The sequence below is a fragment of the Nonomuraea polychroma genome, from assembly GCF_004011505.1.
Classification (GTDB): domain Bacteria; phylum Actinomycetota; class Actinomycetes; order Streptosporangiales; family Streptosporangiaceae; genus Nonomuraea; species Nonomuraea polychroma.
Genome location: NZ_SAUN01000001.1, coordinates 4,146,566 through 4,203,084, shown reverse-complemented (window position 1 = coordinate 4,203,084; position 56,519 = coordinate 4,146,566). Strand labels below are relative to the sequence as shown.

Genomic DNA, 56,519 nt, shown 5'->3' with positions numbered 1-56,519 from the left:
ACGTGCTGCCGATGGTCGCGGCGCCCGCCACCCGCCTGCTCGCGGTCCTCCTGGGTGGGCTGGTGGCGGGCACCGCCGTGGCCGAGACCCTGTTCGGACTGGCCGGGCTGGGCGAGCTGCTGGTCACGGCCATCTCGACGAGGGACGTGCCGGTCGTCCAGAGCGTCGCCATCCTCGCCGCGGCAGTCGTGGTCGCCGGTCTCTTCGCCGCTGACACAGCCGCCCCACGCCTTCACCCGAAGGCGGCACGCCCATGAAGCGTCAGATCGGTCCTGCGAACGGCTCGCTTCCGAAGCGCCCAGTCGTGGGCACGGACGGGTGGGTCGTGGGGCGACAACCTGCCCTGGCTGCGCGTGAGCCGTCGGTGAGGCGGCGTGCCGTGCCGGTCTTCGGGGTCGTGGCCGGGGCCGCTCTGCTGGTGGCGCTCGGCGGGGAGGCGATGGCGGGGCACGATCCGACCGCGATCGTGGCGGCACCGTGGACCGGCATTGCTCCCGGGCTGCCGCTGGGTGCCGATGGGCTAGGGCGGGACGTGCTCGCCAGGGTCCTGGCCGGTGGACGGGAGCTGACCCTGACGTCGCTGGCCGCCGCCCTCATGGCCTCAGCCCTGGGGGTGGTGGGCGGGCTGTGGGCGGGATGGAGCCAGGGCCGGGCTGCCCGCGCGGTCGCCGGCGCCGCCGACCTGCTCTTGGCGCTTCCGCTGCTGCTGCTCGCCTTGCTCGTCGTGGTGGCGTTGCCAGGTCCCGCCGCCGTGATCGCCGGCACCGTCCTGGGCGGCACGCCGCTGACCCTGCGCGTGGTCGCCGACGCCACAGCCGCTTCCAGGCATGCGGGCTACGTCGAGGCGGCGCTGTCCCGTGGGGAGGGCGGCGCGTCCGTACTGCTGCGGGAGGTCCTGCCCGCGCATGCCGGGCTCGTCGGCGCGGACCTCGGCCAGCGGCTGGTCCTGGCGGTGCAGCTCGCGGCCGCGCTCAACGTCCTCGGCTTCGGACCGGCGCCCCCCGCGCCGGACTGGGCGGCCATGCTCCGCGAGAACCTGCAGGGCCTCGTGCTCAACCCCGCCGCGACGGTCGCGCCCACCGTCGCGCTGGCGGTTCTGGCCGGCAGCGTGGCGGCGCTCTCGCACGCCCTCGCCTCCCGGGACGGCCTCTCGTGACCCGGCCCGGGCTGACCGTTCGCGGGCTGACCGTTGCCGACAGGACCGGGACGGTGATCGTCGACCGGCTCGATCTGCGGGTCGCCCCCGGGGAGGTGCTGGCACTGACAGGCCCGTCCGGTACGGGCAAGACCACTGTGTTACGAGCCGTGCTCGGTGCGCTGCCCAGCGGTCTGACCCTGGCGGCGGGCCGGATCGAGTGGCACGGAGCACCCGTACGAGCCCCCCGCCGCTGGCGGCGGCGGACCGTCGGCTTTCTCGGTCAGGACCCGGCCTCGGCGCTGCATCCCCTGCTGGAGGCGCGGGCCGCGGTACGCGAGGCGCTGCCCAGGGCGGCGCGCGGCGGCGGCGCGGAACGGGCCCTCACGGCGGTCGGCCTGGACCCGGCCGAGATCGCCGGCCGCCGTCCGCACCAGCTCTCGGGTGGCCAGGCGCAACGGGTGGCGCTCGCCCGAGCCTTGGCGGCGGACCCGGAGCTGCTCGTCCTGGACGAGCCCACCAGCGCGCTGGACTCCGCCGCCCTCCGTCTCGTGCTTGACGTGGTACGGCGGCGGCGCGGCGACGGCCGGTCGATGACGATCGTCGTCTCGCACGACATGGGCGTGGTGGCCGAGCTCGCCGACCACGTCGTCCGGCTCGGCCCCGTGCCGTCGCCGGATGGCCGCCAGGCGGTGGCGGCGGATCGGGACGTCACGCGGAGACCGGCCGGCGGACCGGTGCTGGAGGTGCGCAGGCTGGCTGTGGCGCAGCCGCCTGGCGGCGCACCGTTGCTGTCGGAGGTCGATCTCGCGGTCTCGGAGGGGGAGTCCGTCGCCGTCCTTGGGCCGTCCGGCTGCGGGAAGACCACGTTGCTGCGCGTCCTGGCCGGGCTGCACCCCGCCGAGCACGGACACGGCACACTGCTGGGACAACCGCTGCCCTGGACGGTCACCGAGCGGACCCCCACCGCGATACGAGCGCTCGCCCTGGTCGGGCAGAACCCCCTCGACACGCTCAACCCGGCACGCACCGTGGGTGCGGCGCTCGCCCGCCCCCTCCGCACGCTCCGCGGCCTCCCCAGGAAGGCGGCCCGCGCCGAGGCGCTCCGGCTGCTGGACACAGTCGGCCTCACACCGGAACACGCACACCGCTACCCGGCCGCGCTGTCCGGCGGGCAACGCCAGCGAGTCGCCCTCGCCAGGGCGCTCGCCGGCAACCCAGCGGTGTTGCTGGCCGACGAGATCACCGCCGCCCTGGACGCCCGCACCGCGGGCCTCGTCCTCGACCTGATCGACACGTTGCGCCGCGACACCGGCCTCGCCGTCGTGGCGGTCACCCACGACCCGGCGGTGGCCTCCCGCGCCGACCGCGTGCTGCGCGTCGAAGGCGGCCGGCTGCACCCGTCCCTGTCCGACCACCTTGACCGGAGGCGTTCCCTTGACGTCCTATGAACCTCTGCTCGCCCACCCATGGATCGCCCGCGTGGACCGCACCGGCACCGGCGGGCTCGTCGTCACCGCCGACCCGGCGGCGCTGGCCGTACGCCATGAGCCGGGACGACCGCCTGTGCTCGGCGACCTGGTGGCCGAGCACCTCGAGCACTGGGGGGAGGTCTACGACTGGACCTACCGCTCCGGAGAGGGCACGCACCGCGCCGACCTCGACCTGTCCGGCTGGCGCGCCACCGACACCGGCGAACCGCTGCCCGCCGACCACATGGCCGAGTGGGCCGACCGCACCGCCGAACTGGTCCTGCGGCACCAGCCCTCCCGCGTGCTCGAACTGGGGTGCGGGACCGGGATGCTCCTGCACCGCCTCCACCCGCACCTGAAGGCGTACGTGGGCACCGACATCGCCGGACACGTCGTGACCCGCCTGGACGGACTCGGGCTGCCAGGCGTCACGGTCGTGCGGGCCGCCGCCCACGAGATCAACGGCGCCGCGGTCCGCACCGCCCTGGCAACCATGGGCGAACGGCCGGATTGCGTGCTTCTGAACTCGGTCACCCAGTGCTTCCCCAGCGTGGACTACCTGGCGGCCGTGCTTCGCGACGCCATTGACCTCGTCGTTCCCGGAGGGACCGTGATCGTGGGCGACGTACGCCACTCGGGACTGCTCGAGGAGCACTACCGCACGCTCGAACACCCGGCCGCCGGCGCGGGACCCGGGCAGCGTGCCGCCGCCGACACGGAGCTGCTGTTCGACCCCGTCACGCTGGCCGCCGTGGCGGCCGGCGCAAACCGGCACGTCACCCTCAGCTTCTTCGCCAAGACGCTGACGGGCGACACCGAGCTGACCCGATATCGCTTCGACGCCGTCCTGCACGTCGATCCCGTTGTGGCCCCTGCCGTGGCCGTCCACGTCTGGGACACCATGGGGCCGGACCCGCTGGCCGTCCTGGCCGGGCTGGCGCGCCAGGGCGACCCCGTCAAAGTGGTCGGCATCCCCAACGCCCTGCTCACGCCGGCGCCGGCCGCCCAGTCGGGGGCCGGCTTGCGTGCCGCGCTGCACGGCACACAGGCGGTCGTGCTCCTTGACCCCGACGACCCCATGCTGCTGCAGGCCGCGGTGCCGGCCGCGGCCGCCGCCACACATCCCGACGCCCTGGCGGGGGTGGGAAGGCCGCATGAGCCGCTGGGCGCGTTCGCCCGCAAGCGGCTCACCGAGGTGGCCCGCCGGGAACTCAGGCGCGCGGGGCTGACGGTTCCGGAGGACCTGACGGCCCAGGTCCCCAGCGGAGCGGGCCGCGACGTCGTCAGCCTGGCGCGGGACGCGGCCGGCGCCGACCGTGCGGGACGCGTCGCGCTCACGCGCATGGTGCCCGGTGCGCACGAGCCGGTGTCCGACGACATGCTCGCGCACCTGCCCGCCTCCATCCGGCGTTTCGACGAGATCGCGCTGCGGGCGCTGACCGGGCTCGTCGGCGGCGTCGTGCGTCCCGGCGCACCCCGGACGGTCGAGCAGATCATCGGGGCGCTCGGCGTGGCGCCTCGGCACGAATGGATCGTCCGGCGCTGGCTGGAGGTGCTCAGGACCGAAGGGCTCGTACGCCGGGATCCCGACGGCCGGCTCGAGACCGTGGCCTCCGAGCCCATGGGGGAGGACGACGGGGCGGGGCTGGACAGCGCCTGCGCCGCGCTCGGCTACCCGGAGCAGATGGCGATCTTCTTCCGGACCGCCCTCGCCCGCCTCCCGGAGCTGCTCCGCGACGAGATCATGGCTCAAGCGCTGTTGTTCCCCGACGGAGACCTGCTCACCTCGCTCAGCAAGGACCAGAACAACGTCAGCAACACGTACTTGAACGCCGCCGTCGGACACGTCCTGGCCCGCGCGGCGGCCACTCGTCCCACGCCGCTGCGGGTCGTGGAGCTGGGCGCGGGCGCCGGGGGCAGCACCGCCGCCGCGCTGGACGGGCTCGGGGACGCGGAGGTGGACTACCTGTTCACCGACGTGTCCAGATTTTTCACGATGACGGCCGAGGAACGGTTCGGCGACCGGCTCCGCTACGCCCTGCTGGACATCAACGCCGACCTCGTTGCCCAAGGAGCGGCACGAGCCGGCGCGGACGTGGTGGTCGCCGCCAACGTGCTGCACTGCGCACGGCACGCGGGACGGTCGCTGCGGTGGATCCGCGAGCTGCTGGCCCCTGGCGGGCTGGTGGTGGTGACCGAGGCGATCCGCGAGCACTACCTGGTGCTCGCCACCATGCAGTTCCTGCTGTCGCCCAGGGAAGGAGAGCCGGATCTCGGCGTCGGGGACCGCCGCGGCGGCACCGGGCGGGTGTTCTTCACCGGCAGAGAACTGCCTGCCGAGCTCGCGGAGGCTGGGTTGCGTCCCATCCTCGAGCTGCCCGGGTCCGGCTCGCCGCTGGCCGCGCCGGCCCAGCACCTGTTCGTCGCGGCCAGGCTCTGACACACCAGTACGGCGAGCGGGGCAGTGGGCCCGCCCGCCGTACCCTTCGGGCGGGATCAGCTCAGCGCCACCGGCAACCCGGTGCGGAACATCTCCTGCTCCAGCCAGACCGCGGCCCGCACCCCGTCGGCCGCGCTCGGCCCCACCAAGGTCACCGGGTCGGGCACCGCCTTGAGGTGCGCCGCGTCGCCGGCCGCGTAGACGCCGGCGACGCTGGTCCTGCCGTACTCGTCCACCTCGACGCAACCGTCGGGCAGCAGCACGCAGCCGAGCTGGACGGCCAGGTCCGTGTTCGGCCGGATGGGCGCCCGGTGGTAGACGGCTTCGCGTGCCAACGTGGTTCCGTCCGTGAAACTCAAGGCCAACGCGTCCAGCTCGCCCTCGATGCCCGCCAGCGGCGTCTCGATCACGGGGATGCCTCGGGCCTTGAGGACGGCGGCCACCGGTTCGGGCATGGTGCTCGGACCGTTCGTGCACAACACCACGTCATCGCTGTAGCGATCGGCGACATAGGCCGCCAGCATCGCGTCGAACCCGTTGCCGATGACGGCGAGCACTTTTCCGTTCGTCTCGTAGCCGTGGCAGAAGGGGCAGTGGAACACGCTCTTGCCCCACCGTTCGGCCAGCCCGGCGATGGCGACGGGCTGGTCGGTCACCCCGCTCGCCAGCAGCAACCGGGACGCCTCCACACGTTCCCCGTCTTCCAAGGTCACCGTGAAGCGGCCGGTCTCCCCCTCCGCTGAGGTCACCCGCCCTTGCCTGAGCTCCACCGTCGGATAGGCGGCCACTTCCGCGCGGCCGTCGGCCAGCAGGCGCGCGGGTGAGCCGCCGTCCCGGCCGAGGAACATGTGCATCTCCGCGGCCGGCGCGTTCCGCGGCCGACCGGCGTCCACCACCAGGACGCGGCGCCGCTGCCGGCCGAGAACCAGTGCCGCGCTGAGCCCGGCGGGCCCGCCGCCGACCACGACCACCTCGTACATCACGCTCCTCCTCTGTCGATCACATACATGCCGAGCTCCTCCGGACCGGTACGGGACACGACGAGGCCGTGCTCGTTCACTTCCTCCTTGAGCCGCTGCCCGTCCAGCACCCACCAGTCGTAGTCCACCTCCAGCTCGTCGACGAGCCGGTCGTCGTGGTACGTGCGGTACGTCATGTGCCAGGTGAGCCGGTCCGGCCCGGTGGGCTCGGCGCGGCCCCGTCCTTCGTATCTGCGCCGTCCGAGGCGGACGTCGGCGAACCTCGAGTCCGGCACCGCCGCTGCCTCCGTGGGCGGCAGCAGATTCAGCACCGCCCGGCCGCCGGGGAGAAGCCGCTCGGCGAGCAGTGCCCAGATCCGCTGCCGGTCGGCCGGGTCGAAGTGGCCGATGACGCTCATGGCGACGACGGCGCCGAGCCGGTCCGGCAGCTCGCTGTCCAACAGCCCCTCCGGCAGCACGGTCACCCGGTCGCGCAGCTCCGCGGACTCGTTCACCCGGGCCAGCAGGACCGACCGCAACCCTGGCGACGGCTCGACGGCCAGGATCTCGGCGTCGGCCGCTGCCGCCGCGATCACCCGCGTGCCGTGCCCTCCTCCGGCGCCCACGTCCACGATCGGGCCGGACACGCCGCGCAGCGCCTCCGTGAGCGCCGGGCCCGCTGTCTCCCAGGCCGGCGCGATCATCACATCGATGAACTCCGCCGATCCTTCGTATTCGTCGGCCACGCCCACCCCTTATGTCGTCTAAATCGATAATCATTACCATTCTTGGGGTATGTGGCATGATCGTCAAGGGTGTCAGGGCTGTGCTACCGCTGACGATGCGGCTGCGCTACGGCGGGAGCGCACACCAGTGCGTCTGGCGGCGGCGCTCATTTGCCTTCTCCTTCTGATGGTGCCCGCTGAGCGGCATCTGACGGCCTGGGAAACGCCCGGAACCCCGGGACTCCTGGCCTGAGGGCAGCACCCCGGCTCAAAGCATCTACGAAGAAGATCAACAGCTAGTGCAGGGAATTCGCCGGGGCGCAGTCAAGTGGCCTCAGCCAACTGTTCGGCCAGCCGCTCCAGTCCACCCCTGATGAGCTGCCCATACTCGTCGTCGCCAAGAGCGCCGATCCCCGCCCGCGCCTGCTGGAGGTGCTCACGGGCGCGCCCGAGATCACCCAGCTTGCGGTAGCACTCACTCACGTTCAGGTGCAACGACGGATACAAGCCGGCTACCGAAAGCGGCACCCCGGCTTGGGCCACCCGCTCATCGGTGATCAGGCCGACGGCGGCCAGCGCTCGCAGATCCCGCATCAGCTCCTGGTGCACGTCGTCCTGCACATCGGCCATCGAGTGGGCAAGGACGCAAACATGCAGCGGGTCGCCTTGCTCGCCGCCGATGTCGTCCCAGATCTGCTCGAACAACTCGCGGGCGGCTTCACGCTGACCTTGGTGGTGATGCAACTCCACCCCCTGGCCGATCCGGGCCATCGTGGGGTCGGCGGTCATCGGCGGCTCCTTCACCGTCGCAGGCGATCATGGTCAGCGTACTCGCCTGACGTGCCTGAAAAGATCACCTCACTTTGACCTGCGGGAAGAGGCAAGATGCAGAGCCGGTGTAGGCGCATCTCGTACGCCGGCACGTCGCGTTGAGCACGTCCGCCTGTCCGTGCCCAACCAACCTTGGTCCAAGATCAACTGTGTGCACGAGGCCGCGTGATTCTTACAAATATCCCGAGGCGACCTTGCGCCTGGCCCGATTGCGGGGTCAGCGCGCAGACTCGCAGGACTTGCAGGCCATCGGATTCGGTTAGGGCAGCCTGAGGTGTCCTGGTCAGGGCGCCGGGACGCGGGCCTGTCACCGGTGCTGTGCAGTGCCCAACTCGTCGCTGTACCGGGCGAGGACGTCCTCGGCCGTGGGGACGGGGCCGAACAGCTGCTCCTGGCGGCGGGGGTCGGCGACGTAGCGGCCGGTGTCGAACCAGCCGAACATCGCGGCCATGTCCTTGATCAGGGGCATGAAGCGGCCGGCGACGGCTCCTGCGGCGCGGGCGACGGCGGACGGGACGGCCCACACCTTGATCTTCTTTCCGGCCCGGCTGCCCATCCGGTCGGCTACCTCGCGCATGCTGACCGGGCGGTCCCAGCCGATGTCGATGCGCTCACCGTCGTCGGCCTCGGCGTCGACTGCGGCTGCCAGGTACGCCGCGAGATCGGAGGTGTGGACGAAGGTCAGCGGGACGGTGGTCTTGCCGATCCATATCAGGCGGCCCTTGTCGATCGGGTCGCCCGCCATGCTCGCGATCTGGTCGAGGAACGCCCCCGGGCGCAGTGCGAGGAACGGGACGCGGAGCTGTTCGAGTTTGTCCTCGGCGAGCTTCTTGTGCCAGAAGTGTGGGACATCGGGCGTCTTGTCGCTGGTGAGGATGCTGGTCAGGACGAACCGTCGGATGCCGGCGCGGTGGGCGGCCTCGGCGAGGTTGGCGTTGCCGACGGTGTCGATGTCGTGCGCGTTCTTGCCGCCGCGGGTGTAGCCGGCGGCGGTGGTGATGACGGCATCGGCGCCGTTCATGGCGGCGACGAGCGAGTGGAGGTCGAGCATGTCGCCGCGGGCGACTTCGACACCCCGGCTTTCGAGCCTGCTCGCGTCGGTGGTCGGCCGGACCAGGGCACGGACGTTCTTGCCGCGCTTGAGTAGTTCGTCGACGACCTTGCCCCCGAGAGAGCCGGTCGCCCCGACGACGAGGACCGGGAGGGCGGTGGAGTCGGTGGCAGTCATGGGTTTTCACTTTCCATCAGGTCAGGAGCGAGGACTTGGTCGCCGATGCCGAAGGCGGATGGGACGGGGTGATGCGGCCGGTCTCGAGGTGCAGACGGCCGGCCGCACCGGCGAGTCACTCGGATTCTTCTTGCGGAAGCGCGCGGCTGGTGAGCGCCTCGGCGATGGCGTAGGCGGTGTCGACGAAGGCCTCCGCCTGCTGCTCCGACAGGTTCCGCGCGGAGGTCTCCTCCAGGGCCTGCCACAGGGCTGCGATGGGTTTGCGCAGGGAACGGCCCTTGTCGGTGAGGTGGACCACCATGACGCGCCGGTCATGTGCGGCCGGCTCGCGGACGAGCAGGCCGGCGTCCTGCATCCGGCGCAGGGACTTGGAGACGGTGGAGTGGTCCAGGCCGACGCTTTCGAGCAGCTCGGACTGGGTCTGGCCGTCCCGGTCAAAGAGCTGCATCAGCAGCAGTTCCTGTCCGGGATGCAGGTCCATCGCGCGAAGCAGGGCGGCGGCGTGGGCGCGGTGGGCGCGGGCGAGCTGGAAGATCGCGTAGCTCATCGGCCCTTTGCTGGCCGTCGTGGGGATGTGGGGCATGGTTCCGGTTCCTCAAGCCGTGTGGGTGGGGTAGTCGGTATAGCCGGCCGCTCCGCCGCCGTAGTAGGTCGCCGGGTCGGGGGCGTTCAGCTCCGCGCCGGCGCGGAGCCGCTCGACCAGGTCCGGGTTGGCGAGCGCGAGGGCGCCGACGGAGACGAGGTCGGCCGTACCGTTGTCGATGTCCTTGGCGCGGGTGGGCAGATCGGTGCCGCCCCGGTTGAGGATCAACGTGGCCGGCCACTGCGCGCGCAGGGTTTCCAGCAGAGTGTCCTCGCCCGCGTGCATCACGTGGAGGTAGGCCAGGCCCAGCGGGCGCAGCGCGTCCAGGAGCGCCGGATACAGCTCGGCGGTGTCGGACTCGGCGATGTCGTTGTAGGGGTTGCCGGGGGAGATGCGCAGACCGGTGCGCTCCGCGCCGATCTCGTCGGCCACGGCGGCGGCTACGTCGACGGCGAAGCGGATGCGGTTGTCGATGGAGCCGCCGTAGCGGTCGGTGCGCTGGTTGGTGTTGTCGGACAGGAACTGGTGCACCAGATAGCCGTTGGCGGCGTGGATCTCCACGCCGTCGGCGCCTGCCGCGACAGCGGCCGCCGCGGCGCGACGGAAGTCGTCGACCGTCGCCGCGACCTCCTGCGTCGACAGCGCGCGGGGCTCCGGCATCTCCTGGGGCCCGGACGCGGTGAACATCACGCCCTCGGGGCGGATCGCCGATGGGGCGACCGGCCGGCGCCCGTGGGGGGTGTTGTCGGGGTGGGAGATGCGTCCGACGTGCATCAGCTGGATGACGATCCGGCCGCCGGCCGCGTGTACGGCGTCAATGACCTTGCGCCACCCGGCGATCTGCTCGTCATCGCGGATGCCGGGAGTGAGGAGGTAGCCCTGGCCGTCGGCGGAGGGCTGGGTTCCCTCAGTGATGATCAGCGCGTGCGAAGCCCGCTGGGCGTAGTACTCGGCGTTCAGCTCGGTCGGGACGCCTTCCGGCGTGGCGCGGTCCCGAGTCATGGGCGCCATGACCAGGCGGTGCGGCAGGGATATGTCGCCGACAGTGGTCGGCGTCCACAGAGAGTCCAGCATGCATGGTCCTTCGGTGCGGCGAGGCCCGGGTGGGCATCGCGAGAACGGCGGGCGGGGCGGATGAAGAGGCGAGCGCGTTCAGCCGACGGTGAGAACGAGCTTGCCCCGGACATGCCCGGCGTCGCTGACCTGCTGGGCCGTTGCGGCCTGGTCGAGCGGATAGGTGGTGACCGTGGTGACGACCTTGCCGGTCGCGGCGTCCTGGGCCAGGGCCGCCAGGCGGTCGGACGAGGCCTCCGCAGAACCGCCGGAGAAGGTGATGCCGAGCTGCTGCGCGCGGAAGTCGGCGATGGTGACGATGCGATCGGTGCCGCCCCGCAGGGTGATGGAGTCCTCAAGGGCGCCCTTCCCGGCCAGGTCGAACACCGCGTCCACGCTGTCAGGGGCGAGCGCCCGGACCCGCTCGACCAGGCCCTCGCCGTACACCGTCGCGGTGGCGCCGAGGGAGGCGAGATATTCCTGATTCCCGGGGCCGGCGGTGCCGATGACACGTGCTCCGCGAGCCGTGGCGAGCTGAACCGCCAGGGTTCCGACCGCTCCCGCCGCGCCGTGCATCAGCACGGTCTCCCCGGCGGCGACGCCGAGCAGGTTCAGGACCCGTTCGGCGGTCTCACTCGCCACCGGCAGCGCGGCCGCGTGCTGCCAGTCGAGGGCGGCGGGCTTGGGGGCCACGATGGTGGCCAGCGCGTACTCGGCGTACGAGCCGGTGTCCGACCAGCCCAGCACCTCGTCGCCGACCTGCACATCCTCCACGCCCTCACCTAGGGCGTCCACCACGCCGGCGAGCTCGCGACCGGGGATGGACGGGAACTGGGTCGGGTACACGGCCTCCAGCATCCCGGAGCGGATCTTGCCGTCCAGCGCGTTCAGCCCGGCAGCCTTCACGCGGACACGGACCTGCCCGGGGCCGGGCTGCGGGACCTCGATGTCCGCCTCGTGCAGTACTTCCGGGCCGCCGAAACGGTCGAAAACGATGGCTTTCATGACGACTCCTAACGTTGCGCCACGCATTAGGTGGCTAGACACATAATCACTGTACAGCAAATATGTGGCTAGCCAAGTATTTGCTGCCGCCCGGACCGAGCGAGATCGACTGCGGCCGTGTCGTGCTCGGCTTCGAGAGCACAACGGCCCTCGTCATTCGCGGCCTGGGACAGCTGGCGCTGAGGACTTCTTGGCTCACACCGCTGCACCGTGCCGGAACCACGCCACGCCGAACCAGAATGTGACCCAAGAAGCCGGCATCGCCTGAACCCCAACGCCCAGCGCGATTGCGACCGGGTCCCGCCTCGGCACCGGGACGGCTGCTCCTGCGGGTCTCACCGCGAACGGGTCCTCATAGATGTGAGCGGCGCGGGCCTGACCGTCGAGCGCCTCACCCTCGAACCCGCTCCTGGCGCGCCGAACGGCGTCGGCTTGCGGCCGGCCCGTCAGCTCCGCGACGAGGTGAGCCTGGACCACTCCGGCGGACACGCCCGGTTGCGGCTGCATATGCGCTTCCGGCCGACGCCCAGCCAGATCGACGAACCCACCGGCCCGGCCGGCGCCGCCACGGGATGACGCGCCGGGCAGCCGACCGCGTCGATACGACGGCGCCTGGCCAGACCCGCCTCGCGTTCGTCGCCAGCTCGCGCAGGCCACCGGCGGCGCCGTCCGGGTGCCTGTGCAGGAAGGCGCCGAGTTCGGCCGCAGCCCAGCCGAGCAGCACCAGGCCCAGCACGACTTCCACGGTGCAGACAGCTGCCAGGGCGAAGACGACGACGGTGATCACTGCGATGGCTCCGTGAGGCGGATACCAGGAGGTATGGATGCGTTCACTGGCCCGAGCCTAGATTCGTCCCGGCGCCGTTCCGACTCCTCCACGGCGAGCAGAGCGGATCTTTGCCGTGCTCGCCATGATCCTTTGCCTGGTGCGAGTTTACTCGTCGATGGGTCGCGGGAGCCGGGGGCCGGGGGGAACGACCCTCGGCTCCCGCAGGTCAGGCCGGCATCGTCGTGGCCGCTTGGGCCTCGATAGGAAGCGGACGGAGGATCCGGTCCAGGCCGGTGCGGTGCAAGATCTGAGCGCATCGGCCCTGCGCCCCGGCCAGCACCAGCCGGGCTCCGAGCTGCCGCGCTCGCCGATCCGCGCCGGCCAGCGCGGACACGCCGTCGAAGTCGCAGAACGCCACCCGCGACAGGTCCACGACCACCACGTCGGGTCGGTCGGCCAGGACGCGTCCCATCTGGTCGAAGAAGTCGCCGATCGTCGCGGCCTGCAGTTCGCCCTGCAAGCCGATCACCGGGCACACATCCGAGTGCCACATCCCGATTGCCAGTCCGTCCTTCTGACCCTGGCCGCGCTCCTCCACCGGAATCACCTCACTCGACCCACACTGCCCGGATTTGCGCCGATCATGTGACAGTCGGGGGCCCAAATCACGGCCGGCCACGGCAAGTCGCCGTTCGTCACCGGCAGGCGGCGCTGATCGGCGCCCCGGCCGGAAACGTCGAGCTCGCGACGTGCTCGCAAGGAGCACGGGAGACCGCTGCGGTTGTTCGTGGGGGATGACCGGGCCGAGGACCACCACGATGTGGAGAGGTGACGGACGGCTCCGGCCGGTGGCTGGCCAAGGCCCGGCTGCCCGAGGACGTGGCTGGAACGGCCCGGCTGCACGCCATCGTGGGCCGTCGTGCACGAGCGGGCAGTTCCCAGGACCGCTGCTTCTCGTGGGTCCCTGGGCTTTCTTACTCGGCCGGACCAAGTCTCGGTGCTGCGCGGACGTGCGCGCGTTCGCCTTGTTTCCCGATGAGGCTCAGGTACTCGACGGGACCGGCGCTGGTGGCCCCGAACCAGTGCGGGGTGCGCGTGTCGAACTCCGCGGCCTCCCCGGGCTTGAGGGTGAGGTCGTGTTCCCCGAGTACGAGGCGGAGCGTTCCGTTGAGGACATAGACCCAGTCGTAGCCCTCGTGGGTGCGCAGGTCGGGTTCCGCATTGTCGCTTCCGGCCGGGAGGACGAACTTGTAGGCCTGGATTCCTCCGGGCCTCCGGGTCAGCGGCAGGATGACAGAGCCGTCCCCGCAGGGGATGGGGCGCAGATTGATGCGGGGGTCGCCGGTCGGCGGCGCATCGACGAGTTCGTCGAGTGTGACCCCGTAGGCGCGAGCGAGCGGGAGCAACTGCTCGAGCGTGGGGCGTCGCAGGCCCGCTTCGAGCCGGGACAAGGTGCTGGTAGAGATGCCGGTCTCCGCCGCGAGGTCGGCGAGCGTGACGTCTCGTTGCAGCCGAAGGCGTTTCAACCTCGGTCCGACAGCGTCAAGAGTGCGATCAATGGCTTCATCCACCCTCCCCATTTTGCCATTCGGCAACAGCATTTGCAGATTCGCCTTACCGGCCCGCACCATGAGGGACGCACCCGCGGATGGGTGCACGATCTGCCGGCGCCGATGGGCCGGCGGAGAGATCATCGCGAACGAAGAGGACGACCTTTGGCGCACGAATTCGACAAGGACTTCTGGGAGCGGCACTGGCAACAGGGGCGAGCCGGCGGCCCCGGATCCATGGGCGGCAACCCGCCGAACCCGTACCTCGCCCGTGAAACCAGCGGCCTGACACCGGGCACGGCACTGGATGCGGGGTGCGGCGGCGGTGCTGAGGCGATCTGGCTTGCCTCCCACGGCTGGCAGGTCACCGCAGCCGACATCTCGTCCGAGGCCCTTGCCCGCGCAGCCGAGCGCGCGGCGACGAGTGGGGCACCCGAGCGCTTGCAATGGGTTGAGGCGGATCTGAGCGTCTGGAGCCCGGGCGCGCAGTTCGACCTGGTCATGACCCACTACGCTCACCCGGCGATGCCCCAGCTGGAGTTCTACGACCGCATCGCGGGATGGGTGGCTCCCGGCGGCACGCTGCTCATCGTGGGACACCTGCACACCCCGGGCTCTACCGGCCACGGGCACCACCCTCCTGCCGAAGCGTCGGTCACCTCCGCGGCCATCACCGCGCGTATGGACGGCACAGAGTGGGAGATCGTCACCGCCGAAGAGCACCTGCGCACGCTCTCCGGCCTCGGGGGCCGAGCGGTCCCCCTCCACGATGTCGTCGTGCGCGCCACCCGACGCAGGTAATCCCACCACCCGACTGCGCCAGGCCGCTGCCCGGGCGCCGATTCACCGTGCCTTCGAGAAAGGAATCCCATGAGTACGGACCGATCCTCAGACGCGGGAGCCCCCGACCCGACCATCCAAGACCCACGACACCGACGTACGATCTTGGCCGGGGTCTGCATCGCGCTCGTGGCGGTCATCGCTTCGGTGTCCGGGCTGAACGTCGCCCAGCCGGAGCTCGCCGTCGCATTCGACGCCTCGCAAAGCGAGGTCCTGTGGTTCATCAACATCTACACCATCACCCTGGCCGCGTTGCTCCTGCCGCTCGGCGCGGTGGGCGACCGGTGGGGCCGCAGGCCGGTGCTGCTCGCGGGCCTGCTCGTCTTCGGAACAGCGAGTGCGGCGGCGGGCCTTGCAACGTCGTCCGAGATCATGCTCGCTGCTCGTTTCCTGAGCGGCGCAGGCGCAGCGATGATCATGCCGGTCACTCTCGCCGTCATCACCTCGACCTTCCCGGAGGAGGAGCGCTCCAAGGCGATCGGCGTGTGGACCGGCGTCACCGGCGGTGGGGGCATCTTGGGGATGTACCTGTCGGCCGTCCTGGTCGACCTGGCGAGCTGGCGGTGGCTCTTCGTCCTGCCGATCGTGCTCGTCGCCGTCGCCATGGTCATGGCGCTGCGATCCATCCCGAACTCGCGCGAGACGTCTGGGCCCGGGTTCGACGCCGTCGGTTCGCTGTCGTCCGTGGTCGCGGCGGTCGGGCTCGTCTCCTTCCTCCACGAGGGTCCCGAACGAGGCTGGACCGCGCCCGCGACGCTCCTGAGCCTCCTCGTCGGCGTCATGGCCGCTGCCGGCTTCGTGGCATGGGAGCTGCGCCGACAGACTCCGCTCCTCGATGTCCGCCTGTTCCGTGAGCGAGGTCTCGCGAACGGTTCCGTGTCGCTCTTGGCGGTCTTCGGCGTGCAGGCGGGGATCTTCGTGGTCCTCTTCCCGTACTTCCAGGCGGTGCTCGGCTGGTCCGGTCTGCGTTCCACCTTGGCGCTCATGCCGATGGCGCTGCTGATGATGTTCGCCTCCGGCCTCGCCCCGCAGGTGGCCGCACGCATCGGCAGCCGCTCGACGATGGCGTCGGGGATCGTCCTGGGCGGCGCGGGGCTGGTCCTCATGGCCAGCTTCGTCTCCGTCGACGGCGGCTACCTCTCGATCCTCCCCGGGATGCTCGCCATGGGACTTGGCATGGGATTGACGATGACGCCCTCCACCGAGGCCATCACCACCGCCTTGCCGCGTGAGCGTCAAGGCGTCGCATCCGCACTCAACGACGTCACCCGGGAGTTCGGCACCGCGCTCGGTGTCGCACTGCTCGGAGCGGTCTTGAACGCCGGCTACCGCGGCGCCATCGACTCCCGGCTCGGCGGAGTGCCGGACGCCGCCGCCGCCAACGCCCGCGAGGGCGTCGCCAACGCCCTCGCGGCCGCCGACGGGGCCGGTCCCCAGGCGCAGGCGCTGACCCGAGCCGCCCAAGAGTCCTTCGTCGACGGCTGGCAGCAGGCCATGTGGGCAGGCGCAGCAGTCATGGCGGTCCTGTTCGTCTACGTTCTCGTGCGAGGCCCGCAGCGACGGACCCCAGGTTCCGGCAGGAACAGCCGTGCATCCAACGAAGTAGCCGCCGACCTGCGCTGACTCACCAAGGGGACGCTCACCGGAACACCCCCGCACGCGCGGAGATCTTCCGCTTCTCAGCGCAGCCAGGGCCGGGACCCACCGGTCAGCCCCCCACACGCGGGGATCTTACCGACGGTCAGAAGGGCATCGCCGCCGCTCATCGCCGCGAGGCCGAGGGCCGCACGCTGCCGGGGAGGCCCGACCTCGAGGCGGGTCCCCCGCGCGTCAGCCGCCGTTCGGGCGCGGCCGGGCACGTACGTGAGCGCGTTCCCCCTGGGGCCCGAACAGGATGAGCAGCTCGACCGGCGTGGCCCCGGCATTCCCCATCCAGTGCGGGACATGCGTGTCGAATTCGGCCACCTCACCAGGCGCCAGGATGAGGTCCTGGTCACCGAGCACGAGCCGTAGCCGGCCGCTGAGCACGTAGAGCCACTCGTAACCTTCATGGCGCTGCGGATCGGGCGCCGTAGGGCCCGTCGCCCCGGGAATGATCAGCTTGTACGCCTGGGTGCCGCCCGCCTTGTGGGTCAGCCGGATGTACGTCATGCCGTCGCGCTGGATCGGCCGCAGGTGGACGCGCGGGTCGCCGGTCTGCGGTGCCCCGATGAGCTCCTCCAGTGGCATGCCGTGGGCCCTGGCCAGCGGGAGGAGGAGTTCGAGGTTCGGCCGCCGCCCGCCGCTCTCCAGACGCGACAGAGTGCTCTCCGAAATGCCGGTTTCCGCGGCCAGCTCGGCCAGGGTCAGGCCGCGATGGCGGCGCAACCGCCGAAGCCTCGGCCCCAGGGCCGTCAGCGCGGCCTCGAGATCGTCGTCCACAGTGGCCATCCTTGCCGGCTCGGCAACGAGGAACGCAAGCGCCGGACGCGGGTCCACGTCCGGTCATGGCGTCAACCGTCCACGGATGCGCTCGATTCCCTCCGTGCGTCTCTTGCCGGGGCGGCAATTTTTCGTGCGTCCGCATCCGGGAGTGACGCAGACTCGCAGCCGTGCGACGCCGGCCAGGCGCCCACCACGTCACTGCCGGCCGCGGTCAGAGCCGGCCACAGTCAGAAAGGACGCTCGCGGTGAGCACCCAACCCCTTCAGAGCGCCGGCCACGATCCGGGCGACGACCGCGTCATCCCGCCGGGTCAACGGCCGGCGGCGAGCGACCACTCACCTTCCGCACAGCGGCTGCGCTACCCGGCGGTCATCGTGTTGTGCCTCACCCAGCTCATCCTGGTGATCGACAACAGCGTGGTGAACGTCGCGCTGCCGCAGATCCGGCACGCGCTGGGCTTCTCGGCGACCGGACTGTCCTGGGTGGTCACCTCCTACGCCCTGGTCTTCGGCGGTCTGGTCCTGCTCAGCGGAAAGGTGGGGTCGATCATCGGCCCGCGCCGCGCGTTGCTGATCGGCGTGTCGATCTTCACCGTCGCCTCGGCGCTGGGCGGGGCGGCCACGATGCCGGCGATGCTCATCGCCGCGCGCATCCTGCAAGGTCTGGGAGCGGCGCTCGCCGCGCCGGGCACGCTCGTGCTGCTGATGTCGATCACCAGGCCCGGTCCGCAGCGCGCCCGGGCGATGACCGTGTTCGTGCTGGCCATCAGCATCGGCGCCGCGCTCGGTCTGCTCCTCGGCGGGCTGCTGACCACGTCACTGGGCTGGGAATGGGTCATGTTCGTCAACATCCCCATCGGCCTGGTCGTCCTCGTCGGGGTACGCCTGCTGGTGCCGGAGGCGCCCCGCGCGCCGGCCCGCCTGGACGTCGGCGGGGCCGTCGCATCCACGACCGGCATGACCGCCCTGGTCTACGGCCTCATCAACGCCGAGTCGCAGGGCTGGGCCAGCCCGCCGGTCCTCGTCTCGTTCGCGCTGGCGATCGCCGGGCTGCTCGCCCTGGTCCTCATCGAACGGCGCCACGCCGCCCCGGTCGTGCCGCTGGAGTTCTTCACACAGATGCGCAGCGCCGCCCCGCTGGTGGCCATGATGCTCATCCCGGCGGGCCAGGCCGGTTTCCTCTACTTCGCCGCGCTGTTCACCCAGAACGCCCTGGGCTTCACCCCGCTGCAGACGGGGTTGTCCGTCCTGCCCTTCAGCGCCGCGCTACTCGTCACGAACGTCCTGACCAGCCGTCTGGTGACGCGACTCGGAGAGCGGATCGTCGGCTCCCTCGGGATGGCCGGCTTGCTCGCGGGGTTGGTGTGGATGTCGCGGATCGACGCCGCCGACACCTTCGCGGGCGGCCTGCTCGGGCCGTTCGTCCTGCTCGGCCTCGGCGCGGGGCTGACCATCGCGCCGCTCACCGCCGTCATCATGCACCAGGCGCCCCCCGCCCATGTCGCCGCCGCGTCCAGCCTCAACCAGGCCATGCAGCAACTCGGCGGCGCGCTCGGCCTGGCCGTGATGACCACCGTGTACGGCAGCGCCGCCGCGGGCGGAGCCGGCGAGGCGGGGGCGATCGCCACAGCCCTCACCGCCGGGGTCGTCTTCCCCCTGCTCGCCCTGACCCTCTTCGCCACGTGGGCCCGCCCCACCACGACCACGCACTGACCGACACGACACAAGAGAACGGAGAACCACGATGAGCGACGCCCACGTTCCCACCAGCCCGATCACCGGCGATGACACCAGCCCGCAGGAGTTCACACGCTCCTGGCAGCAGTGGAGGGCCGGCTGGGAGCAATGGCTCACCCAGCCCCTGGGCTGGCTGGCCGCCACCTCGCACGAATGGCTCGACGACACGCCCCGGCACTATCCCGGGCTGCCCGGCCGGTGGTGGCAGCACGGGGACGCCATCCACATCGACCCGGAGGGCACCCCGATGGCGTTGGGAGAGGAAACCTTCACCGCCGAACGCCGGTTCACCCTCGCCGGCGCCCCCGACGACCTCCGGGTCGCCGTGGGCGAACGGGAGGTGGGCATCACCTACCGGGGCACGTACCTGATCGTGGCCTACGACCCGAACTCACCGGCACGACGCGACTTCGACGGCGTGCCCGTCTACGAGCCCAGCCCGCGATGGGTGCTGCCGGGCCGCCTCGAACGCTATGACTCGCCCACCTCCGTGACGCTCGACTCCGTCGGCTGGAGCACCCACACCCACGAAACGCCCGGCCTGGTGCACTTCGAGTACGCCGGCACCAAGCACACCCTCCAGGTGCTCAGCTCACACGGAATGCTGCTCACGGTCTTCACCGACGCCACCAGCGGCGTCACCACCTACGGGGCCGGCCGCTCCCTGGACATCCCCAGCCCGGACAGCGAGGGCAATGTGATGCTCGACTTCAACCGCACCGTCAACCTGCCGTGCGCGTTCAGCGAGCACTTCCCCATCTGCCCACTGCCGCCATCGACCAACCGGCTCCCCTTCGCCATCGAGGCCGGAGAGAAGACACCCCGCTGAGGGAACTGAGCGCGTGAGCGAACGGCACGCACACGACCCTCAACGCCGCCCGGCGTATCGCGGTGCGGCCCTGGCCAGCCCGATCCGCAGACCTGCATCCTGATCCGGCGCGCGCCGGATCAGGACGGCGGTCTGATCCGGCGTGATCCGCCGGTCAGCTCGACTTCTGCCCGTCGAGCGTCTCCCGCAGGATGTCGGCGTGCCCGGCGTGCTCGGCCTCGGTGATGTCGATCTCGACGGACCATCTCTTGGCTTCCATGAAATCCTTGCTCAGCTTCGAGGAACGATCTTGAGGGACCTCACCAGTGTGTCGACGTCGGGCCACAAGCGCCGGTGGGTGTCGGGAATGGTGATCCACAGGACCGCGGGCCGAGGGCGTCCCGTGTCGACCGCGATGGCGACCGACAGCTCCTGCCTGGCCTTGCGCCCGTCCGGGCTCGGCGGCATCTGGATCATCCGGGCGATCAGCCAGCCACGCCGCACCGGCTGCGAGGCGATGTCACGGCCCTTCGTCCCGGCGGGGAACGCGTTGCCCTGTTTGTAGTCGAGCATCGCCCGGGCGGCGTCGTAGAGGCTTTCTCCGGCATCGAGGTCTGACCACAGGTGCTGGGAGTCGATGTCGGCCCACCACTCGCGATCGTCGTCCGGGCCGTAGGTCTCGGTCAGCAGCGTCTGGCGGAGGTTGTAGCGGCCGTCCTTGATGGGGCCGTCGCCGATCGGCCGACTCCGCCGCCACGGGGAGCCCAGCTCGGCGAACGACAGCCCGGTTTTGGGATCGGTCACCCTACCGATCACGGCGGAACCCCGGCCCCGGTAGCGGCGGAGCGTGACGACTCTCCCCTCGGGGATCCTCGTGACCTCGACTTCGCTCCGGGACGGGGTCGCCGTCGCACGGGCCGGGGTGGGCGACGGCTCGGCGGTCGGAGGGCTGATGGGAGCGGCCGTCACGCTCGGATACGGGCTCGGCATTGAAAGGGGCGCCGGAGCGGATCCGCCATCGACGGCCATGGGGATGCCGATGACGAGTTCGGCGAGGAGGACGGCGGCACCGAGGAGCGGGATCCACGATGGGAACGGCGCCATGAGCCGTCGCATGCGGTGGGAGGTGTGCGGCATGGGTCAGCCCTCCCGGGGGATCAGGGTGAGGCCGGCGAGCCGGGCCTGTTCGACGCTCTCGTGCAGGGATGCTTCGAGGTGCTTGGCGCGCTCGGTCAGCTCGCCGACCTCGCCGGCTGCCAGGTCGTCCCGCACGGTTCTGGAGAGCAGCTCGCGATAGGCGTCGCCGTCATCTGCCAGGTCCTGCAGGGTCCGCCACTCGGCGTACACCTCCTCGGCCTCTTCAGTACGCCGCGCGTACTCCTCCAGGGAGGAGATGCGCCGAGCCAGCGCGCGGGTCGCCACCTCGAGAGCCTCGTCCTGGGATTGGAGCATGGCGGAGATGCGTTCGGTGAGGCGCCCCGACCGCGCGCCTGCCTGCTCGCGCCGCAGCCGGGTCAGCTCGGTCAGCGTCTCGGCGATCTCCCATTCCTGGCGGGGCAGGACAACCCGGTTCGCGATGTCGTCGAGCAGGCCGTCCCGATCGAGCCTGGACCGCAACACCGTCGCGGTGGCGGCCACCGTCCGCTCCAGCAGCGCGGCGTCCATCGGCTCCAGCATCGCGGCGGTCACGTACCTGCCGCGGTGGCGGCGGCCGTATCCCGCCACGGGCGACTCGCCCGCCAGTGCCAGGAGCACCAGGAAGGCCGCCGCCTGCACGGACAGGCCGGCGAGGAAGAACGCGGTGAAGCCGTACCGGATCAATATGACGAGCATGGCCGCCTGCAGCAGCAGCCCGGCAAGGAGCACGAGCCGGCCACGGTGGACCAGGCCGACGACGAGCGGGAGGAAACTCCACAGCGCCGACTGAGGTAGGGCGGTCAGGACGTCACCGAGCGTCCGCCCGCCCCAGGCGGGCCGCTCAGGAGTAGGCGGCAGGAGCTCCGGTTGGGCGGCCATCAGCCGGCGGTGACCCTCGGGAAGGCTGGGGTCGAGGACGATCGCGCTCACGAACCGTGACTATCTCAAGAGGCCGTTTCCGCGCGCTTGCGGGCCGCTTGCACGAGGGCGGGCGGAACGGGTCGCCTGGCCAGTGTCGCCGCCTAGCGAGTCGAAGGCTCCTGTGTTCGGCAGGTGCGTGGGATCAGACACGGCTGCGCGCCGTCCACAGCTCGGGGAACACGTTCTTCACGGCCCGCTTCTCCAGCCACGCCACGCCCGCCGAGCCCCCGGTTCCGGTCTTGGCGCCCATCGCGCGCCTGGTCGCCACGAGATGATCGTTGCGCCAGCGCCACACCAGCTCGCCGACGTCCGTCAGCGCCTCGCCGAGCCGTGCCAGGTCGGCGTCCCGATCGCCTGAGTAGATCTCCGTCCACACGGCCTCGACCTCCGCGGACGGCTCGTACCGCTGCGACAGATCCCTTTCCAATACGGCCCGCGGTACGGCGTGACCGCGCCGCGCGAGGAATCCCAGCACCTCGTCGTACAGGCTCGGCTGGTGCAGCGCCTTCTCCAGTTCCGCGTGGACGCGCGGCGCACCCCGGTGCGGCACCAGCATGGACGACGACTTCTCGCCGAGCAGGAACTCCATCCGCCGGTACATCGCCGACTGGAAGCCGGAGCCCTCGCCCAGTGCGGCTCGGTAGGCGTTGAACTCGGTGGGGGTGAGCTGTGACAGCGGCCGCCAGGAGGCGTTCAGTGCCTCGAGTTCGCGTACGCTGCGCTTGAGCGCGTCCATCGCGACGGGCAGCCGGTCCTCGCGCAGTGCGCGGCCGGCGGTCTCCCACTCGTGGACGATGACGGTGAACCACAGCTCCATGACCTGGGTGGTGACCAGGAACGCCATCTCTCCGGGGTCGTCGGAGAGTGGGTGTTGGAGGTGGGCGAGGACGTCCGCATGAACGTAGTCCTCGTACGGGGTCGTGCCCGCGAAGTCGAGGTTCGGGGATTCCGAACCGACACCGGCTTCTCGGGACTCGGGGTGATGCGACATCGCTGTCTCCTCGAGGCGTGCCACCGGGTAGCGGTCCGCTCCCTTCCTCTCGGCACTGGAGCCCCGGTCCCCTCGGGCCCGTCCGTCTCGATACGGCGTCGAGCCCACCAGGCATGATGCGGGATTGTGTCCCGATATGGCAAGTATCGCCGTGCTCGGCTACGGCGCCGTCTTTCCCGCGCCGCTTCCCCGGCCTCCGCTTGGCCATCCCGTTCGAGGAGCTGCGCTACCGCGACACGGCCCCGGTTTACGCCCATCGCATGCCGTCGTCGGAGCAGCGGATGCGGCAGGCCGTCGTCGCCGTGGGGCACCGCGGGCGGCGGGCCGGCCGCACCCGGCAGACCGTGCGGGTCGCATACGCGCTGTCCGAGATGGAGGCAGGCACGCCCGCCGGCGCCTCAGGAGGAGCTGCTGAAGTTCCTGCGCTCGGTGTCGGATCCCATCAGGCTCCAGATACTGCGCCTGCTGGCCGCACGGCCGCGCTCGACCCGCGAGATCGCCGGGTGGATCGGCTCGCCGAGGCCGCCATCTCCAGACACCTGAAGCTCCTCGCGGAGGCCGGGTGGGTGAGCCTGAAACCGTTGTGGGGGCGATCACCTGGCAAGGCCCCATCGGGATCGAGGGCCCGGATGCGCTGCCGCTACGCTTCGGCCGATCAGGCATGCGGCCCGCCCTCCTCTCGGGGAGGGCGGGCGCCGCCGTCAGAAGAGGCCGGACGAAAACTTCATCACGGCCTCTCAACTGAGGCGCGGGAGTAGAGGCCCGCCGACGGATCGAGTTTGGTTCGGGCCTCGAAAATTACGCCAATGGCGGCGAAAACTACACATCGGAAGCGGGCGAAAATGGTGAAAGTTTCACCGCTCGGCGTGCCCTGATGTGCTCACCGAAGGGAAAGGGCCCAGGCTGGAAGCACGGGCCTAGCGAGAGGTCTGCCGACGAAGATCACGGCTCGTTGACGGACCTCGGCCACATTGGATGTACTCAGCGGCATCGCACCACAGCGTAGCGAGGGTCAAGGATGACCCCGCAAGGTGCGCAATTGTTAGCGCTAACAATGCATTCGGTCCGCTGCATATCGGCACCACCGGAGGTCAACCGTGCAGGCAAGTCCACTTCACCCGTCTCCGGGCCGACGCCGTTCACATTGGAGTAGTGCGATGACATGGTTACCTCAACGGGCCAGGCCCCTCGTGGCCCGATGGACGAGTGCGGCAACGGCGATTCTCGTGGCAGCCGCAGTCAGCGTCGTGGTCATGACACAGGTCACCACGCGCCCGGCGCTGGCGCTCAACAACGGCGTGGCACGTACCCCGCCCATGGGATGGAACACCTGGAACACGTTCGGATGCAACATCAACGAAACGCTCATCCGGCAGATGGCAGATGCCATCGTGGCCGCCGGCATGCGGGATCTGGGTTACCGGTACGTCGTGGTCGATGACTGCTGGTTCAACCCGGACCGGGACGCGCAGGGCAACCTGCAGGCTCACCCGACACGGTTCCCGAGCGGCATGCGGGCTCTCGGCGACTACCTGCACGCTCGTGGTCTGTTGTTCGGCATCTACCAGTCTCCGATGGATCAGACCTGCGCGCAGTACTTCGACGCCTTCCCCGGGGCGACCGGCAGCCTCGGCCACGAGGCGCAGGACGCCCGCCAGTTCGCCGCCTGGGGCGTGGACTTCCTCAAGTATGACTGGTGTTCGCCAAGCGGAACGATCAATGACCAGGTGACCGCGTTCGCGAAGATGCGGGATGCGCTGGCCGCCACTGGCCGGCCCATCGTGTACAGCATCAACCCGAACAGCATCCACGAGAAGACCGGCCCACTTCGCAACTGGAGCGATGTGGCCAACATGTGGCGCACCACCGAGGACATCACCAACGCGTGGGACACCGGCCAGACCAACGGGTACCCGATGGGCATCCAGAACATCGTCAACGTCAATGTGCCGCTGGCGTCCTACGCCGGGCCGGGCGGCTTCAACGACCCGGACATGATGGAGGTGGGCCGCAGCGGCCTGACCGCCACGGAGCAGCGTAGCCACTTCGCGCTCTGGGCCGTCATGGCCGCGCCGCTGATCGCGGGGAACGACCTTCGCAGCGCCAGTGCGGAGACCTTGGCCATCTTGAAGAACGCCGACCTGATCGCAGTCAATCAGGATCCACTCGGACTGCAGGCCGTCCAGGTCTCCAACGACGGCACCCGCCGCGTGCTCGCCAAGCGGCTCGCCAACGGCGATGTCGCCGTGGCGCTGTTCAACCAGGGTGGCTCCACGACGACGATCTCCACCACCGCCGCCGCGATCGGCAAGACGGGTTCGTCGTTCACACTCCGCGATCTCTGGACCGGGGCGAGCTCGACCAGCAGCGGCACCATCTCGGCAACGGTGCCGGCGCACGGCACCACCGTCTTCCGCGTCAGCGGCGGCGGAACCTCGACCCCACCGCCCTCCTTCCGGCTGCGTGGCGAAGCGTCCGGCCGGTGCCTGGACGTCAATCAGGCATCCTCGGTCAACGGCGCCCAGATGCTGATCTGGGACTGCCACAACGGGGCCAACCAGCAGTTCACTGAGAGCGGGCGGGCACTGCAGGTGCTGGGCAAGTGCCTGGACGCGCCCCTCAACGCCACCCCCGGCGCCCGCGTACAGATCTGGGACTGCAACGGCGGCGCCAACCAGCAATGGATCTTCAACGGCAACGGCACGATCAGCAACGCCCAGAGCGGGCTATGCCTGGACGTCGACGGAGCGAACACCGGTAACGGCACCGCCGTGATCCTGTGGAACTGCCACACCGGCGCCAACCAACGCTGGGCACGCGCGTAAGCGGCACGTCAAAGCGGCCGCGGAACGCCGCGGCCGCCGGGACGAGTTCGAGCCGGCCGGCGTCGATGGGGACTGTACGGCTACCTGGCCACCCACCCGCCACCCGCCCCTCAGGCTGAGGTCATCTGCCGCGACCGGGCCCCAGCCCAAAAGCAGCGCCAAGATCGCGCCGGGCGCGGCGTTCACCACCAGGTCGCCGAGCCCGGCCCGGGCGTTGCCTCTCAAGCTGGCCGCCAGCTCATCGGCGTTGTATGCCAGGCCCAGGGTGAGCAGCAGCAACACGACGCCGATCTCGGCTCCGGCAGCGACGAACTCCTCGCTGGTGGCCAACGGCAGGATGCCGCCGGTGCCGAACGCCGGCCCGGCGATCAGATACAGCGGATCGGCGAGATACCCACCCGCAACGCCAACGCGCCGAGCAAACCCAGAGCGAGGATGATCGCACCGAATTCCAGGAACAGCAGAGCCGTGTGGTGCACCCGCGGCCTGCCCTCGGGCCAGGATGTCGGCCACGGCGTTGACACCCTCTGCGCCGTCCACCACGACCACCAGGTCACCGGCGGCCAGAACGAAGTCCGGGGCAGGGCTCGCATACACCTGCCCGCCGCGGACGACGGCCACGATCGAGGCGCCGGTACGGGTGCGCACCCGCGCAGCGCCCATCGGACGGCCCGCGTACGGCGAGTCAAATGCGCGATCAAGACATTCCCTGACATCGCAGCATCCTGCGCCGCGTCCTACCTGCACAAATCGGGCGTTTTCGCAGGTGTTGCGGTAGCATCCCTATCGAGGTTCCGGTTCATACCTGCAGGTCGCAGCGCATCCAGCGAGCGATTGTGGTGCGCAGGAGGTGAGTACGGTGCCTGTCCGGCACGACGGTGAGCAGCCCCGGCGGGACCACTACACGGTGCTCGGCGTGGAAAGAACGGCGTCCGCGGCGCAGATCACGTCGGCCTACCGCCGACTGATGCGCGTGCTGCATCCGGATGTCCGCCCCGCCGAGCCGGCGGCACGGGAACGGTTCGCCGAGGTGATCGACGCCTATGCCGTGCTGCGCGACCCCGCCCGGCGCGCCGCCTACGATGCCGAGAGCGGACACGACGCTCCACTCGGAGGCCGGCCAGTTGCCGTCAGGGTCACGCGTACGCCGGATCCTGATCTCGACGTGTCGGCGGGAGCCTTTCACCGGCGTGCTCCGGCTCACGTGGCCGGCGTGATCGTCGACCTTTCTCCTGGTGTGGCGCCGTTGGAACACACGCTGCTGCGGGTGGGGCCGGCCCGGCTCCACCCGGCTCGCAGGGATTCGCGCGACATGCCTCTCCTCGGCTGGCCCACCGCACCCCTGTGGTGGCTCTGAAACCCCGAAGGCAGTGTTCGTGCCATGACGAGGAGGGTGTGAGGAAGGAGGCTGTCGATGACCCGACCTGTCGGTATCGACCTGGGAACGACCAACTCGGTCGTCTGCGTGCTGGAAGCCGGCGAGCCCACCGTTGTTACCAACACCGAAGGATCGCGGACTACCCCTTCGGTGGTCGCGTTCGCCAAGAGCGGTGAGGTGCTGGTCGGCGAGATCGCCAAACGCCAGGCGGTGACCAACGTCGAGCGCACCGCACGCTCGGTGAAACGCCACATGGGCGACGCGTCGTGGCGCTTCCCCGAAACGGGGAGCATCGACGGCAAGCGGTACACCGCACAGGAGATCTCCGCCCGGGTGTTGCAGAAGCTCAAGCGCGACGCCGAGGCCTACCTCGGCGAACGTGTCACGGAGGCCGTCATCACCGTGCCGGCCTACTTCGACGACGCGCAGCGCACCGCCACCAAAGAGGCGGGGGAGATCGCCGGGCTGAAGGTGCTGCGGATCATCAACGAGCCCACGGCGGCCGCGCTGGCGTACGGCCTGGACAAGGAGAACGACCAGACCATCCTGGTCTTCGACCTAGGTGGCGGCACGTTCGACGTGTCGCTGCTGTCCATCGGCGAGGGCGTGGTCGAGGTCAAAGCCACTGCGGGCGACACTCACCTCGGCGGCGACGACTGGGACCAGCGGGTCGTCGATCACCTGGTCACCCAGTTCAAGAATGCCCACGGGGTGGACCTGTCCAAGGACAAGATGGCGACGCAGCGGATGCGTGAGGCAGCCGAGCGGGCCAAGATCGAGCTGTCGTCGACCAGTGAGACCTCGATCAGCCTGCCCTACATCACCGCCTCCGACCAGGGCCCGCTGCACATGGACGAGAAGCTGACCCGCGTGCAGTTCCAGCGGCTCACCCAGGACCTGCTGGAGCGCTGCAAGGGCCCCTTCCACCAGGCGATCGGCGATGCCAGGCTGCAGACCTCCGACATCGACCACGTCATCCTCGTCGGCGGCGCCACGCGCATGCCGGCCGTCGTCGACCTGGTACGGGAGCTGACCGGCGGCAAGGAGCCACACAAGGGCGTCAACCCGGACGAGGTGGTGGCGATCGGCGCCGCCCTGCAGGTCGGCGTGCTCAAAGGCGAGGTCAAGGACGTCCTGCTGCTGGACGTCACCCCGCTGTCGCTGGGCATCGAGACCAAGGGCGGCATCATGACGAAGCTCATCGAGCGCAACACCACGATCCCGACCAAGCGCTCGGAGGTTTTCACCACGGCCGACGACAACCAGCCGTCCGTGGCCATCCAGGTCTACCAGGGCGAGCGCGAGATCGCCGCGTACAACAAGAGGCTCGGCATGTTCGAGCTGACCGGCCTGCCGCCCGCGCCGCGAGGGGTCCCGCAGATCGAGGTCACGTTCGACATCGACGCCAACGGCATCATGAACGTCTCCGCGAAGGATCTCGGCACGGGCCGGGAGCAGTCGATCGTGATCACCGGCGGTTCGGCGCTGCCGAAGGACGACATCGATCGGATGGTGCGCGCGGCGGAGCAGCACGCCGAGGAGGACCGCCGCAGGCGCGAAGCGGCCGAGACCCGCAACAACGCCGAGACGCTCGTCTACTCCACCGAACGGCTGCTGCGCGACAACCCGGACAAGGTGCCCGCGGACGTCAAGTCCGAGGTGGAGGCCGCGCTCGCCGACCTGAAGGACAAGCTGAAGGGCGACGACGTCGAGGCCATCAGGCAGGCCGCGGAGAAGGCGTCGGCCACCGCCCAGAAGATCGGTCAGGCGATCTACGCGCAGACGCAGGGCACCGCCCCGGGTGGCAGCACGGGCACGGGCGGAGGTACAGGTGATCAGCACAGGGCCGGGGAAGAGGAGGTCGTGGACGCGGAGATCGTCGATGAGGACAAGCGCCAGGAGGGTGAGCGATGAGCCGCCGGCCCGATCCCGCACAGCGGGGGCGGCTGCCCGCCCAGAGCGCAGGCGACAGGACCGACTCCGCCGGCACGCCGTCGCCGAATCGCGACGCGCTGACGTCGCCGCCACGGACCCCGGCGGGCCGGGCCGCGGGACGGCCACGGTCACGGACGGCGCGGCTGCAGGCCGACCTCGCCGAACGCACCGCCGACTTGCAGCGGCTCAAAGCGGAGTACGACAACTACCGCAAGCGAGTCCAGCGCGACCAGTCAGTCATGTACGACATCGGGGTGGCGCATGCGCTCCGCAGCCTGCTGCCCGTTCTCGACGCCATCACCCGGGCCCGCGAGCTCGGCGACGTCTACGGCGGCTTCCAGTTGGTTGCCGAGACACTGGAAGCGGAACTCGCGGCGCTCGGCCTGGAAGCCTTCGGCGTGCCGGGCGAGACCTTCGACCCCACGCGCCACGAGGCGGTGGGGTATGTGCCCTCGGCCCGGACCGGCCGCGTGACCTGCAGCGAAATCCTGCTCCGCGGCTATCGGGTCGGTGACCATCTGCTGCGCCCGGCTCGGGTCACGGTCACCGGGCCGCCTCCGCAGGGCGCGGGCTTACACCCAACGGGCAGACCGAGCAGGTAGCACCGTAGGTAGCAAGCGACACCATCACGGCACGGGCCCCGGCCGCGCACGGCGGCCTGGTCCCCAGCACCTGCCACACCGGTGCTTACCCAGGTGCCCGTCGCCTCTCAACCTCAGAGTGCCAACCAGAGAATCGATCATCTCAGCGAAGGCGCACCCAGATCAGGAAGGGAGGCGAACACCCGTGCGCCGCCTGACCAACACCCTCAAGACCGCCGCCCTGCTCGCCTGTTGACCTCCGTCGCCCTGGCGCTGGGCTACTGGGCGGGCGGCCGCACCGGGCTGATCGTGGCCCTCATGCTCGCCGCGGGCCCCGACGTCGCGGCGTACTTCTTCTCCGGCAGGCTCGCGTTGCGGGCGATGCGGGCCCGGCCGAGGTGCCGGGCGTCTTCGCCATGGTCGCCGAGCTGGCTGCCGCAGCGGGTCAGCCCATGCCGCGCCTGTAGGTGAGCCCGATCCGCCAGCCGAACGCCTTCGCCACCGGCCGCAGTCCTCGCTACGCGGCCGTGTGCGTTACCGAAGGCATCCTCGAGCTGCTGAGCGCGCGTGACCTGCCGGCCGTGCTCGGCCACGAACTGGCCCGCGTCTACAACCGCGACATCCTGCTGTCCAGCGTCGCCGCCACGCTGGCCCGAGGCATCACCATGCTCGCCAGCCGTGCCAGGAGTTCGCCGCCGATGACGACGGCGCCGTCCTCACGGGCGACCCCCTGGCCCTCGCCGAGGCGCTGGAGAAGATCCACGCTTGGACGCGCAGGATGCCGCTGCCCGCCGCCGGGCAGCGCGACATCCCGGCGCGGCCCCCATCGCCCACGTCTCCCGGCAGGGTCCGCGGGCAGTTGCACAGCCGGCAACCAGCCGAGCGTGAAGAGCTGTCGGCGTCGGCGATCACGAGGGCGCACCGGCCGGCGCATCGATCGGCAGCGCGGGGCGGAGGTCGTGGATCGGGCATCGCGGGGTGACTGTCATTCACCTTCCCGCTTGCCGTCTGCCATCAGGACACCCACGGACACGACGCTCCGCTGCGCCGTCCGTGGCAGGAGGCCTACCGGTCGGGTCGCCCCGGGCCGCCGACCCGCGGCAGAGGTCCACCGGCACCTCGCCCGTACCGAGCGGCGGGGGAACCGGCACAGGCGCCGCCGGCTCTCCCGCGCCGACCAGGCCGGACCGGCTGGCCGCGAGGATGAGATCGGCGATCAGCTCGGGCGCGTCGTTCATGGGCACGTGACCGCAGCCGGGCAGCCACACCAGCCGCGCCCGCGGGATCATCGTCAGCACCCGTGCCGCCTGGCGGCCGGGCAGAATGCGGTCGCAGCTGCCCCAGGCGATCGTCACGGGGATGCCGGGGATTTCGCCGCTGAACAGGTCAGGTGCCCGCCCGGCCCGCAACGTCGCGGTGAACCCCCGCGCCTCGCGCAGCGCCCGCAGTCCCGCCACGACGGTCTCCGGCGTGCAACGCCCGGTCTGTCCGTACAGGGTGCCGGTCAAGACGGCCTGCCCGGCGGCGGTCCTTGACAGCCGCTCCAGTGCACCCTCGGGCAGCAGCCGGGTGCCGTACCAGGCCGCGGTCAGCATGCCGAACGCGTACCGCCGTTCGGCCGCTGTCCAGAACCCTGCCGGGGCGAGCGCGGTCACGCTGCGGGCCAGGCCCGCCTGCGCCAGCCGCAACGCGATCAGCCCGCCGAGGGAATGCCCCACCACGTGCGGCCGATCGAGTCCCAGCGCGGCGAACAGCGCACGCAGCGCGGACACCGTGGTCGGGAGGTCGCGAGGCACGGAGGGGGGCAGATCCGGGGACTGCCCGAACCCGGGCAGATCCACCGCGATCGTCTCGCGCGCGTCGATCAGGTGCGGCACCACCGCGTCCCACGCGCGCCGGTGGTGACCGATGCCGTGCAGGAGTACGACCGGCTCCCCGGTCCCGCGCCGCTCGCAGGCCATGGTGACCGGCGCCAGACCGGCCAGTTGGCCTTCCACGAAGCGCGCCGCAGCAGCTTCTCGGAGGTTGGCCGCGTGCGGAGAAGGGAAGGACGCCGACGGTGCGCCCGCTGCGATCGGGGAGGAGATCCGGGCAGCAGGAAGCGTCGCGGCGCGGAGCACCTTGCGCGGGCCTTCGGCCGCGGAGCGCAGGGAGGAAAGCAGCGCGCCCATGAGATCACCTCACCGAGCCACGGTCTCCTTCACGTAACCAGGACCAGCATAAATTGAGCCTACTTCTTCTCAACTTTCTGAGGCTGGAAGAATTCCCTTCGTGGTGGCCCAGGTACGGCAACCCTGGTAACAATGAAGAATTTTCACCGGCTATACCGCTGACCTGCGGTGATGTACGGCTCTTTGGCTGAAGTCTCGATTCATTCACTTTAGAAGGTTTTTAATCTCCGATTAGCCTCAATTCGTCAGCGGGCTGTGTTGCGTGAGTGGCTCCGCAGTTTGCCCGTAATGTCCCCGAGGCGGTTGGGGTGGGCCGTCGCATGTCGCTGCGGGGGCGCCGGGTTCCACGGGCCCGGGGCTGGGCTCCTTCCTGATCGTTGCGGCGAGGTCCGGCCCTCAGGCGAGGGCGGGCAGGTCGGTGAGGCGCTGCCAGGCCAGGACGAACGCCTGGGCCCAGGGCCAGGTGCGTTCGATCCGCAGGTAGCGACGCCGGGCGTGGGCGCTCAGGCGGGCGGGCAGGTGGTAGAGCCGGTAGCGCATGGTGTCCGGTTCGGCGCGCTCAAGGCCGTCTTGATCGTGTAGAGCGAGTAGGCGTACCCAGCAGTCCAGATCGTGGCCGAGGTTGGCGGCCACGATCCAGCCTTGGTTGACGGTCCAGTCCTGGCTGGGCAGGTTGCGCAGGCCCATCGCCTTGCCGGCGCGCACCCGGTCTTCGACCACCGCGTGTGCGCGGGCCAGAGCGTCCAGCCACTGCGGATGGTGGGAGCCGGCGATGCCCCACATACGGCCGATGTTGGTGGCGATGATCGAGTACTTCCAGCCGGTGCGGGTCTCGAATGCGGTGAGGTTCTTGCGATGGCGGGCCGAGGGGCGGACCCGGCGTACCAGCAGCCGCATGCCCTCCGGCCAGCCGTTGCGCTGGTTCAGGCCGGTCAGCTCCGCCACGTGATAGCCCTGCTGGAGGCCGCCGTTCTGATCAAGGGAGTCGGCCCAGGCGGTGGCGGGCAGGCGGGCGATCGCCTGCTCGTCGAGTGTGGTGATGGTCCAGCCGACCAGGTAGCGCACGGTGCGGCGGGTGGTGTTCAACCCTTCCAGATGGGTCAGCAGGTCATGGGTGGCGCCCGCGCCGTCCACTCGGACGAGGATCTTGGCCCGGCAGGAGTTCGGGATCTGAGCCAGGGCCTCGCTCAGCACGCGCAGGTGGTCGGCGACGGTGTTACTGCCCGCGTTGCCCTCACGTAGCAGCATCGCCAGCGATTCTTGGGTGTTGGCGCACCAGCAGGCCAGCGGGTGAAAGCCATAGGTCTTCTTGAACGTGACGGCCGCCCCGTGCTTGTCGGAGACCGAGGTGATGATGGTGGCGTCGATGTCTATGACGATCCAGCCCAGCAGCCGTTTGCCGGCCACCTTCAGCCAGGGAAAGCCGCCGGGGCGCAGGTGCAGCAGCTGCCAGACCTGGCCTCGTACCCTTGCCCGGGCCTTGGCGATGCGGGCCAGCATCGGCTCGTCCAGGCTGGCCAGCGCACGGCGGGTGGTGGAGTCCGACGGCGCCACTCCGAACAGCGCCGCCTGGTGGGCTTGCAGTCGCTCGGCCTCTAGCAGGCTCCGCGCGCCGCACACGATCGCTGCGGCCAGGCTGACCAGCACGTGCGCGCGATCGCGCCAGGTTGCACTCTGTCCGTCGGGCCACAGGCCGCCGAGTGCCTCGGTCAGCCCCACCCGGTCAGCGATCTTGTGCAACAGCACCGCGCCCGCGTGACCGACCAGTCCCTTTCCATCGGCGGCAACAGACAACCGCCGGTCCCACCCGGTACGCTCACTCACCAGAAAGGTGCACCTGCTTCTGCAGTGGATATGGCTTCGACACCCGAATCCTTGCAGTTCAGGGGCACCTTTTCTCATGTTCTAGAGGACAGCTACCGCCTCGGTTGAATACCTGGGGTTAATGATCGCGGATCGTCCTCGTGTTCACTCCCGAGGACCTCGGCCGCGTCCGCATCGCCCCACGCCCCGACCCGATGTGGGAGATGGTGCTGAGCCTGCATCTTCTCCAGGCCAGGGGCGGCGGCACCGCGATGGCCGCCTGGCGCCGGCAGGTCCGCGACACCAAGGTGTCCAAGCCCTGGTCGCGACTCCGCGCCGACGGGTCCGCCTTCGAGGGGCGTCACCGCCCGCCGCATGGCGGCATCGCCCGCGGCCGCCAGCAGCACCAGCACAACCACGACCTGCTCTTCCGCGGCGTACTGGCCGGCTCGGCCCTGGTCGGTCACCTGGAGTCGATCCGCTACCTCGCCCCGGACGTGGCCATCGTCTACGGCACCGCCTCGGCCTGATGCCCTGGCGGAGCAAGCTGCCCAAGAGGCGCCTGTCCCGGCAGACCATCGTCTTGGTTCGCACCCCCACCGGCTGGAAGATCAGCGCCATCCACAACGGCCGGGTCCGCCCCATCGGCGTCCCCGTACCCGACGCCTTCCCGTCCAAGATGTCCCAACTGATGAGCCGCGTCGCCCGCCGCCTCGGCCTCGGCCGACGCTGAACCCGCCCCCTCATCATGCGTGCACGGTTCTCCCGAAGGTCGCCCTAGCGATCGGTGTGTTCACGGCCGCTGAGCGGTCTGGAGTGGGACTTGCGTCTGGAGTTCCTCCTTATCGAGGCCCTGCACGATGAAGCGGAGCAGCTGATGGCGGCAAGGCCCCCGTCGCGCGCCAAGTCTGGGATGCACGACGATCGTCGCGCCGGTGTCGCCGGCCCCGGTCTTGAATGACGCCGGTCGGGCCCCTGGACGGGGCTGGGCGGCTGGCACGGCCGCAGTGTTGCCCCGGGCGTCCCACCAACGGCGAATCACTGTTAGCAATCGAACGAATACGGACATGAAGGAAGTGGGGCGGGTTCGGATTCAGGGGGGAGCCGAACCCGCGACAGGCGCGGGCGTCTGGCTCTTGAGCAGGAGGCCGGGCGTCCGCGCTCCCGTGTGCGGCGCCCCCGCAACCTCGGCATTTCGTCGCCATCTCGCTACTATCGACGCTGCCCTGCTGGCGACGAGCTGAGACACGTCCTTGCCGACCGGCCGGACACGAGATCATGGCCATCATCCAGCGCGGGGCAGGGAAACCCCCGGACGGGTTCACGCCCCCAGCGAGGTCCCCGCCGGCGCAGCCCGACACGCTGGCCGCGCCACCGAATAGTTCGAGTTCGACAGCCACCAAGGCTCACGCCGCAATGGCACAGGCTCTAGCCGCGGCCACGGCCGGACAAGTAGTCACGGACGCGGTCGGCCAGCCCCGCGCCGGGAGCCAGCAGCTTGTTCAGCGGTGGCCGGGGGGGCCGACGGATGCGGACGGGTAGGAGCCTTTTCTTTGGCGGATTGGACCTTCTGGCCCAGCTCGAGCAAGTTCTCCGAGGCGGCATGTTCGGCCAATGCCGGGAACAGGTTGTTCTCCTCGTCCTGCACGTGCGAGGTCACGTCGGCGACCAGCCGGCGAACCAGCGCGTCGAAGTCCGCGGCGGCGGCCGTGTCCGTCTTCTCCAGCTCATTGAGAACCCGCTCCACTTCGGCGTGGTCGGAAAGCTCCTTGTCGGCGATCGCGTCGCCATTCGGGACGTACTGGCGCACCGCCGGGTACAGGTGCATCTCTTCGGCGACCGAATGCCGCACCAGTTCGATGGTGACGGCGTCGGCGATCCGACGGCGCGCCTGCGGGTCGGTCTCGGTCGTCAGCTGGGCGAACATGTCCTCCACCTCACGATGATCGTGGGTGAGGACCTCGATGACACTACGTTGGGTCCCTGCTCCTTCGAATGGACCAACCGTACGAGCGTTACCCTTGGGGTCACTCGTTGCGAACCGCTTCCTCGCACGGGCCTCACAGACCCACCCGGCACCACATCTGTGCGACCGGGTGATATCACCGCCAAGCGGGTACGAGCCGGCCGAGAATCCGATACGCGCCGTCTGCCGCCAGTTCTGCCGCAGTTGCTCTTCGACCTGCTGGTCCTGCTGCTGCTCCGTGAGGCGATCGGTGCCGGTGCCGACCAGCAACTGGCGGCTGTTGTCGCCTGACGGTCTTTTACCGTCTGGGGGAGAGCGTGGGCGCAGCTTAGCGTTCTGGAGGGTTGGGATACCTGCTTTAGGTCGCAAAATCGACGGGGGATGTGCCGTCGGTGTCTGCGGGCGGGGAAGGGGCGAACGGGAGGCATCCAGGGCGTCGCCGCACGCCGATCGGCTGGGCGCTGCGCCGGCCTCTCGTTGACCAGTGCTGTGGCCGGCGAAGGAAATCGCTATGACACGCCGCGTTCGGGACGTGATGAGCAGGGATGTCGTGATGGTGAGCGTGGATTCCTCGCTGATCACGGTCTCTCCGGACGATGGGGAGTGGTACGCCGTGGAGCTGATGCGCCTGCACGCGGTGCGCCGGCTGCCGGTGCTCGACCACGGGGGGCCGGCAGGCGTGCTGTCGCTGGGAGTCCTGGCCATCGATCTGGAGCGCGACTCGGCGCCGGCGGCCATCAGCGCGGCTCCACCAAACTCGGGGGCTCACCGTCTTATGACGGATTCTCGCAGCGGCGAGCCAGCCGCGTCGGTCCGCGAGCCCGTGCGCGGCCCGTGGCGGCAGGCGACACGCGCAGGTCTGGCCTGTAACGGCTGAGCCTTCGCCAAGCGCGGCGGCGGTTGGTCGCTTGAGCGGCCATGCCGTACCAGACGAAAGAAAGGAGTGGTCCATGAAGTTCGCCGACAGAGTCAAGAAGATCGTCGAGTCCAAGCCGTTCTGCGCCGCGGCAGGTGCCGGCGGCTACGCCGTCGACCGGCTGCTCAGGATGGGGTCCCGCGACGTTCCGCGCACCGCCCGCGCGCTGCCGGGCAGGACGGCCGAGACGATCACCCAGGATCTGCCCGCCAAGGCCCGCGGCTATGCCGACACCGCCGTGGCCAGGGCGGCCAAGGTCTACGACGACCTTGCCATCCGGGGGCGTCAGATCGTCAGCAGCGCCAGCGGCCGTGCCGCGCACGAGTTCGAGGACGTCTCCCAGGCGGCAAAGCCCAGGGCCGGCCGCGCCAACGTCCGTGGCCGCAGGCAGGAACCGGTCGTGACCCCGTCGCGGGCCGGCGCTCGGATGCGCAGGAAGCAGGAATCCGTGGTGCAGCCGTCTCCTGCCGGAGCCCAGAAGCAGGGCGCCACGCAGGCTGGCACATCGCATGCACGAGGCAAGCCGACACGCAGGGCCTGATCATCGAGCCTTCCGCGGCCCCGCCCGCCCGGGTCGGTCCCGAGCCGGGCGGGCGGGGCCGGTGAGTGCGGGACGGTCAGGTGTCGGCAGCCGGGTCCGTGCAGCAGCGGCGGACCGTTCAGCGGCGCTGGTTGGAGTGGGTACTCCGCTGTGGCGTGTTGGCGGCAGGGTTCGGGACAAGCTGCTGGTACACGCGCTCGTATCCCTCGGCCATGACGTGCACGTCGAAGTAGCGTTCTACGTGCCGGCGGCAGGTCAACGGGTCGAGCTCGCCGGCCGCGTCGATCGCGTCAGGCAGTTCCTCCGGATTGTGGAGGGCGAAGCCGGTCCGGCCGTGGACCACGATCTCGGGCACCGAGCCCCTGGCGAGCGCTACCACCGGCGTACCACAGGCCATGGCCTCGATCATGACCATGCCGAAGGGCTCCTCCCACTGGATGGGAAAGAGCAGGCAGCGGGCGGCGGCGAGCAGCCGGCGCTTGCGCTGCGCGCCGGCCTCGCCCACATAGGAGACATCGGGGCCGAGCCTGGGCCTGACGTGCTGGTCGAAGTAGGCGTGTTCGACAGGTTCGACGAGCTTGCCGGCCAGGACGATGCGACGCCGGGCGGCACGGGCGGCGTCGATCGCCAGGTGTGCCCCCTTGTAGTCGCAGAACCGGCCCAGCCACAGCACCCAGTCCTCCTTTCGCTCTCGGTAGGGGAAGGTGGCGACGTCGAGCGCGTTGTACACGGTGGCGACCCAGTTGAGGTCGGGCGCGAGCAGCCGCTGGGCCTCGGAGATGGCCACCAGGAAGACCGACGTGCCGAGCGCCCGGTAGTAGTCACGGAATTCGCCGACGGGACAGCTATGACAGGTGACCAGGGTCGGCGTCGTCCGCGCGGCGGCAGTCAGCGGGCCTGCCCGCGAATGGTCATGCACGATGTCGGCGTCCAGGCCGGTCAGCATGCGGTGCGCCTGCGCGGCCTGCAGTAGCTCGGGCATCGGTTCGCCGATCCGCTGCGACGGCGCCCGTGGGAAGGTGCGCAGAAAGCGTGCCGGTACGGCGGTGTGTCCGGCGCCTATGAGCGTGACATCATGCCCTCGCCGCACCAGTCCCGTGATGAGTTGGGCCAGCATGAACTCGATTCCGCCATACCCTTGAGGCGGCACGTCGTGCCAGGGCGGGGCGATCATCACGATGCGCAACGCTTCCCCCGTTAACGGTTTGCTTGCGGTCCGGCCGGGATCGGGCAGCTCTGCCGACGGCTCCGTCAGGCCCCTGCACGGTCGTCCCGGCGGCATGTCAGCCCGGTGGTGAGCCGGCCGCTGGTCGGCGGTCGCGTCGGCGCGGCAGACAGCATGATCGCCTGTCGCGGACCGCGCGTCTGCGGACGCTCGATGACAAGACGAGCCTTCTTCCCCTGGTCGTAGCCTCGTAACGTCGGCTCCCAGCCTGAGCTGGCCGGTAAAGCTCACCGTGACCGTCCCGCCCGGCACCTCGGCGACGGTCACCCTGCCCGACGGCACGTCCTTCGAGGCAGGGCCCGGCCGCCACCGCGCCGTGGGTTCGCGCGGGGACCTGCGTTACCGCACCGCGGCGAAGACCGGGTTGGAGTAGAACCAGAGGTCTTCCCACGGGTTGGCCTGGCCGGGCACGTCGATGGCGGGCCCGGCCGGGTCGACGTCGGCGCCGAAGTTGCCCGGCGCGCTGCGCTTGCCGTCGGTGCCGCGCACCCGCACGTAGAACGAGGTCTCGGCGGTGACCTCGTGCTCCAGCGTGACCGTGCCGGTGCGACCGGAGACGTCCCAGGACCTGACCACGCGGGTGTCAGGGGCACGGAAGCTGCTGCGGTCGGCGGCGGGGCCGGTGACCGTGCCGAGTATCAGGTCCACGCGGGCCGCGCGGGGCACCAGGCCGGTGGCGTTGGGCCGGTCGGCCAGGTCGACGGTGACCGTCACCTTGACCTTCTCGCCGCGCCTTACCCGCTCGGCGCCGCCCATCGGAGTGCGGCCCAGCCGCAGGTCGAGCCCGGCGATGAGGTCGCCGAAGCAGACCCACATGCGGCCCGCGCGCATGGCCTCGATGACCTGGCGGTAGCCGAAGCCGGTGGCGCCGACCCAGGTCTTGTTGTAGACGCCGGGTGGCAGGGAGCTGTACTCGGTGATCGGCCGGCCGGCATTGACCGGGTCGGGGAAGCGGCCGGTCGAGTTGAAGGTGTCGCCCCGGTCGTTGTAGGGGATGGAGTCGTAGCCGGTCTGGTTGAGCGGGTCGACCGGGTTCTTCACCCAGTCACCGCAGCCCTGGTGACCGTCGGAGGTGGTGGTGATCCACCACGGCAGGCCCTCGGCCAGCATGCTGTCCCACAGCCCGCCGACGGCGGCGGTCATCCAGTCGAAGCCGCCCCAGGTCCGGTAGGCCTCGGCGGGGTAGCCAGGGAAGGACCAAGTGCCGGGGTTGGAGTCGTACAGGCCGCGGCCCCTGGCCATGCCGGGCGCGGGCAGGCCGGCGGCCTGGTGACCGGGCGCGCCCTCCATGCCGATCACGATCTCGGGTGCGGTGTCCCGCCAGGCCCGGGTCTCGGCGGGGGAGTTGATGCCCAGCCGCGCGGGGTGGTTGGGGAGCACCAGCGCGTCGTCGATCCGGCCGCGCCGTACGGCCTCGCGCAGGAACTGGATGGCCTTGACGGCCAGCTCCTCGTTGGCGGGTGTGCCGTCCCTGGTGCCGTTCACCCTGGCGTCGTGCTTGGAGACGAACTCCTGCAGGAAGGCGGCTTCGTTGCGGCCGGGGGCGAGCATCAGCGTCGTGTGCTCCCCGGCCGGAATGTTCCACTCCAGCCCAGTGAAGATCAGCAGGTTGTCGCCGTGCTGGTCCCTGGCCGCGCGGATGTCGGCCACCAGCGGGTTGACGCTGTGGGTGGCGAAGGGCACGTTGCCGTGGTCGGTGATGACGATCCAGTCCAGGCCGCCTGCCACCGCGCGCTCGGCCTGTGCGGCGACCGGGTACATGGCGTCGTTGCTGTACTGGGAGTGCAGGTGGTGGTCACCAGCCAGCCACAGATAGCCGCGCCGGCGCTCAGGGCGCCTGGGAGAGTCAGCCCGGGCCGCTGCCGGGCTGGCAACCACCGCGCCCGCGCCCACCAGGCCCGCTCCGGCGAGGAGCGCTCGTCGATCCTTGTTCACGTTCACAGGTCCTCTTTCTCCAGGATCGCTGGGCAAGGGAACAACCGCAGATACGAGAACTCCTCATGAACGCCGCTACATGCACGTGTAACCTTCGCTCTACGGCCGCGGCCATGAGGATTGCGCGCTTACTGCCGCCGTTCGTCCTGCTGGTCGCGATCTGGGTGCCGCTGCCCGCGCCCGCCGCGCCGCCGGCGGATCGCCCGGGGCTAGTTCAGGGCTGTGGTACGCCGTCGCCTCGGCGACGAGCAGCCGGCGCAGCTCCCACGAGATGTGCGTGTCGTAGGCGTCCTTCGGTTGGGAAGGGTCACGTCCACGGAGCGGGAAGTCCGGCAGGACAGCCTTCCGAGGGCCACGCGAGCGCTGGTTATCGGGCTAGCGGGAGGGGATGGGTGGCGCCGGTTACGCGGCGGCGTACAGTGGCGGTCTGGTCGAGATCGGGGCGGAGCCGGACTCCGTGGCCGGGGGCCGTTCCCGGGCTCAGCCGACCGGCGGAGATGTCCGGCAGGCCGGTGACAAGCTGCGGATACCAGCTGGAGTAGTAGGCCCTGGTGGTCTCCTGGATGAACACGTGCGGCAGATGGACGGCCAGGTGCGCCGAGGCGGCCAGCACCACGGGCCCGCTGCAGTCGTGCAGCGCGAGGGGCACTTCGGCTGCGAGCGTGCGCTCGGCCAGAGCCAGGACTTCGCTGATCCCGCCACACCAGCCGAGGTCGGCGATGAGGACGTCCACCCCGCGCCGATCGAGTAGAGGGGCCACGGCCGTGCGGCCGCCCAGCGTCTCACCGGCGGCGATCGGAACCGGGCTGGACGCTCGCAGTTCGCCGAGCTCGGCGTAGCGATCCGGCCGTATCGGGTCCTCGACCCACAGGGGATCGAACTCCGCGAGCGCCGCCAGAATGACCCGCGCCGCGGAAGGCTCCCACAAGCCGTGCAGTTCCACGAGGAGACGCATGCGATCACCGACGGCGTCGCGCACCTTGCGCAAGGGGCCGAGCCCGGCATCGAGGTCGGCCCGGCTGATCTCGCGTCCCGCCGAACGTTCGGCGTAGACGTCGAAGGGCCAGATCTTCATGGCCGACACCCCCTCGGACAGGAGATCCTCGGCCAGCCGGTCGGCGTGGTGGAGGAAGCCGTAGAGGTCCTCGTGGCGTCCCTCGCCGGCCACCCCCCAGTTGGCCGACTTCTGGCCGCTGGGGTGGCGCATGTAGTGCGGGCCCGCGCAGGTGTTGTAGATCTGCACGTCGCTCCTGACCCGGCCGCCGAGCAGTTCGGTCATTGGCAGGCCGGCCTCCTGGCCCATCGCGTCCCACAGTGCCAGGTCAACGGCCGACAGCGCGCGGACCTCGGCGCCGCTGCCCAGGTAGCCGACATAGCCCTCCAGCTCCGTCAGCAGCGCCCGCAGCTCGTCCGCGTCCCGCGGCATGGCGCGCCCGACCAGGGCGGGCGCCAGAGCCTCGTGGAGGTGCGCCTCGGCCGCGGCGGCGCCGTAGTAGGTCTCGCCCAGCCCGACGATTCCCGAATCGAGGTGCACCTGAACCAGCAGCAGGTTGGGCAGTTCCTCGACGACGAGTGTCTCGATGCCTTCGATGCTCATGCATGTCTTCTTATCGGCCAGACTGGTCTGACCGCAACTCCTGGGTGATGTCCGGCATGGTTGACGAAACCTTCTGTTTACCTACATGGTGGTCTGACCGGTAAGCCCGCAAAGGAGTCTGCGATGCCGTTGACGACACGTACGATCGCCGGCCTGGCCCTCATAGCCGCCACCGTGACGGCCTGCGCCCCTGGTGCCGCACCCACCGAAGCCCCCGACGCGGGCAAGGCCGTGTCCAGTGCGCTGCCGACCGAGCCGGTCACGTTGACACTGAGCCACTTCGAGGAAGGCGGCCAGGGGAAGGCGATCGAGCAGCTGGCCGCCAAGTATCAGCAGCTTCACCCCAACATCACGATCAAACCGACCTACACGGCCTTCGCCGACTACGGCAAGAACATCAAGCTGCAGATGTCCTCGGAATCGGCGCCCGACATCGCCCAGGCCGGCCAGGCGCAGACGATGCAGGGCCCGCTGGTCCAGGCGGGCCTGCTCCGGCCGCTGGATGAGTACGCCAAGCTGTACGGCTGGAGCGAGCGGTTCAAGCCTGGCCTGCTCGACCAGGCCCGGTTCTCCAAGGACGGCAAGACCTTCGGCACCGGCGAGCTGTACGGCATAGCCTTGGGCGGCAACCTGGTCGGCATCTACTACAACCGGGACAAGCTCGCCAAGCTCGGCATCACCACCCCCTTCAAGGATCTGGCCGCCTTCCAGGACGCGCTGGCCAAGGCCAAGGCGGCGGGCGAGACGCCGATCCAGCTCGGCAACCTGGAGGCCTGGCCGGGCAATCACGTGCTGTCCGACCTGATCGCTCAGTATGAGCCGCTCGAGAACGGGCTCAACTGGGTCTACGGCCGCAAGGGCGCCACCTTCGACAGTCCCGGTGTGCAGCAGGCCACCAAGACCCTCGCGGAATGGGCCAAGAGCGGCTACATCGACTCCTCCGCCAACGGCACTTCCGACAGCGACGGCGTCGGCAAGTTCATCAAGGGCAAGGGCGTCTTCATGGTCTCCGGCAGCTGGAACCGGTCGCGTATCGACGAGAACATGGACGGCAAGGCAGGATTCACCGCGATGCCGCCGGTCAAGGCCGGTGACCCGGTCCGCGCGACGGGCGCGACCACCTCGCCGTTCAGCATCTCCGCCAAGACCAAGTACCCCGACGTCGCCGCCAACTTCATCGACTTCATGACCCGGCCGGAGAACGCGGCCACGCTCTTCCAGGGCGGTTACCTGCCCGTCGCCGAGCGTGACGCGGGCAAGCCCAAGGCGGGCAGTGCCCAGGAGGGTTTGGTGGAGGCCTGGCAGCAGGTTCTCGCCGACGACGGGCTGGCGCTCTACCTCGACTGGGCGACCCCGTCGATGGGCGACACCCTCTTCCCCGCGGTCCAGCAGCTGATCGCCGGTAAGACGACGCCGGACAAGCTCATCTCCACGGTCCAGGAGAACTGGGCCGACGAACGCGGCAACGGCTAGGGCGATATGAGGGCCAACTCCAGAGTCGCCTACCTGTACATCCTGCCCGGTTTTCTGGTCTTCGCGCTGTTCGTTCTGGTGCCGCTGGGGCATACCGCCTGGCTGTCGCTGTACGACTGGGACGGCATCACTCTCGGCACCTGGACCGGGCTGGACAACTACACCGAGCAGCTGGCCGATCCGGACGTCCGCACCGCTTTCAGCCACTCGATGGTGTTCCTGTTCTTCTTCGCCGCGCTGCCCGTCGGCCTGGGACTGGTGCTGGCCTCGGTACTGTCGCGGTTCCGGCTGCGCGGGCTGGGCTTCTTCCGCACCGTGATCTTCCTGCCCCAGGTGGTGACCGCGGTGGTGGTCGGCATCGCGTGGCGGTGGATGTACGCCGACGAGGGGACCATCAACCAGCTGCTGTCCGCGGTCGGCCTGGACGGGCTGGCCCGCGCCTGGCTGGGTGACTTCACCTGGGCGCTGCCCGCGCTCGGGCTGGTCGGCACCTGGGTGATGTCCGGGCTGTGCATGGTGTTGTTCCTGGCCGGCATCAGCAAGATTGACGCCAGTCTGTACGAAGCGGCCCGCGTCGACGGAGCCGGACCGGTCAGGGAGTTCTTCGCGGTGACCTTGCCAGGACTCAAGCAGGAGATGGCCGTGGGGCTCACGCTCACCACGATCGCCGCACTGCGCTCCTTCGACCTGGTCTACGTCACCACCGGTGGCGGCCCGGGCAACGCCACCAACGTCCCCGGTTTCGAGATCTACAAGCTGGCCTTCCGCCAGGGGGCCGTGGGCGAAGCCTGTGCGGTCGCCGTGATGCTCACCGTGCTCATCTTCACCGTGGTCCTGTTGATCACCCGGTTGCTGCGGGAGAAGCTGTGAACGCCCGTTTCGAACGGCTCGGCGCCTACACCTTCCTGTGCCTGTTCGCCCTTGCCGTATTGCTCCCCCTGTTCAGCATCCTCTCGGTCGCCCTGCAGCCCCAGGGGGCGCCGGTCACCGGCCTGAGCTGGCCAGACGATCCGCAGTGGGGCAACTTCGCGCGGGCGTGGACCACCGGCTCCTTCGGCGACCTCATCACCTCGAGCGTGATCGTCGCGGTGGTGGTGGTCCCGGTCGCGACGGTGCTGTCGATCATGACCGGGTACGCCTTCGGCACCATGCGGTTCCGCGGCAGCACCCCGCTGTTCTACGTGATGCTGATCGGCATCGTCATGCCGTACGAGGCCACTGTCGTGCCGCTCTACTACGACCTGCGCCAGTTCGGTCTCACCGACAACTACCTGGGCCTGATGCTGCCCGAGATCGGGTTGTCGGTGTCGTTCGGCACGTTCTGGATGCGGGCCTTCTTCCTTTCCACGCCCCGCGCGCTGATCGAGGCGGCCCGCATGGACGGCGCCAACTCCTTCACCGTCCTGTTCCGTATCTTGCTGCCTGTCGCCCGGCCCGCCGTCACCACGCTCATGGTCCTGTTCTTCGTCTGGAGCTGGAACGAGTTCCTGCTGTCGCTGGTGCTGCTGCAGGATCCGGCGGTCCGCACCGCGCCCGCAGGCCTCGGCCTGTTCGTCGGCCAGCGCACCACCGACGTCGCCGGGCTGTCGGCCGGGGCCCTCATCGTCACCGTCCCCGTCGTCATCGTCTACCTCTTCCTGCAACGCCATGTGATCCGCGGCATGCTGCAGGGTGCCGTCAAGGGCTGACTCTTTCGCAGGAAGGCTCCGTACGTGTCCCACACCATCGACTTCCGGTTCGCGCCTCCCTCGCGCTGGACAGCGATCTGCCTGCCCGACGACCCGCACAAGACCCTGGTCCGCGAGGACGGCGCCCTGCTCTACGGCTTCACACAGACGCACCTCGCGGCCTGGCACTTCGCCACCGTCGTGGAGTTCTCCGCCCAGACCGCCGACCGGCCCGTCTCGGTGACCCAGCGCACCGAGTCCGCCGCACGCCCCATCGTGGTCACCACCATGCGCTACCCCCGGCTGGAGCTCACCCTGACCGCCTTCGCCCACGAGCACGACGGCTTCCGCGCCGATGTCGTGATGTGGGAGCTGACGCACATCGGTGACGACGGCGAGGTGCTCACCGGACTGCACATCGACCACCACGACCGCGACGCGGTGCTGACGGGTGGCACGACACCGTTCCACGTCGCCTACTCGGTGGCGCCCGAGCAGGCTCCTGCCCAGCCGATCTGGGTGGACGACACCGCCGAACAGGACGGCACGCCGCTCGGCCCTGTCGCCCTGGTCCACCGGCCGCAACGGCTCCATCTCGCCCACCCGACCGGATTCCGCCCGGCCACCGGCCTTGACGTCACCCCCGAGATCCTGCGACCAGGCGGGCGTACCGGCGGGGCACTGGTCCTGCCGCAGCCGGCCGTGGCCGAGACGCCCGCCATCGCGGACCTGGCCTGGGCCGAGGCCGCCCTGACCCGTGCCCGCGCCTTCTGGGACGAGCTTCCAGCGCTACGGCTGCCGATCACCGTGCCCGACCCGGCCGTGCAGGACCTGCTGGTGGCCTGCGTGCGCAACCTGCTGCAGGCGCGGGAGATCCGCGACGGGCTGCCGGTGCCGCAGGTCGGCGCCACGGTCTACCGCGGCTTGTGGATCGTCGACGGCCATTTCATCCTGGAGGCGGCCCGCTACCTCGGCTTTGCCGCCGACGCCGACGCCGGTGTGCGGGTCCTCCTGCGCCGGGCCAGACCCGACGGCTCCATCACCGGGTTGGAGCTGGCACCGCACATCAAGGAGACCGCGATCGCGATCGCCACGTTGGTGCGGCAGTCGGAGCTCAGCGCCGACCCGCGCGGCGCGCTCAGCTCGCACTGGCCGGTGGTGCTGCGCGCCATCGACCACATCGCCGGCCTGCGCCGCCAGGCCGACGCGTTGCCCACAGGCCACCCGCTGCACGGCCTGATGCCGCCGGCGTTCGCCGACGGGGGAGTGGCAGGCGTGCGGGCGGAGTACACCACCACGCTGTGGACGCTCGCGGGGCTGCGCGCCGCGGTCAGGGGAGCGACGATGCTCGGCCGCGCATCCGATCGCGACGCGATTCACGCGCAGTACCTCCAGCTGCGCGCCAACTTCGACACGGCGGCCCGCCGGCACCGCGAGGAAGGACTCGCGTACCTGCCCATGATCCACCCGGAGAGCGGCTCGCATCACTACCACGCGGGTCCCGTCGAGGCCGACGTGGCCGCATGGCATCGGATCCGGCCCGGCAGCGCCACGTGGGCGCTGTGCCAGGCCATCTGGCCGGGCGAGGTGTTCGAGCCCGGCGACCACGTGGTCACCGACCTGCTGGCGCTGTTCGACGCGCTCGATGACGAGCAGGGGATTCCTGCCGAGACCGGGTGGCTGCCCTACCGCGCCGTCTGGCCCTACGCCGCCTCGTTCGCCGCGCACGCGTGGCTCTACGCCGGCCGTGCCGACAAGGCGGTCGACTACCTCTACGCCTTCGCCAACCATGCCGCGCCCACCCGCGTCTGGCGGGAGGAGCAGTCGCTGACCGTCACCGGCAACGGGCAGCTGTGGGGGGACATGCCGCACAACTGGGCCTCGGCCGAATTCGTGCGGCTGGTCAGGCATCTGCTGCTGTTCGAGCGGGACGACACACTCGAACTGCTGCCTGCCGTACCGGCTGGGTGGTTCGGGGCCGGTCAGACCATCGAGCTGGAGCGCAGCACCACCCGCTTCGGGCCGGTCAGCCTGCACGTCACGACCGAGCACACGGACGTGGTCACGGTCACCGTCCGCTACACCCGCCAGGGCGACAGCCACCCGGCACCGGACCGGCTCTCCCTGAGCCTGCCCCTTCCCGAGGGGGCCGCGGAGCGGCCGACCGAGATCACCGTCGACGGCCGCGTGGTGCCGCCCGCCGACGGGCGGATCCCGCTGGCCACGGTCGACGACGTCACCGTCCGCATGACCTACCGTCGGCTATCATGATCAGGGACGTTTGCCTCCGGCGGGGGCGGGAAATAGCATCCGGTCTGACCGCGCGGGGTGCTGTCGGGGAGGATCACCGGTGACGATTGACGCCGTTCCGCGTGACATGCTGTCCACCTATCTTGAGGACGCCCTGCTCACCGGGAAGATCAGCCCGGGCAGCCGGCTTCCCTCCGAGCGGCTGCTTGCCCAGCGTTTCGGGCTCAGCCGCCCCTCCGTCCGTGAAGTCATCAAGGAACTACAGGAGCGTGGGCTGGTCCGGGTCATTCCCGGGCGCGGCACGTTCGTCCGCGAGCCGAGCAGCGTCGACAGCATCCGCCCGCTGGAGGCCTATTACCGCCGGCGCAACGCCACCCCGCGCGAGGTGACCGACGCGCGGATCATGCTGGAGACCCACGCCGCCGTGCTGGCCGCACGAAACGCGACCGAGGACGATCTGACCGCGCTGCGCAAGATGCTGAGCGCCTTCGAGAAGGCCGGCAACGTCGTGGAGAAGGCCCGCGCCGACATCGCCTTCCACATCCTCATCGCGCGAGCCGCCCGCAACTCCGTGCTGGAGGTGATGTTCCTGTCGATCGCTGGGCTCACCTTCGAATACATGCTGCGCAGCCTCGCCGACCCCACGATCGTCCGCGAGGGCGCCCCCTACCACGACGACATCCTCGCGGCGATCGCCGACCGCGACACCGAACGGGCTCGCCGCGCCATGGAGGGCCACCTGTCAGTGGCGCACTACCACTACGGCGAAGACCTTGACCAGGGGCTGGACACGCTCGCCCGCCGCGAGCTCACCCGGCTGATGGGGCCGGGTGTGTCACTCGACGGCATCATCGAATCGGTGCTGACCGCGCTCGACGGCCCTGACGACGACCTGCTGCGGCTGGAGCCCAACTCCCGTCAGCGCTAGGGCCTGTTCTCACATTGATCTTCATGTGATCCGTCCGCTCCACGATCGGTGCACCACCGCCAAGGCCGGCCGAATCCTCACCATCCGCCCTCACCACGATCTCCAAGCCGCCGACAGCCGCCAAGCCGCCACCGACCCCGACTTGCAGAACGACTACCGACGCCGGCGGCCCATGGCCGAACGCGCCGTGACCTGACTGGTGGCCCGAGGCACATGACCAGTGGACGGGCCACCCCCATACCGACCCACCCACCAAGATCTTCAGGGCGCTCCTGGTCAGTCCTGGTTGAACAGCGAGCAGCCGCCGTCGGCCAGCAGGGTCGTGCCAGTGATGTAGTCGGCGTCGGGTGAGCACAGGAACGCGGCCACCCTGGCCACCTGCTCGGCGGATTGCGGAACTCCCAGCGGAATGGCCTGGGCGGCCCGCGCGGCGTAGGCGGGCTCGTTGTCGAACTGCCACTTGGCCAGGCCCGCGGCCACAATTCCCGGCGCGAGGGCGTTGACGAGGATGCCGTGCGGTGCCAGCTCCTTGGCCATCGACCGGGCGAGCATCGCCACGCCGGCCTTCGACGCGCTGTAGGCCGCGATCTCCGGCCACGGCACCGTGCCGACCCAGGATCCCGTCAGCACGATGCGCCCGCCAGATCCTTGGGCCACCATGCGCCGTGCGGACGCCTGGGCCGTGTGGAAGCAGCCGGTGAGATTGATCGCCAGCTGTTGTTCCCACTGCTCGACAGAGATCTCCAGGAACGGGGCGGATTTGACGACGCCGGCGTTGGCGATGGCGATATCGAGATGTCCGACCTCGTCGACGGCGGCGTCCAGGGACGGCCGATCGCGCACGTCGGCCTGCACATAGCCCACCTTGCCGTGCGCGGATGCGGTGGCGATCCACGGGCGGGCCTCGGCCGGCGACTTCACGTCCAGGAGCGTGACGCGAGCTCCCCTGCGAGTCAGCTCGGCGGCCATCGCGGCACCGATGTCTCCTGCGCCACCGGTGATCAACGCGGAGCGTCCCTCTAGTACGGGCATGATCTCTTCCCCTCTGGTTTGACCGGTCAAACCAGAATCCTACGCCGGAGAGGAGGTGTTCTCCGTCGAGGCCAGCCCGGTGAGAGGCGCAGACTCCGCGGGGTTTGGCCGAGGAGCCGGCCAGGCGGCCTGCGAGGAGGTCGGCGTCTACGCGATCTGCTGTTTCCTTCGGTATGGCTTCTCCCAGGCAGTTCCGCTCAGGACGCACGCCCTTCATGAGGAGGATCCGGCGCCTCGCACCGTGCATGTCCACGACACGGGTGACGCCTCCGCCACCGGGTCACTTCACGCTGACCGCGGCGGACGGACGTCGGCGGGTGACCTGGAGTGGAAGGAGGTGGAAGAGTTCTTGCTGACGCGGGACGATGAGGCATGACACGCCCAGCTTGCTGTTTCGCTTGGCGGCTCGCAGCGTCGCGCGGGCAGGTGAGCGGCCGCGGAAGCAAGCCGTCCCACCCGCCTGCCCGACGTGGTCAGCGTTGCGGTTGCTCGGCGAGATGGTCCAGCTCGCCGGCCACGTCCGGAATGGTCCGAACGCCGATCGGCGGGTTGTCCGCCGTCTGGTGCAGACCGGGGTTGCCCGCCTCCACCGCGAACGACGCACGAGTCGAGATGGGCGCCCCCGGCCGCGTAACGTAGGGCACGATCCGGTAGTCGACGGTCAACGTCTCCGGAGTCGCCGTGGCGCGCACGTAGCCGCGCTGAACGTTGTGGAACTTCAGGTGCGGATTGGCGGCGAGGAACGTCTGCCCGAGCCCGTCCTGGTCGGCGCCGTCCTTGCCGGAGGAGATCGAGGTCCCCGCGAACTCCACGCCCATGACCGGAGAGTTCGGGTCGTCGAAGTCGGGCTTGAGCTCAGCCGCCAGGCTGCGGTGGATGTCACCGGACAGCACCACCGGATTGCGCACGTTGTGCTCCACCATCCCCGACAGCAGCCGGGCGCGGGCGGCGGCGTAGCCGTCCCACAGATCCATGCCGAAGGCCTGCACGTCGGGACTGGCGTCGTGGTCGAGCGGCGCCATGAGCAGTTGCTGCGCCAGCACGTTCCACGTCGTACGCGAGCGCGCGAGGCCGTCGAGCAGCCACTCCTCCTGCCTGGCGCCCAGCATCGTCCGGTTCGGGTCCAGCCGGTCCGCGCATCCGACGTCCAATCCGTCGCCGCACGGCTGGTCGTCGCGATACTGGCGGGTGTCGAGCACGTTGAAGGTCGCCAGCCTGCCGAAGGACGCGCGCCGATAGAGCCGCATGTCAGGCCCTCCGGGCATGGAGGCGCGGCGCAGCGGCAGGTGCTCGTAGTACGCCTGGAAGGCGGCCGCCCGCCGTTGCAGGAAGACCTGCGGGTCCTGGTCGGGCTCGGAGTCGATCTGGGAGATGTCCTTGGCCCAGTTGTTCTCCACGTCGTGGTCGTCGACCGTCACCATCCAGGGGAACGCCGCGTGCGCGGCCTGCAGGTCAGGGTCGGTCCGGTAGAGGGCGTGCCGGTTGCGGTACTCCGTCAGGGTGAAGGTCTCCTTCAGGTACTGCTCGGGCAGGCTGAGCCCGCGCACCCCGCCGGTGGCGCCCACGCCGTACTCGTAGATGTAGTCGCCGAGGTGGAAGACCACGTCCAGGTCCTCCTGGGCCAGGTGCCGGTAGGCGGTGTAGAAGCCCTCATACCAGCACTGACAGGAGACGAAGGCGAACGCCAGGGCGCTCACGTCCGCCCCCGGCGGAGGCGCGGTCTTGGTCCGGCCGACCGGGCTGATCTCGCCGCCCGCGCGGAACCGATAGAAGTACTCCCGGCCGGGACGCAGGCCGTGCAGCTCAACGTGCACGCTGTGCCCACGCTCCGGTCTGGCCAGGCTGGTCCCCTCGCGAACGACACGCCGGAACCGGTCATCGGCGGCGACCTGCCACTGTACCGGTACGGCCTGATCTGGCATACCGCCGCGGCCGTCCACGGCGAGCGGCTCAGGAGCCAGCCTGGTCCATAACACGACCCCGTCGGGCGCCGGATCGCCCGATGCCACCCCAAGGGTGAACGGGGTGCTCGCGGCAGCCGCCGTTCCCGTCCCCGCCCAGCCCGGTATTGCGGCGGCCGAGCCCGCCACCAGCGTCGCTGTGAGGAATCCTCGACGGCTGTACCTGTTCATGCGCGAGCTCCTGTCGATCATGGGCCTACCCCACCATGACTGCAGAAGCCAAAAGTGATCAAGAGGTTGAAATATCATTGCTTTGTGCTAAATGATCCCCCCGAGTTGGTCGACGGTGACCGGCTACCACTGATGCGTCACGGACTCCGGGTCCTGATCAGTGGCTGCACGACAAGCACAGAGCCGTCAACCCCTGAGGGATTTCCGCGCTGACGGAGACCAGGGCGAAAGGGCGAGCAGCGAGCAGTACGTGGACGGCGATCTGGTAGCCGGTGGCCGGGTATGCGACGGCGGTCAGCGCCAGGGTCCGGCGTTCGGTGATGACCTGGGTGAGCGCCTCAGGCAGCCACCGCCCCTGTCGGGGGCCGGTGCCAGGCGAAGCGGGCGTAGCTGGGTGGGCCAGCACCTGCTCCAGATCGGGCCGGGCGGGGTCCTTGCCCAGGCATGCTGCCACGAGGCCGGCCAGCGGAGCGGGCACCCCGCGCAGCTCGGGGTCGGATGCCGAAGTCGATCAGGCGGGGCCCGTCCTCGGCGAGAATCACGTTGGCCGGTTTGAGGGCGCGGTGCACCACCTTGCAGGCATGCACGGCGGCGAGCCCTTCGGCCAGGCCGGCTCCTAGATCGTCACCGAGGCGGCGGCGCGCCGCTCACCGAGCGGTGCCGCGTCCTCCGCGCGACGGGCCTCGCCCAGCCGGCCGGCCTGGACCCAGTACCAGCCGAGCGAGCCGGTGAGCCGCGCGGTCAGCCGCGTGTCGCCCAGGCTCATGGCGGCCTTCAGCGCGCCACGCAGGTTGGCGGTCTCGGCGTCCAGCCGCCGGACCCAGCGATGCCGGGCAGGTCCGCTCTTGTACGTCTCGGCGCACTCGGCGAGCTGGGTGTAGTACGTGGCGTACCAGCGCAGGGCCCGGTCGTGCTCGCCGGCCTCGCGCAGCCGTTCCAGGCCGTAGGCCGCCACGGATTCCAGGAGCCGGTACCTGTGGCCCGACCGCACGACCAGGGACCGGTCCACCAGGCGCGCCAGCAGGTCCGCCACGTCGGCCGGCTCGATGTCCGCCCCGGTGGCGGCAACCTGCGCCTCGTCGTCGCCCGGCGGTCCTCCCGGGATGGGCAGGGGCAAGGCGCAGACCCGTTCGGCGGCTTCGAGCGTGCATCCGCCCACCTGGACGGCCAGGCGGCGCAGCACGACACGTTCCGGCTCGGTCAGCAGCTCCCAGCTCCAGTCGATCGCCGCCCTGAGGGTCCGCTGGTGCGCGGGGCCGGCCCGCCGCCCGGCCGACAGCAGGCGGAAGCGGTCGTCGAGCCGCTCGGCCAGGGCTCGCACGCCGAGCGAACGTACCCGGGCCGCGGCCAGCTCCAGCGCCAGCGGGATGCCGTCGAGGCGGCGGCAGATCACCTCGACGGCATCGGCGTCCGCGGCCGTCATCGCGAAGCCCGGCTGCGCGTCAGCGGCACGGACGGCGAACAGCCTTGTCGCGGCGTCGGCGTCCAGCGGTGGCACCTCCCGCACGACCTCGCCGGTGACGCCGAGCGGCTCCCGGCTGGTGGCGATGACGCGGGGCTCGGGGCCGACGCGCAGCAGCAGCTCGGCGAGCTTGGCCACCGGCTCGACGACGTGCTCGCAATTGTCCAGCACCAGCAGCGCCCGGCGCGCGCCGAATGCCGACGCGATCCGCTCTTCCGGATCGCCTGCCCCGCCGTCGTCGCGCAGGCCGAGCGCCGCCGCGACGGCCTCGGCCACGTCCGACACCGGCGCGGCGGGCACGGATGACAGCTCCACCAGGTGCACGCCGTCGGGAAAGTCGCCGGCCAGCCGGCGGGCGGCTTCCAGCGCGAGGCGGCTCTTGCCCACTCCGGCCGTGCCGGTGAGCGTCACGAGCCGCGCCGTCCGCGGCAGGGCGACCAGCTCCGGCAGGTCCTCGTCCCTGCCCACGAGATCGGTGAGCGGCTCGGGGAGGCGGGTGGGCGTAGGCGCCGGAGGGCTCGGCGGGCGGCGCAGGCCGGGCCTCTGCTCCAGGATCGCCTGGTGCAGCGCGACCAGTTCGGGGCCGGGGTCCAGGCCCAGCTCGTCACGCATGCGCTCGCGGAAGGCCCGGTAGACCTCGAGCGCCTCGGCCTGCCGTCCTGATCGGTAGAGGGCACGCATGAGCAGGCCGTGGAAGCGTTCCCTCGTCGGGTGCTGCGCAGCCAGCTCGGCCAGCTCGCCGACCTGCGAGACGTCCTGCCCCAGCGCCAGCCGTACGTCGGCGTAATCCTCCAGGGCGGCCAGCCGCTGCTCCTCCAGCCGGGCCGCGGCCCGGCGCACAAGCGACTCGCCGGGGATCCCGGCGAGCTCGGCGAAGTCGGCGAAGGCCGGACCGCGCCACCACGACAGGGCTTCGGCCAGCAGCGCGGCTCTTTCCCGGGGGTCGTCGGCGCCCCGGGCACGGTCGGCGGCCTCCTGGAAGCGGCGCGCGTCGGTGTCGCCAACCACCAGGTAGCCGGGCGTCCGGGTGACGATCAACTCCCTGGCTCCCGGCTCTGCCTCATCGAGCGTCCGGCGCAGCTGCGACACCTTGGCGCGCAGCGCCCCCGGCGGATTGACCGGCAGCTCCGGCCCCCACAGGCTCTCGATCAGCCGCTCGGCCGGCACGATGTGCCCGTTGTGGGCGAGCAGGCAGGCCAAGAGCGCCCGCACTTTGAGCTCGGGCACACGTACGGCGCGGCCGTCGTCAGCGGTCACCTCGAGCGGCCCGAGTACGGCGAAGCGCATGAACTCACCCTAAGCAGATCCGAACAAGACCGGAACGTCCGCACTCCAGGCTGATCACATGACGACTACGATGACCACTACCCGAGCCGGGGGGCGCGCGTGGCTCGGACTGTCCGTACTCGCCCTGGCCACGCTGCTGCTCGCCGTGGACAACACGGTGCTGGTGCTCGCGCTGCCTCATTTGGCCGCGGACCTGAACCCCAGCGCCACCGAGCTGCTGTGGATCACCGACGTGTACGGGTTCATGATCGCTGGATTCATGATCACCATGGGCTCGCTCGGCGACCGGATCGGCAGGCGAAGGCTGCTGTTGATCGGCGCGGCCGCGTTCGCCGCCGCCTCTGTCGTGGCCGCCTACTCCACCACGACCACGATGCTGATCGCCGCCCGCGTGTTGCTGGGCGTGGCCGGCGCCGCGATGGGCCCGTCCGCGCTCGCGCTGGTGGCCGGGCTGTTCGCCGACGCCAGGCAGCGTGCCATGGCCATCGGCGTGTTCACCGCCTGCTTCATGGGCGGGGCGGCGGCCGGGCCGGTGATCGGCGGGTTCCTGCTGGAGAACTTCTGGTGGGGGTCGGTCTTCCTGATGGGGGTGCCGGTCATGGCCCTCGTCGTGGTGGGCGGCCTGGCCCTGCTGCCGGAGACCGCGGCGGAGGGCGCAGGCCGGCTCGATCCGGCCAGCGTCGCGATGTCGATGGCCGCGATCCTGCCGGTCGTCTACGGCCTGAAGGAGCTGGCCGACGACCCGCGGCAGGTGGCGGCGTACGCGGCGCTCGTCGTCGGCCTGGCGTTCTGCGTGGCGTTCGTGCGACGGCAGCGCCGGCTGGCGGAGCCGCTGGTGGACCTGCGCCTGTTCGCCAACCGCTCGTTCAGCGCCGCCCTGCTGATCATGGCGCTCGCGATGGTGGTGCAGGGCGGGGTCTATCTGTTCGTGAGCCAGCACCTCCAGCTCGTCGAAGGGCTCTCGCCGCTGGTCGCCGGCTTGTGGATGGCGGTTCCCGCTCTGGCTCTGGTGGGGGGTTCCCTCGCCGCCCCGGTCATCGCCGGCGCGTTCCGGCCCGGCCTGGTCGCCGGGGTGGGGCTGATCGTCTCGGCGGCCGGGTTCGCCCTGGTCATGGCGGGCGACGGCCTCGGCATGCTGGTCACGGGCGTCACCATCGCCTTCCTCGGCATGGCGCCGGTGGGGGCGCTGGGACTCGACCTCATCGTCGGGTCGGCGCCGCCGGAGCGGTCCGGGTCGGCGTCCGCGCTGGCGGAGTGCGGCGGCGAGCTCGGTGTCGCGCTCGGCATCGCGCTGCTCGGCAGCGTCGGCAACGCCGTCTATGGCGGCCTGGTCACCTCGCCGCGAGCGGGCGACTCGCTCAGCGAGGCGCTCGCCGCCGCCGCCGGCCTGCCGCCGGGCCCTGCCGCGGCCCTCGTGGCGGAGGCGCAGGCCGCGTTCGGACACAGCCTGCTCGTCGTCACAGCCGTGAGCGCGGTGCTCGTGCTCGGCCTGGCCGTAACCTCCATGACGCTGCTGCGGCACTTGCGCCCGATCGGCCAGGAGAAGCGATGAGGGGCGGGGGACGTCGGCCCGTGCTGCGTTCGCGGCGGCGGACGAGATCCCTCTAGCATTTCGCAGGTGACCGCCTACGACGATCCCGACGCGTTCGAGTATCTGGACTTCTCGGCCCTGCCGCAGCGCCAGCAGCGGATCCTGGCCGCGATCCGCGACTGGGTGGTCAGGTACGGCTACCCTCCGAGCACACGCGAGCTCGGCCGAGCGGTCGGGCTGCGGTCGTCCTCGTCGGTGTCGAAGCACCTGAGGAGCCTGGAGGAGAAGGGGTTCCTCCGCCGGGGCACGACGATGAGCCGGCCGATCGACGTGCGCCTGTTCCTGCGGGCCTCGGCGCCGGAACCGGCCGGCGACCTGGTGACCGTGCCCGTGGTCGGAGACATCGCCGCGGGCACCCCCATCCCGGCCGACGAGCACGTGGACGGCGCGCTGACCCTGCCCCGGGATCTCACCGGTCGTGGCACCGTGTTCGGCCTCCGGGTACGGGGCGACTCGATGATCGACGCCGCGATCTGCGACGGCGACATCGTCGTGGTGCGGCAGCAGCCGGAGGCGTACTCGGGCCAGATCGTCGCCGCGATGATCGACGGTGAGGCCACCGTCAAGGTGTACCGCCGACGCAACGGGCACGTCTATCTCGAACCGCGCAATCCCGCCTATGACGTCATCGATGGCGGCGGCGCCGTGGTGCTGGGCATCGTGGTCTCCGTCCTGCGCAGCGTCTGAGTACCCCGACCGTCCGCTCGTCCAGCACCGCGACCGACTCTGCCACCCGGACCCGTGCCATCCGGCAGGTGGTGGAGGGAAACGTGGCCCGCGCCCGCCGCCCTCGTAAGGCGACCCGGGCCGCCCGCCGCCCTCGTAAGGCGACCCGGGCCGCCCGCCGCACCCGAACCGACCCGCACCCCCGCCCAGCCGCGCGGGACAGATCCAAGAACCGCCCCACCCCCAAACGCCCCACCCGCACCCCGGCGAACCCTTCGATGACCTCCAGCCGTGTGCCCGACCGGCGCACGGCGCCCGCCCCACTCCCCACCAGGAGTGGACAGCGTCCGGCGGGCCAAGCACCCCAGACGACCCGCCCACCCGCGGGACGTACAGGGCTTGCACGCGATCCTCACCACCGGACCGGCTTCCACCACGTCGCGGCCACCCCCGTACTCCCCCCCGGGAGACTACGCAGACGGCCCGCCACGGCCACGCCCACCCGATTTGCCCGAAACACTCAGGTAAATACAGAGAATCGCAGACGCTGA

General features: G+C 70.4%; 56 protein-coding genes and 1 pseudogene (1 of these 57 cut by a window edge). 30 read left to right on the top strand and 27 right to left on the bottom strand.

The window, feature by feature from the left end; all coding sequences use genetic code 11:
* From EDD27_RS19220 to EDD27_RS19205, 4 genes are all read left to right on the top strand, one after another.
* Positions 1–257, top strand: partial view of an ABC transporter permease gene (locus EDD27_RS19220; RefSeq protein WP_241564131.1) — the final stretch only. The gene continues 682 nt to the left of window position 1, outside the view; only the last 257 of its 939 coding nucleotides appear in the window; its start codon lies beyond the left edge, outside the window; the stop codon is at positions 255–257.
* Positions 258–364: 107 nt separating this feature from the next.
* The gene (locus EDD27_RS19215) at positions 365–1,156 is read left to right on the top strand and encodes an ABC transporter permease subunit (RefSeq protein ID WP_241564130.1); all 792 of its coding nucleotides are present in this window, start codon (positions 365–367) and stop codon (positions 1,154–1,156) included.
* The gene (locus EDD27_RS19210; protein WP_127933636.1) at positions 1,153–2,586 is read left to right on the top strand and encodes an ABC transporter ATP-binding protein; all 1,434 of its coding nucleotides are present in this window, start codon (positions 1,153–1,155) and stop codon (positions 2,584–2,586) included. The genes EDD27_RS19215 and EDD27_RS19210 overlap by 4 nt, the downstream gene beginning before the upstream one ends.
* Positions 2,573–5,047: a methyltransferase gene (locus tag EDD27_RS19205; RefSeq protein ID WP_127933635.1), complete on the top strand. Its 2,475-nt coding sequence runs from the start codon at positions 2,573–2,575 to the stop codon at positions 5,045–5,047. The genes EDD27_RS19210 and EDD27_RS19205 overlap by 14 nt, the downstream gene beginning before the upstream one ends.
* Positions 5,048–5,103: 56 nt before the next feature.
* Here EDD27_RS19205 and EDD27_RS19200 read toward each other — a convergent pair whose 3' ends face one another.
* The 7 genes from EDD27_RS19200 to EDD27_RS19170 all read right to left on the bottom strand — a co-directional run bounded on the left by EDD27_RS19200 (position 5,104) and on the right by EDD27_RS19170 (position 11,431).
* Positions 5,104–6,027 carry an NAD(P)/FAD-dependent oxidoreductase gene (locus tag EDD27_RS19200; protein ID WP_127933634.1) on the bottom strand — a complete coding sequence of 308 codons (924 nt, stop codon included), beginning with the start codon at positions 6,025–6,027 and terminating at the stop codon, positions 5,104–5,106.
* Positions 6,027–6,752: a class I SAM-dependent methyltransferase gene (locus EDD27_RS19195; RefSeq protein WP_127933633.1), complete on the bottom strand. Its 726-nt coding sequence runs from the start codon at positions 6,750–6,752 to the stop codon at positions 6,027–6,029. The genes EDD27_RS19200 and EDD27_RS19195 overlap by 1 nt, the downstream gene beginning before the upstream one ends.
* Positions 6,753–7,055: 303 nt before the next feature.
* Positions 7,056–7,520 carry a hypothetical protein gene (locus tag EDD27_RS19190; protein ID WP_127933632.1) on the bottom strand — a complete coding sequence of 155 codons (465 nt, stop codon included), beginning with the start codon at positions 7,518–7,520 and terminating at the stop codon, positions 7,056–7,058.
* A gap of 349 nt (positions 7,521–7,869) precedes the next feature.
* Positions 7,870–8,790, bottom strand: coding sequence for an SDR family oxidoreductase (locus EDD27_RS19185; protein WP_127933631.1), 921 nt, complete (start codon positions 8,788–8,790; stop codon positions 7,870–7,872).
* A 115-nt stretch (positions 8,791–8,905) separates the two neighbouring features.
* A complete protein-coding gene (locus EDD27_RS19180; RefSeq protein WP_127933630.1) occupies positions 8,906–9,373 on the bottom strand; it encodes a MarR family winged helix-turn-helix transcriptional regulator in 468 nt (155 codons plus the stop codon).
* Positions 9,374–9,385: 12 nt separating this feature from the next.
* The gene (locus tag EDD27_RS19175; RefSeq protein ID WP_127933629.1) at positions 9,386–10,447 is read right to left on the bottom strand and encodes an alkene reductase; all 1,062 of its coding nucleotides are present in this window, start codon (positions 10,445–10,447) and stop codon (positions 9,386–9,388) included.
* Positions 10,448–10,525: 78 nt separating this feature from the next.
* Positions 10,526–11,431: an NADP-dependent oxidoreductase gene (locus tag EDD27_RS19170; protein WP_127933628.1), complete on the bottom strand. Its 906-nt coding sequence runs from the start codon at positions 11,429–11,431 to the stop codon at positions 10,526–10,528.
* A 360-nt stretch (positions 11,432–11,791) separates the two neighbouring features.
* Here EDD27_RS19170 and EDD27_RS19165 point away from each other — a divergent pair, with 360 nt between their 5' ends.
* Positions 11,792–12,007 carry a hypothetical protein gene (locus EDD27_RS19165; protein ID WP_127933627.1) on the top strand — a complete coding sequence of 72 codons (216 nt, stop codon included), beginning with the start codon at positions 11,792–11,794 and terminating at the stop codon, positions 12,005–12,007.
* Positions 12,008–12,426: 419 nt separating this feature from the next.
* On the opposite strand, the gene EDD27_RS19160 is transcribed toward EDD27_RS19165, so the two are convergent.
* Both EDD27_RS19160 and EDD27_RS19150 read right to left on the bottom strand, forming a co-directional pair.
* Complete coding sequence (locus tag EDD27_RS19160; protein ID WP_164903691.1) at positions 12,427–12,729, bottom strand: STAS domain-containing protein; 303 nt, start codon at positions 12,727–12,729, stop codon at positions 12,427–12,429.
* A 445-nt stretch (positions 12,730–13,174) separates the two neighbouring features.
* The gene (locus EDD27_RS19150) at positions 13,175–13,780 is read right to left on the bottom strand and encodes a helix-turn-helix domain-containing protein (RefSeq protein ID WP_421917303.1); all 606 of its coding nucleotides are present in this window, start codon (positions 13,778–13,780) and stop codon (positions 13,175–13,177) included.
* A 135-nt stretch (positions 13,781–13,915) separates the two neighbouring features.
* On the opposite strand from EDD27_RS19150, the gene EDD27_RS19145 reads away from it, so the two are divergent.
* Together EDD27_RS19145 and EDD27_RS19140 are read left to right on the top strand one after the other, a co-directional pair.
* Entirely contained in the window at positions 13,916–14,551 is a 636-nt protein-coding gene (locus tag EDD27_RS19145; RefSeq protein WP_127933625.1) for a class I SAM-dependent methyltransferase, read from the top strand.
* 69 nt (positions 14,552–14,620) lie between these two features.
* Positions 14,621–16,213: an MFS transporter gene (locus tag EDD27_RS19140; RefSeq protein WP_127933624.1), complete on the top strand. Its 1,593-nt coding sequence runs from the start codon at positions 14,621–14,623 to the stop codon at positions 16,211–16,213.
* A 207-nt stretch (positions 16,214–16,420) separates the two neighbouring features.
* On the opposite strand, the gene EDD27_RS19135 is transcribed toward EDD27_RS19140, so the two are convergent.
* Complete coding sequence (locus EDD27_RS19135) at positions 16,421–17,011, bottom strand: XRE family transcriptional regulator (RefSeq protein WP_206641512.1); 591 nt, start codon at positions 17,009–17,011, stop codon at positions 16,421–16,423.
* A 248-nt stretch (positions 17,012–17,259) separates the two neighbouring features.
* Between EDD27_RS19135 and EDD27_RS19130 the strand changes: the two genes are divergently transcribed.
* Both EDD27_RS19130 and EDD27_RS19125 read left to right on the top strand, forming a co-directional pair.
* A complete protein-coding gene (locus EDD27_RS19130) occupies positions 17,260–18,726 on the top strand; it encodes an MFS transporter (RefSeq protein ID WP_164903690.1) in 1,467 nt (488 codons plus the stop codon).
* 31 nt (positions 18,727–18,757) lie between these two features.
* Positions 18,758–19,579 carry a DUF1684 domain-containing protein gene (locus EDD27_RS19125; protein WP_127933621.1) on the top strand — a complete coding sequence of 274 codons (822 nt, stop codon included), beginning with the start codon at positions 18,758–18,760 and terminating at the stop codon, positions 19,577–19,579.
* 154 nt (positions 19,580–19,733) lie between these two features.
* Here EDD27_RS19125 and EDD27_RS19120 read toward each other — a convergent pair whose 3' ends face one another.
* From EDD27_RS19120 to EDD27_RS54365, 5 genes are all read right to left on the bottom strand, one after another.
* The gene (locus tag EDD27_RS19120) at positions 19,734–19,838 is read right to left on the bottom strand and encodes a DUF664 domain-containing protein (RefSeq protein WP_127933620.1); all 105 of its coding nucleotides are present in this window, start codon (positions 19,836–19,838) and stop codon (positions 19,734–19,736) included.
* A gap of 11 nt (positions 19,839–19,849) precedes the next feature.
* Complete coding sequence (locus EDD27_RS19115) at positions 19,850–20,695, bottom strand: hypothetical protein (protein ID WP_127933619.1); 846 nt, start codon at positions 20,693–20,695, stop codon at positions 19,850–19,852.
* A 3-nt stretch (positions 20,696–20,698) separates the two neighbouring features.
* The gene (locus EDD27_RS19110) at positions 20,699–21,625 is read right to left on the bottom strand and encodes a hypothetical protein (protein WP_127933618.1); all 927 of its coding nucleotides are present in this window, start codon (positions 21,623–21,625) and stop codon (positions 20,699–20,701) included.
* Between the two features lie 133 nt (positions 21,626–21,758).
* Positions 21,759–22,607, bottom strand: a complete 849-nt coding sequence (locus tag EDD27_RS19105; protein ID WP_127933617.1) for a tryptophan 2,3-dioxygenase family protein — start codon at positions 22,605–22,607, stop codon at positions 21,759–21,761.
* Between the two features lie 398 nt (positions 22,608–23,005).
* The gene (locus EDD27_RS54365; RefSeq protein WP_164903689.1) at positions 23,006–23,146 is read right to left on the bottom strand and encodes a hypothetical protein; all 141 of its coding nucleotides are present in this window, start codon (positions 23,144–23,146) and stop codon (positions 23,006–23,008) included.
* 714 nt (positions 23,147–23,860) lie between these two features.
* On the opposite strand from EDD27_RS54365, the gene EDD27_RS19100 reads away from it, so the two are divergent.
* Positions 23,861–25,432, top strand: a complete 1,572-nt coding sequence (locus EDD27_RS19100; protein ID WP_206641511.1) for a glycoside hydrolase family 27 protein — start codon at positions 23,861–23,863, stop codon at positions 25,430–25,432.
* On the opposite strand, the gene EDD27_RS56665 is transcribed toward EDD27_RS19100, so the two are convergent.
* On the bottom strand, positions 25,334–26,179 hold the full coding sequence (locus tag EDD27_RS56665) for a cation:proton antiporter regulatory subunit (protein ID WP_277750730.1): 846 nt from the start codon (positions 26,177–26,179) through the stop codon (positions 25,334–25,336). The genes EDD27_RS19100 and EDD27_RS56665 overlap by 99 nt on opposite strands.
* 103 nt (positions 26,180–26,282) lie before the next feature.
* Here EDD27_RS56665 and EDD27_RS19085 point away from each other — a divergent pair, with 103 nt between their 5' ends.
* From EDD27_RS19085 to EDD27_RS58325, 5 genes and pseudogenes are all read left to right on the top strand, one after another.
* The gene (locus EDD27_RS19085; protein ID WP_206641510.1) at positions 26,283–26,789 is read left to right on the top strand and encodes a J domain-containing protein; all 507 of its coding nucleotides are present in this window, start codon (positions 26,283–26,285) and stop codon (positions 26,787–26,789) included.
* 57 nt (positions 26,790–26,846) lie between these two features.
* Positions 26,847–28,724 (top strand): molecular chaperone DnaK, encoded by a 1,878-nt coding sequence (gene dnaK / locus EDD27_RS19080; RefSeq protein WP_127933615.1) that lies wholly within the window; start codon positions 26,847–26,849, stop codon positions 28,722–28,724.
* Positions 28,721–29,347: a nucleotide exchange factor GrpE gene (gene grpE, locus EDD27_RS19075; protein WP_127933614.1), complete on the top strand. Its 627-nt coding sequence runs from the start codon at positions 28,721–28,723 to the stop codon at positions 29,345–29,347. Before dnaK ends, grpE begins: the two co-directional genes overlap by 4 nt.
* A gap of 231 nt (positions 29,348–29,578) precedes the next feature.
* On the top strand, positions 29,579–29,797 hold the full coding sequence (locus tag EDD27_RS56660; RefSeq protein ID WP_241564128.1) for a hypothetical protein: 219 nt from the start codon (positions 29,579–29,581) through the stop codon (positions 29,795–29,797).
* Positions 29,794–29,922, top strand: a pseudogene (locus tag EDD27_RS58325) (M48 family metalloprotease); the annotation flags it as partial. The gene EDD27_RS56660 and the pseudogene EDD27_RS58325, both read left to right, overlap by 4 nt.
* A gap of 11 nt (positions 29,923–29,933) precedes the next feature.
* Here EDD27_RS58325 and EDD27_RS56650 read toward each other — a convergent pair.
* From EDD27_RS56650 to EDD27_RS19060, 3 genes are all read right to left on the bottom strand, one after another.
* Positions 29,934–30,089: a hypothetical protein gene (locus tag EDD27_RS56650; RefSeq protein WP_241564127.1), complete on the bottom strand. Its 156-nt coding sequence runs from the start codon at positions 30,087–30,089 to the stop codon at positions 29,934–29,936.
* 226 nt (positions 30,090–30,315) lie between these two features.
* On the bottom strand, positions 30,316–31,497 hold the full coding sequence (locus EDD27_RS19065; RefSeq protein ID WP_206641509.1) for an alpha/beta fold hydrolase: 1,182 nt from the start codon (positions 31,495–31,497) through the stop codon (positions 30,316–30,318).
* A gap of 396 nt (positions 31,498–31,893) precedes the next feature.
* Positions 31,894–33,321 (bottom strand): IS1380 family transposase, encoded by a 1,428-nt coding sequence (locus tag EDD27_RS19060; RefSeq protein WP_241563790.1) that lies wholly within the window; start codon positions 33,319–33,321, stop codon positions 31,894–31,896.
* Between the two features lie 140 nt (positions 33,322–33,461).
* Here EDD27_RS19060 and EDD27_RS55590 point away from each other — a divergent pair, with 140 nt between their 5' ends.
* The 3 genes from EDD27_RS55590 to EDD27_RS54360 all read left to right on the top strand — a co-directional run bounded on the left by EDD27_RS55590 (position 33,462) and on the right by EDD27_RS54360 (position 34,261).
* A complete protein-coding gene (locus EDD27_RS55590) occupies positions 33,462–33,830 on the top strand; it encodes a hypothetical protein (protein ID WP_206641508.1) in 369 nt (122 codons plus the stop codon).
* Positions 33,830–34,033 (top strand): hypothetical protein, encoded by a 204-nt coding sequence (locus tag EDD27_RS55585; protein WP_206641507.1) that lies wholly within the window; start codon positions 33,830–33,832, stop codon positions 34,031–34,033. Before EDD27_RS55590 ends, EDD27_RS55585 begins: the two co-directional genes overlap by 1 nt.
* A 90-nt stretch (positions 34,034–34,123) precedes the next feature.
* A complete protein-coding gene (locus EDD27_RS54360; RefSeq protein ID WP_164903688.1) occupies positions 34,124–34,261 on the top strand; it encodes a hypothetical protein in 138 nt (45 codons plus the stop codon).
* Between the two features lie 495 nt (positions 34,262–34,756).
* On the opposite strand, the gene EDD27_RS19050 is transcribed toward EDD27_RS54360, so the two are convergent.
* Positions 34,757–35,227: a hemerythrin domain-containing protein gene (locus EDD27_RS19050; protein ID WP_241564126.1), complete on the bottom strand. Its 471-nt coding sequence runs from the start codon at positions 35,225–35,227 to the stop codon at positions 34,757–34,759.
* 159 nt (positions 35,228–35,386) lie between these two features.
* Between EDD27_RS19050 and EDD27_RS54355 the strand changes: the two genes are divergently transcribed.
* The 3 genes from EDD27_RS54355 (at position 35,387) to EDD27_RS19040 (ending at position 36,723) form a co-directional block, all read left to right on the top strand.
* Positions 35,387–35,557: a hypothetical protein gene (locus EDD27_RS54355; RefSeq protein WP_164903687.1), complete on the top strand. Its 171-nt coding sequence runs from the start codon at positions 35,387–35,389 to the stop codon at positions 35,555–35,557.
* A gap of 220 nt (positions 35,558–35,777) precedes the next feature.
* On the top strand, positions 35,778–36,143 hold the full coding sequence (locus EDD27_RS19045; RefSeq protein WP_127933613.1) for a CBS domain-containing protein: 366 nt from the start codon (positions 35,778–35,780) through the stop codon (positions 36,141–36,143).
* A gap of 73 nt (positions 36,144–36,216) precedes the next feature.
* Positions 36,217–36,723, top strand: a complete 507-nt coding sequence (locus EDD27_RS19040) for a hypothetical protein (protein ID WP_127933612.1) — start codon at positions 36,217–36,219, stop codon at positions 36,721–36,723.
* A 118-nt stretch (positions 36,724–36,841) separates the two neighbouring features.
* Here EDD27_RS19040 and EDD27_RS19035 read toward each other — a convergent pair whose 3' ends face one another.
* Positions 36,842–37,900, bottom strand: coding sequence for a glycosyltransferase family 4 protein (locus tag EDD27_RS19035; protein WP_241564817.1), 1,059 nt, complete (start codon positions 37,898–37,900; stop codon positions 36,842–36,844).
* Between the two features lie 280 nt (positions 37,901–38,180).
* Here EDD27_RS19035 and EDD27_RS54350 point away from each other — a divergent pair, with 280 nt between their 5' ends.
* The gene (locus tag EDD27_RS54350) at positions 38,181–38,321 is read left to right on the top strand and encodes a hypothetical protein (protein WP_164903686.1); all 141 of its coding nucleotides are present in this window, start codon (positions 38,181–38,183) and stop codon (positions 38,319–38,321) included.
* Here EDD27_RS54350 and EDD27_RS19030 read toward each other — a convergent pair.
* On the bottom strand, positions 38,288–39,883 hold the full coding sequence (locus EDD27_RS19030) for a PHP domain-containing protein (protein WP_241564125.1): 1,596 nt from the start codon (positions 39,881–39,883) through the stop codon (positions 38,288–38,290). The genes EDD27_RS54350 and EDD27_RS19030 overlap by 34 nt on opposite strands.
* Positions 39,884–40,250: 367 nt before the next feature.
* Complete coding sequence (locus tag EDD27_RS19025; RefSeq protein ID WP_127933610.1) at positions 40,251–41,480, bottom strand: mandelate racemase/muconate lactonizing enzyme family protein; 1,230 nt, start codon at positions 41,478–41,480, stop codon at positions 40,251–40,253.
* A 123-nt stretch (positions 41,481–41,603) separates the two neighbouring features.
* Between EDD27_RS19025 and EDD27_RS19020 the strand changes: the two genes are divergently transcribed.
* The 6 genes from EDD27_RS19020 (at position 41,604) to EDD27_RS18995 (ending at position 47,994) form a co-directional block, all read left to right on the top strand.
* A complete protein-coding gene (locus EDD27_RS19020) occupies positions 41,604–42,953 on the top strand; it encodes an ABC transporter substrate-binding protein (protein ID WP_127933609.1) in 1,350 nt (449 codons plus the stop codon).
* Positions 42,954–42,959: 6 nt separating this feature from the next.
* The gene (locus EDD27_RS19015; protein WP_127933608.1) at positions 42,960–43,823 is read left to right on the top strand and encodes a carbohydrate ABC transporter permease; all 864 of its coding nucleotides are present in this window, start codon (positions 42,960–42,962) and stop codon (positions 43,821–43,823) included.
* Positions 43,820–44,641, top strand: coding sequence for a carbohydrate ABC transporter permease (locus EDD27_RS19010; protein ID WP_127933607.1), 822 nt, complete (start codon positions 43,820–43,822; stop codon positions 44,639–44,641). The genes EDD27_RS19015 and EDD27_RS19010 overlap by 4 nt, the downstream gene beginning before the upstream one ends.
* A gap of 24 nt (positions 44,642–44,665) precedes the next feature.
* Positions 44,666–46,891 (top strand): hypothetical protein, encoded by a 2,226-nt coding sequence (locus EDD27_RS19005; protein ID WP_127933606.1) that lies wholly within the window; start codon positions 44,666–44,668, stop codon positions 46,889–46,891.
* A gap of 79 nt (positions 46,892–46,970) precedes the next feature.
* A complete protein-coding gene (locus EDD27_RS19000; RefSeq protein WP_127933605.1) occupies positions 46,971–47,798 on the top strand; it encodes a FadR/GntR family transcriptional regulator in 828 nt (275 codons plus the stop codon).
* 25 nt (positions 47,799–47,823) lie between these two features.
* On the top strand, positions 47,824–47,994 hold the full coding sequence (locus tag EDD27_RS18995; RefSeq protein ID WP_164903685.1) for a transposase: 171 nt from the start codon (positions 47,824–47,826) through the stop codon (positions 47,992–47,994).
* A gap of 80 nt (positions 47,995–48,074) precedes the next feature.
* On the opposite strand, the gene EDD27_RS18990 is transcribed toward EDD27_RS18995, so the two are convergent.
* The 4 genes from EDD27_RS18990 to EDD27_RS18975 form a co-directional block, all read right to left on the bottom strand.
* Positions 48,075–48,830, bottom strand: coding sequence for an SDR family NAD(P)-dependent oxidoreductase (locus EDD27_RS18990; RefSeq protein WP_127933603.1), 756 nt, complete (start codon positions 48,828–48,830; stop codon positions 48,075–48,077).
* Positions 48,831–49,303: 473 nt separating this feature from the next.
* Positions 49,304–50,962, bottom strand: a complete 1,659-nt coding sequence (locus EDD27_RS18985; protein WP_241564124.1) for an alkaline phosphatase D family protein — start codon at positions 50,960–50,962, stop codon at positions 49,304–49,306.
* Between the two features lie 157 nt (positions 50,963–51,119).
* On the bottom strand, positions 51,120–51,440 hold the full coding sequence (locus EDD27_RS56645) for a hypothetical protein (protein WP_241564123.1): 321 nt from the start codon (positions 51,438–51,440) through the stop codon (positions 51,120–51,122).
* 138 nt (positions 51,441–51,578) lie between these two features.
* Positions 51,579–53,711, bottom strand: a complete 2,133-nt coding sequence (locus EDD27_RS18975; RefSeq protein WP_127933601.1) for an AfsR/SARP family transcriptional regulator — start codon at positions 53,709–53,711, stop codon at positions 51,579–51,581.
* Positions 53,712–53,769: 58 nt separating this feature from the next.
* On the opposite strand from EDD27_RS18975, the gene EDD27_RS18970 reads away from it, so the two are divergent.
* Positions 53,770–55,263, top strand: coding sequence for an MFS transporter (locus tag EDD27_RS18970; RefSeq protein ID WP_127933600.1), 1,494 nt, complete (start codon positions 53,770–53,772; stop codon positions 55,261–55,263).
* A 66-nt stretch (positions 55,264–55,329) separates the two neighbouring features.
* On the top strand, positions 55,330–55,989 hold the full coding sequence (gene lexA, locus EDD27_RS18965; protein WP_127933599.1) for a transcriptional repressor LexA: 660 nt from the start codon (positions 55,330–55,332) through the stop codon (positions 55,987–55,989).
* Positions 55,990–56,519 lie beyond the last annotated feature (530 nt).

Bases quoted from the DNA above. Each gene is read 5' to 3' on its own strand.
- EDD27_RS19015 (WP_127933608.1), top strand. From the start codon at position 42,960: ATGAGGGCCAACTCCAGAGTCGCCTACCTGTACATCCTGCCCGGTTTT.
- EDD27_RS19105 (WP_127933617.1), bottom strand. From the start codon at position 22,607: ATGTCGCATCACCCCGAGTCCCGAGAAGCCGGTGTCGGTTCGGAATCC.
- EDD27_RS18975 (WP_127933601.1), bottom strand. From the start codon at position 53,711: ATGCGCTTCGCCGTACTCGGGCCGCTCGAGGTGACCGCTGACGACGGC.
- EDD27_RS19025 (WP_127933610.1), bottom strand. From the start codon at position 41,480: ATGAGCATCGAAGGCATCGAGACACTCGTCGTCGAGGAACTGCCCAAC.
- EDD27_RS19185 (WP_127933631.1), bottom strand. From the start codon at position 8,790: ATGACTGCCACCGACTCCACCGCCCTCCCGGTCCTCGTCGTCGGGGCG.
- EDD27_RS18990 (WP_127933603.1), bottom strand. From the start codon at position 48,830: ATGCCCGTACTAGAGGGACGCTCCGCGTTGATCACCGGTGGCGCAGGA.
- EDD27_RS19125 (WP_127933621.1), top strand. From the start codon at position 18,758: ATGAGCGACGCCCACGTTCCCACCAGCCCGATCACCGGCGATGACACC.
- EDD27_RS19020 (WP_127933609.1), top strand. From the start codon at position 41,604: ATGCCGTTGACGACACGTACGATCGCCGGCCTGGCCCTCATAGCCGCC.
- EDD27_RS19045 (WP_127933613.1), top strand. From the start codon at position 35,778: ATGACACGCCGCGTTCGGGACGTGATGAGCAGGGATGTCGTGATGGTG.
- grpE (WP_127933614.1), top strand. From the start codon at position 28,721: ATGAGCCGCCGGCCCGATCCCGCACAGCGGGGGCGGCTGCCCGCCCAG.
- EDD27_RS19200 (WP_127933634.1), bottom strand. From the start codon at position 6,027: ATGTACGAGGTGGTCGTGGTCGGCGGCGGGCCCGCCGGGCTCAGCGCG.
- EDD27_RS19180 (WP_127933630.1), bottom strand. From the start codon at position 9,373: ATGCCCCACATCCCCACGACGGCCAGCAAAGGGCCGATGAGCTACGCG.
- EDD27_RS19050 (WP_241564126.1), bottom strand. From the start codon at position 35,227: ATGTTCGCCCAGCTGACGACCGAGACCGACCCGCAGGCGCGCCGTCGG.
- EDD27_RS19040 (WP_127933612.1), top strand. From the start codon at position 36,217: ATGAAGTTCGCCGACAGAGTCAAGAAGATCGTCGAGTCCAAGCCGTTC.
- EDD27_RS19150 (WP_421917303.1), bottom strand. From the start codon at position 13,780: ATGGGGAGGGTGGATGAAGCCATTGATCGCACTCTTGACGCTGTCGGA.
- EDD27_RS19100 (WP_206641511.1), top strand. From the start codon at position 23,861: ATGACACAGGTCACCACGCGCCCGGCGCTGGCGCTCAACAACGGCGTG.
- EDD27_RS18985 (WP_241564124.1), bottom strand. From the start codon at position 50,962: ATGAACAGGTACAGCCGTCGAGGATTCCTCACAGCGACGCTGGTGGCG.
- EDD27_RS19190 (WP_127933632.1), bottom strand. From the start codon at position 7,520: ATGACCGCCGACCCCACGATGGCCCGGATCGGCCAGGGGGTGGAGTTG.
- EDD27_RS18970 (WP_127933600.1), top strand. From the start codon at position 53,770: ATGACGACTACGATGACCACTACCCGAGCCGGGGGGCGCGCGTGGCTC.
- EDD27_RS19065 (WP_206641509.1), bottom strand. From the start codon at position 31,497: ATGGGCGCGCTGCTTTCCTCCCTGCGCTCCGCGGCCGAAGGCCCGCGC.
- EDD27_RS19115 (WP_127933619.1), bottom strand. From the start codon at position 20,695: ATGCCGCACACCTCCCACCGCATGCGACGGCTCATGGCGCCGTTCCCA.
- dnaK (WP_127933615.1), top strand. From the start codon at position 26,847: ATGACCCGACCTGTCGGTATCGACCTGGGAACGACCAACTCGGTCGTC.
- EDD27_RS19170 (WP_127933628.1), bottom strand. From the start codon at position 11,431: ATGAAAGCCATCGTTTTCGACCGTTTCGGCGGCCCGGAAGTACTGCAC.
- EDD27_RS19120 (WP_127933620.1), bottom strand. From the start codon at position 19,838: ATGGAAGCCAAGAGATGGTCCGTCGAGATCGACATCACCGAGGCCGAG.
- EDD27_RS55585 (WP_206641507.1), top strand. From the start codon at position 33,830: ATGCCCTGGCGGAGCAAGCTGCCCAAGAGGCGCCTGTCCCGGCAGACC.
- EDD27_RS19140 (WP_127933624.1), top strand. From the start codon at position 14,621: ATGAGTACGGACCGATCCTCAGACGCGGGAGCCCCCGACCCGACCATC.
- EDD27_RS19175 (WP_127933629.1), bottom strand. From the start codon at position 10,447: ATGCTGGACTCTCTGTGGACGCCGACCACTGTCGGCGACATATCCCTG.